Annotated in this window: 37 protein-coding genes and 1 tRNA gene (1 of these 38 running past the window's edge); 11 read left to right on the plus strand and 27 right to left on the minus strand. The window is 58.7% G+C overall.

Translation table 11 applies throughout. The features are described from left to right. The 6 genes from C7436_RS14775 to rpsU all read right to left on the minus strand — a co-directional run. A protein-coding gene (locus C7436_RS14775; RefSeq protein ID WP_121208285.1) for an Ig-like domain-containing domain crosses the window boundary here: on the minus strand, window positions 1-2172 show its 5' portion. Its footprint begins 1125 nt before the window's first position; 2172 of the gene's 3297 nt are visible here — the first part of the coding sequence; it begins with the start codon at window positions 2170-2172; its stop codon lies beyond the left edge, outside the window. A gap of 11 nt (window positions 2173-2183) precedes the next feature. Beyond that, window positions 2184-3521 (minus strand): alkane uptake protein AupA, encoded by a 1338-nt coding sequence (gene aupA / locus C7436_RS14780; protein ID WP_121208286.1) that lies wholly within the window; start codon window positions 3519-3521, stop codon window positions 2184-2186. Between the two features lie 342 nt (window positions 3522-3863). Next, window positions 3864-3940 (minus strand) — tRNA-Ile (locus C7436_RS14785). A 60-nt stretch (window positions 3941-4000) separates the two neighbouring features. After that, window positions 4001-5857 carry an RNA polymerase sigma factor RpoD gene (gene rpoD, locus C7436_RS14790; RefSeq protein WP_011784189.1) on the minus strand — a complete coding sequence of 619 codons (1857 nt, stop codon included), beginning with the start codon at window positions 5855-5857 and terminating at the stop codon, window positions 4001-4003. A gap of 118 nt (window positions 5858-5975) precedes the next feature. Next, entirely contained in the window at window positions 5976-7727 is a 1752-nt protein-coding gene (gene dnaG, locus C7436_RS14795; protein WP_121208287.1) for a DNA primase, read from the minus strand. A gap of 154 nt (window positions 7728-7881) precedes the next feature. Beyond that, window positions 7882-8097, minus strand: coding sequence for a 30S ribosomal protein S21 (rpsU, locus tag C7436_RS14800; RefSeq protein ID WP_007153483.1), 216 nt, complete (start codon window positions 8095-8097; stop codon window positions 7882-7884). Between the two features lie 233 nt (window positions 8098-8330). Between rpsU and tsaD the strand changes: the two genes are divergently transcribed. Continuing rightward, on the plus strand, window positions 8331-9386 hold the full coding sequence (tsaD, locus tag C7436_RS14805) for a tRNA (adenosine(37)-N6)-threonylcarbamoyltransferase complex transferase subunit TsaD (RefSeq protein WP_121208288.1): 1056 nt from the start codon (window positions 8331-8333) through the stop codon (window positions 9384-9386). A gap of 12 nt (window positions 9387-9398) precedes the next feature. Here the strand turns inward: tsaD and plsY are convergent, their stop codons facing one another. Further along, window positions 9399-9992: a glycerol-3-phosphate 1-O-acyltransferase PlsY gene (gene plsY, locus C7436_RS14810; protein ID WP_121208289.1), complete on the minus strand. Its 594-nt coding sequence runs from the start codon at window positions 9990-9992 to the stop codon at window positions 9399-9401. 141 nt (window positions 9993-10133) lie between these two features. Here plsY and folB point away from each other — a divergent pair, with 141 nt between their 5' ends. Next, entirely contained in the window at window positions 10134-10505 is a 372-nt protein-coding gene (folB, locus tag C7436_RS14815) for a dihydroneopterin aldolase (protein ID WP_121208290.1), read from the plus strand. After that, entirely contained in the window at window positions 10502-11026 is a 525-nt protein-coding gene (folK, locus tag C7436_RS14820; protein ID WP_011784194.1) for a 2-amino-4-hydroxy-6-hydroxymethyldihydropteridine diphosphokinase, read from the plus strand. The genes folB and folK (C7436_RS14820) overlap by 4 nt, the downstream gene beginning before the upstream one ends. On the opposite strand, the gene pgi is transcribed toward folK (C7436_RS14820), so the two are convergent. From pgi to dksA, 10 genes are all read right to left on the minus strand, one after another. Further along, window positions 11000-12661 (minus strand): glucose-6-phosphate isomerase, encoded by a 1662-nt coding sequence (gene pgi, locus C7436_RS14825; protein WP_121208291.1) that lies wholly within the window; start codon window positions 12659-12661, stop codon window positions 11000-11002. The genes folK (C7436_RS14820) and pgi overlap by 27 nt on opposite strands. Before the next feature lie 47 nt (window positions 12662-12708). Next, window positions 12709-13557, minus strand: a complete 849-nt coding sequence (panC, locus tag C7436_RS14830; protein ID WP_121208292.1) for a pantoate--beta-alanine ligase — start codon at window positions 13555-13557, stop codon at window positions 12709-12711. Then, window positions 13554-14348: a 3-methyl-2-oxobutanoate hydroxymethyltransferase gene (gene panB, locus C7436_RS14835; RefSeq protein ID WP_121208293.1), complete on the minus strand. Its 795-nt coding sequence runs from the start codon at window positions 14346-14348 to the stop codon at window positions 13554-13556. The genes panC and panB overlap by 4 nt, the downstream gene beginning before the upstream one ends. A 137-nt stretch (window positions 14349-14485) precedes the next feature. Continuing rightward, window positions 14486-14983: a 2-amino-4-hydroxy-6-hydroxymethyldihydropteridine diphosphokinase gene (gene folK, locus C7436_RS14840; RefSeq protein ID WP_121208294.1), complete on the minus strand. Its 498-nt coding sequence runs from the start codon at window positions 14981-14983 to the stop codon at window positions 14486-14488. Further along, entirely contained in the window at window positions 14980-16347 is a 1368-nt protein-coding gene (gene pcnB, locus C7436_RS14845; protein WP_114434738.1) for a polynucleotide adenylyltransferase PcnB, read from the minus strand. The genes folK (C7436_RS14840) and pcnB overlap by 4 nt, the downstream gene beginning before the upstream one ends. 708 nt (window positions 16348-17055) lie before the next feature. Next, complete coding sequence (locus C7436_RS14850) at window positions 17056-18450, minus strand: sigma-54-dependent transcriptional regulator (protein WP_121208295.1); 1395 nt, start codon at window positions 18448-18450, stop codon at window positions 17056-17058. A 7-nt stretch (window positions 18451-18457) separates the two neighbouring features. Beyond that, entirely contained in the window at window positions 18458-21421 is a 2964-nt protein-coding gene (locus tag C7436_RS14855; RefSeq protein WP_121208296.1) for an ATP-binding protein, read from the minus strand. Further along, window positions 21411-21587, minus strand: coding sequence for a hypothetical protein (locus C7436_RS18835; protein WP_011784202.1), 177 nt, complete (start codon window positions 21585-21587; stop codon window positions 21411-21413). The genes C7436_RS14855 and C7436_RS18835 overlap by 11 nt, the downstream gene beginning before the upstream one ends. Window positions 21588-21591: 4 nt before the next feature. After that, the gene (gene gluQRS / locus C7436_RS14860) at window positions 21592-22509 is read right to left on the minus strand and encodes a tRNA glutamyl-Q(34) synthetase GluQRS (RefSeq protein ID WP_121208297.1); all 918 of its coding nucleotides are present in this window, start codon (window positions 22507-22509) and stop codon (window positions 21592-21594) included. A gap of 47 nt (window positions 22510-22556) precedes the next feature. Next, window positions 22557-22997, minus strand: a complete 441-nt coding sequence (dksA, locus tag C7436_RS14865; protein WP_011784204.1) for an RNA polymerase-binding protein DksA — start codon at window positions 22995-22997, stop codon at window positions 22557-22559. A gap of 172 nt (window positions 22998-23169) precedes the next feature. On the opposite strand from dksA, the gene sfsA reads away from it, so the two are divergent. After that, a complete protein-coding gene (gene sfsA, locus C7436_RS14870) occupies window positions 23170-23901 on the plus strand; it encodes a DNA/RNA nuclease SfsA (RefSeq protein ID WP_121208298.1) in 732 nt (243 codons plus the stop codon). Here the strand turns inward: sfsA and C7436_RS14875 are convergent. The 3 genes from C7436_RS14875 to C7436_RS14885 form a co-directional block, all read right to left on the minus strand. After that, window positions 23885-24256, minus strand: a complete 372-nt coding sequence (locus C7436_RS14875; protein ID WP_022991900.1) for a Rieske (2Fe-2S) protein — start codon at window positions 24254-24256, stop codon at window positions 23885-23887. The two genes, sfsA and C7436_RS14875, sit on opposite strands and share 17 nt — an antisense overlap. Then, entirely contained in the window at window positions 24253-24621 is a 369-nt protein-coding gene (locus C7436_RS14880) for a pentapeptide repeat-containing protein (RefSeq protein WP_011784207.1), read from the minus strand. Before C7436_RS14880 ends, C7436_RS14875 begins: the two co-directional genes overlap by 4 nt. Window positions 24622-24700: 79 nt before the next feature. Beyond that, window positions 24701-26281, minus strand: coding sequence for a bifunctional aminoglycoside phosphotransferase/ATP-binding protein (locus C7436_RS14885; RefSeq protein WP_121208299.1), 1581 nt, complete (start codon window positions 26279-26281; stop codon window positions 24701-24703). Between the two features lie 130 nt (window positions 26282-26411). Between C7436_RS14885 and mrcB the strand changes: the two genes are divergently transcribed. Both mrcB and C7436_RS14895 read left to right on the plus strand, forming a co-directional pair. Then, window positions 26412-28730 (plus strand): penicillin-binding protein 1B, encoded by a 2319-nt coding sequence (mrcB, locus tag C7436_RS14890; RefSeq protein WP_121208300.1) that lies wholly within the window; start codon window positions 26412-26414, stop codon window positions 28728-28730. Then, window positions 28727-29308 (plus strand): tetratricopeptide repeat protein, encoded by a 582-nt coding sequence (locus C7436_RS14895; protein WP_121208301.1) that lies wholly within the window; start codon window positions 28727-28729, stop codon window positions 29306-29308. Before mrcB ends, C7436_RS14895 begins: the two co-directional genes overlap by 4 nt. 50 nt (window positions 29309-29358) lie before the next feature. Here C7436_RS14895 and hemL read toward each other — a convergent pair whose 3' ends face one another. Genes hemL through C7436_RS14920 form a run of 5 tightly spaced genes read right to left on the minus strand, consistent with a single transcriptional unit; the run spans window position 29359 to window position 34312 of the window. Next, window positions 29359-30639 (minus strand): glutamate-1-semialdehyde 2,1-aminomutase, encoded by a 1281-nt coding sequence (gene hemL / locus C7436_RS14900; protein ID WP_121208302.1) that lies wholly within the window; start codon window positions 30637-30639, stop codon window positions 29359-29361. 12 nt (window positions 30640-30651) lie between these two features. Next, window positions 30652-31320, minus strand: a complete 669-nt coding sequence (gene thiE, locus C7436_RS14905; protein WP_121208303.1) for a thiamine phosphate synthase — start codon at window positions 31318-31320, stop codon at window positions 30652-30654. Further along, a complete protein-coding gene (gene thiD / locus C7436_RS14910; protein WP_121208304.1) occupies window positions 31308-32072 on the minus strand; it encodes a bifunctional hydroxymethylpyrimidine kinase/phosphomethylpyrimidine kinase in 765 nt (254 codons plus the stop codon). The genes thiE and thiD overlap by 13 nt, the downstream gene beginning before the upstream one ends. A gap of 38 nt (window positions 32073-32110) precedes the next feature. Further along, window positions 32111-32533 carry a protoporphyrinogen oxidase HemJ gene (hemJ, locus tag C7436_RS14915; RefSeq protein WP_014420467.1) on the minus strand — a complete coding sequence of 141 codons (423 nt, stop codon included), beginning with the start codon at window positions 32531-32533 and terminating at the stop codon, window positions 32111-32113. A 3-nt stretch (window positions 32534-32536) separates the two neighbouring features. Next, window positions 32537-34312 (minus strand): chloride channel protein, encoded by a 1776-nt coding sequence (locus C7436_RS14920; protein WP_014420468.1) that lies wholly within the window; start codon window positions 34310-34312, stop codon window positions 32537-32539. 154 nt (window positions 34313-34466) lie between these two features. On the opposite strand from C7436_RS14920, the gene argC reads away from it, so the two are divergent. The 4 genes from argC (at window position 34467) to erpA (ending at window position 37118) form a co-directional block, all read left to right on the plus strand. Then, window positions 34467-35504 (plus strand): N-acetyl-gamma-glutamyl-phosphate reductase, encoded by a 1038-nt coding sequence (gene argC / locus C7436_RS14925; RefSeq protein ID WP_121208305.1) that lies wholly within the window; start codon window positions 34467-34469, stop codon window positions 35502-35504. A 9-nt stretch (window positions 35505-35513) separates the two neighbouring features. After that, window positions 35514-36254 carry a DUF6776 family protein gene (locus C7436_RS14930; RefSeq protein WP_011784222.1) on the plus strand — a complete coding sequence of 247 codons (741 nt, stop codon included), beginning with the start codon at window positions 35514-35516 and terminating at the stop codon, window positions 36252-36254. Window position 36255: 1 nt separating this feature from the next. Then, complete coding sequence (locus tag C7436_RS14935; RefSeq protein WP_121208306.1) at window positions 36256-36702, plus strand: bactofilin family protein; 447 nt, start codon at window positions 36256-36258, stop codon at window positions 36700-36702. A gap of 83 nt (window positions 36703-36785) precedes the next feature. Then, window positions 36786-37118 (plus strand): iron-sulfur cluster insertion protein ErpA, encoded by a 333-nt coding sequence (erpA, locus tag C7436_RS14940; protein ID WP_011784224.1) that lies wholly within the window; start codon window positions 36786-36788, stop codon window positions 37116-37118. Between the two features lies 1 nt (window position 37119). Here the strand turns inward: erpA and C7436_RS14945 are convergent, their stop codons facing one another. Together C7436_RS14945 and C7436_RS14950 are read right to left on the minus strand one after the other, a co-directional pair. Further along, window positions 37120-38220, minus strand: a complete 1101-nt coding sequence (locus C7436_RS14945; RefSeq protein WP_121208307.1) for an anhydro-N-acetylmuramic acid kinase — start codon at window positions 38218-38220, stop codon at window positions 37120-37122. A 2-nt stretch (window positions 38221-38222) separates the two neighbouring features. After that, complete coding sequence (locus tag C7436_RS14950) at window positions 38223-39602, minus strand: OapA family protein (protein ID WP_121208308.1); 1380 nt, start codon at window positions 39600-39602, stop codon at window positions 38223-38225. A 304-nt stretch (window positions 39603-39906) separates the two neighbouring features. Between C7436_RS14950 and tyrS the strand changes: the two genes are divergently transcribed. Continuing rightward, entirely contained in the window at window positions 39907-41109 is a 1203-nt protein-coding gene (gene tyrS, locus C7436_RS14955; protein ID WP_113880559.1) for a tyrosine--tRNA ligase, read from the plus strand. Window positions 41110-41482: the final 373 nt, after the last annotated feature.

Consider the following 41482-nt stretch of genomic DNA (forward strand, 5'->3'; position numbering starts at 1 on the left):
CCAGGGTTGATCCGGAAAGAACCGCACCCGCTGAGTGTTTTTCTCTAGCCGTCCGGGCACGCTCTCGACAACGCTCACAGTTCCCGCGCCGATACCGGACTGAGTCACTTTCTCAACGGCGAAGGTCTGGCCGAGAATAAAGGAGTTGATGTCCATCGATTTTGAGAAAACCACGGTGATGGGCCGATCCGCCGGCATTTCACTTACCGGCATGGTGTCGACTGTTGCTGCCCGTCCTCCGTTATAGGCATCGCCCCTCACATCATAGCACTGGCCAAGCACGCCATTGGCAAGGTCCAGTGCGCTGTGATTGGTTTCGCAGGGGAAACCGGGATAGGTAGTAAGTGCCAGTGGCGGGCGAACCTCAACGTTGTTGCCTTTGATGGGATCCAGTGAGAAGGTCAGCGTATCCAGGGCGACGACATTCCCGGCCAGATCGGAGACGCCGTTGACGCTCACATCATAGGTTTTGCCATGTTCCAGACCGCCGGCTTTGTTCAGGGTTACCGTGGTGCCGTCGATAGCATGCTGAACGTCAATCGGGGTGCCGTTTTCCGACACCGTGATGCCAGTTTCGATTGATTTCGGATCAAGCGGCTCATCAAAGAACAGAATGATCGGGTCGCCCGGGCGCTGCATGGACTGCCGGGTTGCCGGAACGGCGTTCGCAGGGCCGGGCATCCAGCTCACCAGGCTGGGTGGTGTGGCATCCAGTTCCCGCAGGTTCTCGGCATCCAGTACCGAGTCGGCATCGGTTGCGGCCTGCAGATGGAAGGCAATGGTGGAATCGGTGAATTCCTGACCCAGCAGGTTTGGTTCCACCATGCCGATGGCGTCGATGGTCAGAACGCCGTCCCGAACCAGAGCAATGCCGCGCAGTTCAACCCCCATCAGATCCTGGGACAGCGCGGCATTCGGCTGTGCTGCCTCCGTGTTCATGGATACGTCCATAAACAGGGTGATATGCCGCGGGGCATTGATGTCATCGGTGTACTGGTTCGGGCTCATGTAGCCGGATGCATCCGAGAGCATGGTCACTTTGATGGTGCCGGTTTGCTGGTCTTCGCCGGTCGCGGCATCCAAAACCTGTACCTTGCCACCCACGAGTACGTTCAGGCTGGTGCTCTTCAGCACACTGCCCTTGGGAATGCGCAGCGGCAGTGCTTCGTCAGCATCAAACGCCGGGGCGTAGGCGAGCTCGGCAAACAGGTCCCCGGTTTGTTGAGAGGGGCCGGCTTCGCCCTGGAGTACTGAGTTGAGCGTTACCGCATTGAGGGCCTGGCCGTTGAGCACAGAGCTCAGCTCACCGTTGCCGGAATCTACGGCGGTTTGTTGCAACACAACCGTTGGGCCGGTCTCTCTCGGGGTAAAGGTGAATTCCCCGGTGAAGCGGTTGTCCTCACTGCTGTCGGTCAGGCTGGCGAGGTTGGTCAAATGCAGGGTATAGGTTTCACCGGTGTCGAGAATATCCTGCTTGCTGCCGCACTGCGACAGTTCGGGGGTTACGCAGGGGTCAACCGTAATGCGGTTGCCTTTAACCAGTACCGTCGCCGGAACCTCTTCACCGCTGGCGTCCTTTAACTGAATACTGCCGCCGAGTGATTGCCATTCAGGATGGACCGGTTGCGTCATGGCAAACCGGAAGGTCGAAAAATTCATGGCCTGGAATGGGCTGTCGCTGGCGGGTACTTGCCAGGCAATGTCGAAAGTGTCTGCGGTGTTGGCCAGCCCCGCGAGACCCGCATAGGCGCCACGGGTTGCGAACTGGATGCCGTCATCACCAGTAGCGTTCGGAGTAGTGATTTGCCGGCCGCCCTCGGCGGCCAGCGGCTCCTGGAAGGTTACGGTGAATTCTTCGCCGGTCGCAAGCGGGTTAGCAGGCTCAAGCTTCAGACTTTTGCCATTATCGATCAAGGTCACGGTAAATGGCTGGAGCTGGTCGTTACTCTGCAGGGTGATCTTGTTCTGCAGGGTTGCTTCATCATCGGTAATCGCATGAGAGAAGCGCAGCACGATGTCGGCTTTCGGGCTGATATCAGCCTGCCCATCCATCGGGAAGGAATAGACCATCGAGCCGGGTCTGGGTTTTTCGTCAATGGACTGTTTGTCGCCACCGCCGCAGGCGGCCAGCAAAATGGCCGGAATCAGTGCCAGGGTCTTGTTGTACTTCATGGCAAGCCTCCTCAGAACTTCAGGGTGATGGATCCGCTGAATACGTGGATATCACCATCGGCAGTGACACTGGTTTCGTCACCGTCATAGTCCACCACGGTGAAGTCGCGCTCCTGCAGTTGCTGGTACTGATAGCCCAGGTCGAGCCGCACCGGGTAGGCGAGCAGGCGGGTTCGGTCGTAAGTGGCACTGATACCAAGGCCAACCACCAGTTTGTCGGTATCCAGGTAGTTGAGCTCCGGATTACGAGTGGTTTTAAGGGGAGACTCTTCGTAGGCAACACCGCCACGAAGGGCGAAGTTCTTGTTCAACTGATATTCCGCACCAAGGCGGGGAATCAGGATGTCGTCGAAACCGATCCGGTTTCCGGAGGCCACGGAACCTTGATCCTTGATGGAGTCGCCGCTGAATTCGTCTTCCAGTTCCGACCAGTTCTGTTGTTCGATACTGCCGCCGATGCGCCAGCCGTCACCCGAGTATTGGGTGCCGATGGCAATCGTTTCCGGCTGGAATGAGTCGATGGTTGTCACCGCCAGGCTGAGCCCGGGATCCGGGATGGTCTGGGTCACGATGATGTTGGAGTCGACTGTGGTTGAGGCCGACGACTTCGTCCGGTAGGTCACCGCCGTTTCCCATCCGTTCAGGAAGCAGTCAGATTCAGGACAAAATGTGCTACCCAGATCGATGTTCGTACCCAGAATGGTCTTCAGAGAAGGCTCGGCATTGACCGCAAGGCGCTCACGGCTGGTTTCGCCGCCCAGCGTCGAGACGGCATCAAGATTAGCGGTCGCTTCGAGCGTTACCCGAACCGAAGCACCGGCGGAAATGCCGCGCCAGATCGGTGTTGCGCCCCCGATGTTAAGAAACAAAGGCTCTTTCCCGTACTGAAGGAACTGTCCGCTTTCGCTGGTCTCTGAGCTGAATGCCAGCATTTCCTTACCGTACTTCTCCACGCCGGCAATAAAACCGAGGTAGATGGGGTGCCCGAACCGGGTGAGTGAACCAAGGTTGGTCTTCATGCCGATCAAAACGTGTTGGCTCGGAGAGTCCGAGACAATGTCACCGCTGGCGTTGGGATTGTCGGAACGCAGCTCCTGTTCGGAATGAAGGATACCCGCCGTAAGCTCGCCACGAGGATCTTTGGTCAGTGCTGCCGGGTTGTAGTAGGTGGCAGAAACCTGCTCGTTGAACATTGAGAGGGACTGGGCGGTGGCCACATCGACCGGCATCACACCGTAACTGGTACCCAGGTTGCCCATACTGGCACTGGCGGGCATGGACAGGGGGGCGGAAACTGCTGCAACGGCAAGGGATACCGCCCGTACTGAGAATCGGGGGGAAAGAACCATGTATACACTCCGTTCACTCATTGTTTTTGTGCTCAGTCCCTAGGGATTCCTTTCAGGACTGGTACGCTTGTTCAGGTTTAAGTGTATGAGGCTTGTCTGATCGGGACGTTGGCATTTTTGACACGACAGGGTGTCGGTAGGACCACGTAGCTCAAGGGTTGCCTAAAACGGCTGAAAACTCATGGGGTTAAGAAGTGGGGTTCTGTGTATTTCTGTTGCTTAATGTTTACTGTTTTGTGAACGGGCACAAAAAAGCTCCCCGGTGGGAGCTTTGGAATGATGCAAAAATCTTCGACAGTCAGGCTGGAGTAGTTCGATGAGGTCCAGCGCGATAGAACGGAGTGGTGGGCCCAGCTGGACTCGAACCAGCGACCAAGGGATTATGAGTCCCCTGCTCTAACCAACTGAGCTATAGGCCCGGAAAAGAAAACGGGCGCCATTATACCCACGAGGGGTGGCGCCCGCTACTGTCTTGCGGATTAACCGTTGCCCTGGTCGTCAATGAAGCCGCGCAGGTGATCGGAGCGGGAAGGGTGGCGCAGTTTGCGCAGGGCCTTGGCTTCGATCTGACGGATACGCTCCCGGGTGACGTCGAACTGTTTGCCGACTTCTTCCAGAGTGTGGTCGGTGTTCATCTCGATACCGAAGCGCATGCGCAGTACTTTGGATTCCCGAGCGGTCAGGCCGGCCAGCACGGAGCGGGTGGCTTCGCGCAGGCCTTCAGCGGTGGCAGAATCCACTGGCGACAGAGCCTGGATATCTTCGATGAAATCGCCCAGATGGCTGTCTTCGTCGTCACCAATGGGTGTTTCCATGGAGATCGGCTCCTTGGCGATCTTCAGCACCTTGCGGATCTTGTCTTCCGGCATATCCATGCGCTCGCCCAGCTCCTCGGGTGTGGGCTCGCGGCCCATCTCCTGCAGCATCTGGCGGGAGATGCGGTTGAGCTTGTTGATCGTCTCGATCATGTGCACCGGAATCCGGATCGTGCGGGCCTGATCCGCGATGGAGCGGGTGATGGCCTGGCGAATCCACCAGGTAGCGTAGGTGGAGAACTTGTAGCCACGACGGTACTCGAACTTGTCCACCGCCTTCATCAGGCCAATGTTGCCTTCCTGGATCAGATCGAGGAACTGCAGGCCGCGGTTGGTGTATTTCTTGGCGATGGAAATAACCAGACGCAGGTTGGCCTCAACCATTTCCTTTTTGGCGCGGCGGGCTTTCGCCTCACCGATAGACACCCGGCGGTTGATTTCCTTGATGTCGGCTACGTCCAGATCCACTTCGGTCTGAACGTTCTGGATGCGCTTCTGCAGGCGAACGATTTCATCTACACGCTCACCGATCGCGGCCGCATAGGGCTTTTTGGTGGCGGCAATTTCGCCGGCCCACTCAAGATCAGTTTCGTTGCCCGGGAACCATTTGATGAAGTCTTTGCGCGGCATTTTGCAGTCGCGTACACAGATCTGCATGATGGCGCGCTCATTCTCGCGGACCAGGTCGTTGGTTGAACGAACGACGTTCACCAGTTCGTCAAACGCCTTGTTGGCCAGCTTGAACGGGGCGAAAACCTGGCCCAGTTCGTTCAGGGCTTCCTGGGTTTTCTTGTGCCCACGGCCGTGTTTGGCCAAGGCCTTCTCGGCAGCGTCCAGCTTCTCTTTCAGCAGCTCGAAGCGCAGCCGGGTTTCTTCCGGATCTGGCCCGTTGTCGTTGTCGTCTTCGCTGGAGGTGTCGTCATCGTCGTCATCGCTGCTGGTATCGCTGTCATCAGCAGAGGTGTCTTCGGTGCTGGTGTCTTCACCCATGAACGGCTCGGCGTCGTCCGGGTCGAGGAAGCCGGTGACGATGTCGCTGATGCGACCTTCATTCTCGATGATGCGGTCGTAGGCCTGAATCACGGTGCCGGCGGTGCCCGGGAAATGTGCTACAGCGGCCATGACATCGCGAATGCCTTCCTCGATGCGCTTGGCGATGACAATTTCGCCTTCGCGGGTCAGCAGCTCAACGGTGCCCATCTCGCGCATGTACATGCGCACCGGATCGGTGGTGCGGCCAGCGTCGGTCTCAACGGCGGCAAGAGCAGCAGCGGCTTCGGCGGCAGCAGCTTCGTCGGCAGTGGAGTCACCTTCGGTCATCAGCAGGGTATCCGCGTCTGGTGTCTCTTCGCACACCTGGATACCCATGTCGTTGATCATCCGGATAATGTCTTCAACCTGATCCGGATCTGCGATATCTTCCGGGAGGTGATCGTTTACCTCGGCGTAAGTCAGGTAACCTTGTTCCTTGCCTCGTGCGATGAGGTCTTTCAAACGTGATTTCTGCGAATTGCCTGACATAGACACCCTGTGAACTCGCTTTTAAAAAGGAAAAAAGTTAAACAGCCATTATAGCTGTCGCTCGGTTGCGCTGCCACCGAATGGTTAGATGGTGATCAGGGCAACAGGTTTCAAGTGCTCAGCTTTCAGCCTTCGGATTTAACGTACCGGCGCTGAGCGTTCGCAGCTCCTCCCGTTCTTCCGGGGAAAGCTGTGCCAGGTTCCGGAGCAGGGTTGCCAGCCTCTGCTGACGCGCGGCCTCTTCATTCGGGCTTAACAGCTCTCTGGCAGCCGCCAGTGTGCTTTCCCGGGCCGGTATGTGCTCCAGTTCGTCAAACAGGTTGTAAAACCTGTCCCTGGCCTGTTTGTTCGTGGCCAGCCCCGCGACCAGTGTCTTGCGGGTCTGAATTTTTTCTTCCAGTAACCAGCGGGCAAAACGCCCCGCGCGTTCAAGCTGCCGGGTGCTGTCTGCCAGAGCTTTCACTTCGGTTGCCAGTTCCGGTGCTTCCAGCAAGGCCAGGCACAAGGTGCTGTCTTTGCTGAGTTTTACGTCAATCCGCTCTTCCGTGGGCCGGCTTTGGCCTTCACCGCGCCAGCCCCGTGCCTTGTAATTCTGGCCCTGCTGGCGGTTCTGCCACTGGTTGCGGCCGCCGCAAAGGCGCAGCATTTCGTGCCACATGGCGTCCCGCAACGTGCTGCGGGGCATCTTGTTCAGCAAGGGCTCAACCCGTGCCCGAAGTTCGCCTCGGTGTTCGGGCAACTGCAGATCAAGGCCCTCGCTCTGGCGATCAAACAGATAGCGTGAGAAGGGTGTGGCGCCCTCAATACGCTTCTGAAATGCGTCCGGCCCTTCTTTGCGCACCAGTGTGTCCGGGTCTTCGCCTTCTGGCAGCATGAGGAACTGTAGGTGCAGCCCGTCTGCCATCAGTTCCAGGGCATTCTCCATGGCCCTGTCCGCTGCCCGAAAACCTGCCTGGTCGCCGTCAAAACAGAACACGATATGCCGAACGTGCCGAAGCAGTGCGGTCAGGCTGTCCTGGTTGGTGGCCGTCCCCAGAGTCGCCACCGCGTAATGGATGCCGTGCTGGGCCAGCGCAATCACATCCATATAGCCTTCGACCACCAGCAACTTGTCCAGTTGTCGAATGGCTTGCCGGGCCTCGAACAGGCCGTAGATTTCCCGGCTCTTGTGGAAAACGTCCGATTCCGGCGAGTTAATGTACTTGGCCTTGTCGTCGCCCAGCGTGCGCCCGCCGAAGGCGATGGTTTTGCCTCGGGTGTTCCGGATGGGAAACATAACCCGGTTGCGGAACAGATCCCTGGGGCGGCCGTACTGGTCCGACACCGTGCGGGTCTCAATCAGTGGTGCTTTAAGATCCTTCGGGGCGGCGTCGTAAAGTGCCGTGCCGGTGCCCGGTGCAAAACCAATCTGATACTGCTGGATAATGTTTTCATCCAGTCCCCGCTGCTTCAGGTAGTCCCGGGCATAACCGCCTTGCTGACTGGTCAGTGCTGAGTGATAGAACCGGTTGGCAAACTCCAGGGCATCGGTCAGTGTCCGCGCCTGTTGCATTTCCTGTTTGGCAGCTCGGTCGTACGGCACTTCCAGCCCGGCACGCTTGGCCAGTTCTTCTACCGCTTCGGTAAAACCCAGGCCCTCAAATTCGCGAACAAAGCTGATGGCATCGCCATGGGCTCCACAGCCAAAGCAGTGATAGAAGCCTTTGTCCGGTCGAACGTTAAATGATGGCGTCTTCTCGTCGTGAAACGGGCAGCAGGCCTTGAAGTTGGCTCCGGCTTTTTTCAGCGTGATGCGCGAACCGATCAGCTCCGCCAGATCAATGCGATCCAGCAGGTCTTCAACAAAGCGTTGAGGGATCAATCCGCTCATGGTGGCTCCACTTCAGCCGGGGTGCCGGGTGCGAAGGCATTTTCGCCATAGCCAAAAATGCCGCCGAAGCCAGGCCTCGGCGGCATTTTCAGCTTGCCGGGTGGGGCGAAACGCCGTTCCGGCAATCAGTTGTGCAGTCGATGCGCGCCTGAACTCAGTACAGACGCTCGAACTTGCGCTGTTCCCGCTGAAGCTTCTTGAGATGACGCTTAACGGCAGCAGCTGCTTTACGCTTACGAACAGCGGTCGGCTTCTCGTAGTGCTCACGACGACGTACTTCAGACAGTACACCGGCCTTCTCGCAGGAACGCTTGAAGCGACGCAGTGCTACGTCAAACGGCTCATTCTCTTTCACTTTAACAGCTGGCATTCGAAAATCACCTACCTGATAGATTCGGTTTCAATTTGTTCCGTCGGCCAGTGCCGTACGGGCTCGATCCCTGGTCAGATTGGCTAAAACTCGACCAGTGCTAATTTAGGGCGGCAATGATAGCCGCTGGGCTGGCCAAGGTCAATCACTGTTCAACGAAACTGCCGGAAGCTTTCGGGTTTCTGCTAAAATGCCGCCCACGTACCCGACACCCCTTGGATATAGTGCCCATTATGCTGATTCTTGGTATTGAAACCTCCTGCGATGAGACCGGTGTAGCCCTGTTTGACGCTCAGCAGGGGCTGCTGGCCCATGCCCTTTACAGTCAAATCGGTATGCACGCCGATTATGGCGGCGTGGTGCCTGAGCTGGCCTCCCGGGATCATGTCCGCAAGTTGCTTCCTTTATGCGATGAGGTACTGGCTCAAGCCGGTAAAGCCCGTTCCGATATCGAAGGTATCGCCTATACCGCCGGGCCGGGGTTAGTGGGTGCCCTGATGGTGGGCGGCTCGGTGGCGCATGCCTTGGGGTTTGCACTGGGGATTCCGGTGTTGGGAGTGCATCACATGGAAGGTCACCTGCTGGCGCCCATGCTGGAGGACAATCCGCCGGCGTTCCCGTTTGTCGCGCTGCTGGTGTCCGGTGGCCATACCCAGTTAGTGCGGGTGGATGGCATTGGTGAGTACCAGATGCTGGGTGAATCGGTGGATGATGCCGCCGGCGAGGCGTTCGATAAAACTGCGAAAATGCTGGGGCTGGATTATCCGGGTGGCCCCCGGGTAGCTGCCCTTGCGGAAAAGGGTCGAGAGGGGCAGTACCGTTTTCCCCGCCCGATGACCGATCGTCCCGGCCTGGATTTTTCCTTCAGCGGGCTGAAAACCTACACCCTGAACACCGTGAACGACGCACAAGATAAAGGTACGCTGGATGAGCAGGTAAAAGCGGACATTGCTCTGGCGTTCGAAGCTGCAGTAGTTGATACCCTGGTCATCAAATGTCGCAGAGCCCTGGAGCAAACCGAATGTAAGCGGCTGGTCATTGCCGGCGGGGTCAGCGCCAACAAGCGATTGCGGGCGGCACTGGAGGCCATGGCAGAAAAGCTGCGTGGTTCGGTGTTCTACGCTCGTCCGGAGTTCTGCACCGACAACGGTGCCATGATTGCCTATGCCGGTGCGCAGCGGCTAAAGGCCGGTCAGCAGGATGGCGAGCGGATTGTGGCGGTACCCCGGTGGCCGATGAATACCCTGCCGCCGGTGGCGGAACCTCGTCACAACGGCCTTGTGGACTAGCCGGGCGGGAACTTAGAGCCCGGTTTCCCGCCCCTGGGCCAGGCGAATCAGGTTGTTGCGGTGACGCACCACAATCAGCAGGGTCAGCAGTCCGAACAGGGGCAGGGTTTCCGGTTCCAGCAGGGCGCTGATGAGCGGGCCGCTGGTGATTGCCACCAGAGAGGCCACGGCTGAAATGCGCCAGCGCCACATTACGCCCAGCCACAAGCCTGCCATGATGGCGGTGGTGAGCGGCGCCAGTGCCAACCCTGCCCCGAGGGCCGTGGCAACACCTTTGCCCCCTTTGAACCGATAGAATGCCGGGATCATGTGTCCGGTCACCGCGCACAGGGCAATCATGGCCTGCACCAGAATGGACATGCCAAGGCTTTGACCGAGCCAGACGGGCAACCAGCCCTTGAACGCATCCAGCACCAGGGTTGCCAGCGCGGGTTGCCAGCCACCTGCCCGGTACACATTGGTGGCTCCGGGGTTGCCGGAACCCAGGGCGCGAGGATCTGGCAGTTTCCAGAGGCGGCACACTGGTATCGCGAACAGCACGGAGCCCGCCAGATAAGCGCTGGTGCAAAGCAAGACAATCGCAACGGGTTGGCTAAAGACGTCCATGGCGTAACCGCTGTACAGAGACTGGGCCCTGTGTTCTGTGAGAAAATGCCGCCCGCATCAAGGCAGGCTGGTTGTCCGTCACAGTATCGTCTGCCTGTGTAATATTCAATCAGCCATCAGTGGAAGGCTCGGGAGACCGGTTTGGCAAATGGCAAATGGGACACAGTCCTGATTGAAGGACTGGCGGTGGAAACCGTGATCGGGGTGTACGATTGGGAACGCGAAGTCACACAGCGGCTACTGGTGGATCTGGAACTGGCGTGGGATAACTCGGTGCCCGGCGCCAGTGACGATGTTGCCGATGCGCTTGATTACGCCGCCGTTAGCGAGCGGGTCAGTCAGTGCCTGCAAACGCTGCAGCCGGAGTTGCTGGAGCGGGCCGCAGAGGAAGTTGCCCGTTTGCTGCAGGGCGAGTTTGGCGTGCGTTGGCTGAGGCTGACGTTGAGCAAGCCCGGTGCTGTGCCGGCCGCACGCTCGGTGGGCGTGAGAATTGAGCGGGGGGCACGGGCATGAAACGTGTATACATCAGTATCGGCAGTAATATTGAACGCTATCGCCATGTCAGCGCGGCGCTGGATGCTCTGGCCGGTTGGTTTGGAGAATTGGCCATTTCTCCGGTTTACGAGAGCGAATCGGTCGGCTTCGATGGCTCGGATTTTCTGAACCTGGTGGTGGGTGTGGATACCGATATGTCGGTAGGAGAGCTTTCCCGGCGCTTCAAAAAACTCGAGGCAGACAACGGCCGCAAAGCTTCGGCGCCCAAGTTCAGTCCAAGGACTCTGGATCTGGATATTCTCACCTGGGGCGATGCGACCGGCACCCTTGATGGGGTTGAACTGCCCCGGGCTGAAATCCTAAAAAACGCATTTGTCCTGAGGCCGCTGGCCGATATTGCTCCGGACGAATTGCACCCTGTGTGCGGAGAGAGCTATCGCAGCCTCTGGCAGTCTTACCAGAAGGACCAGAAGCTCTGGCCCGTCGATTTCACCTGGCAGGGGCGTCAGATCTCAAGTTCCGGAGCGGTCGCGGAATAACCGGATCAGGTTGTCGGTGGCGCTGTCTCCAGCGCTGCCATCTTCACTCTCGCCCAGCAGTTTCGGAAGAATTTCGTTGCCAATCTGTTTGCCCAGCTCCACGCCCCATTGATCAAAGCAATCAATATCCCAGATAACGCTCTGCACGAAGGTGCGGTGTTCATAAAGTGCAATCAGTGCCCCCAGGGTGTGCGGAGTCAGGCGTTCCATCAGCAGGATGTTGCAGGGCCGGTTACCGGGAATGGCCTTGTGTGGGGCCAGCTGGCGGGCGGCATCACCATCAAGACCGCCGGCCAGCAGTTCCTGTTCGGCCTCTGCTTCCGTCTTTCCGGCCATCATGGCCCGTGCCTGAGACAGACAATTGGCAAACAGAGCAGCATGGTGGCTGGCCACCGGATTGTGGGACCTCAGGGGAATGATGAAGTCGGCAGGAATCAGCCGGGTACCCTGATGAATCAGTTGGTGATAGGCGTGCTGGCCGTTAGCTCCCACGCCGCCCCAGAGCACGGGCCCGGTAGGGTAATCCACGCTGATGCCATTCTGGGTTACGCGCTTGCCGTTACTCTCCATATCCAGCTGCTGAAGGTGCTCCGGCAGGTATTTCAGGTATTCGTCATAGGGCAGTACCGCATGGCTCTCGGCGCCCCAGAAATTGTTGTACCACACGCTGAGCATGGCCATGATTACCGGCAGGTTTTCCCGCTCGGGCGCTTCCCTGAAATGGGAGTCCATGGCATATGCACCGGCGAGTAGCTCCCGGAATGCCGCCATGCCAAGCGTTAACGCAATCGGCAGGCCGATGGCGGACCAGAGGGAATAACGACCACCTACCCAATCCCACATGGGAAAGGTGTTGGCGGGTTCGATGCCGAACCGGGCCGCTTCTTCGACGTTGGCCGTGACTGCCATGAAATGCTGGGAGACCGAGGCTGCGTTGCCACCATTATCGAGAAACCATTGCCGGGCGAGCAGGCTGTTCTCCAGGGTTTCCTGGGTACGGAAGGATTTTGACTGCACCAGAAACAGCGTGGTGTCCGGATTCAGGCATGCCAGGGTTTCGGTAATGTCGGTGCCATCGATGTTGGCGACAAAGTGACAGTTAATGGAGCCCTGCCAGTACGGGCGTAGCGCCTCGACGGCCAGCTTCGGCCCGAGAAACGAGCCTCCGATGCCAATACTGACAACGTCGGTAAAACGGGCGCCGGAGTGGCCGGTGCGTTCACCACTGTGAATGCTTTCAACCAGCGCTTCCATCTTCCCCAGTGTGCGATGGATTTCGGGAATGACGTTGTCGCCGTTCACCCGAACCTCGCCCTGTTCACCCTCACGAAGGGCGGTGTGCAGGGCGGGGCGTTGTTCCGTGAGGTTCACCAGACCGCCCCGGAACAAGGCCGTACGACGTTCCTCCAGACCACAGGCCCGGGCCAGGTTGAGCAGAGCCTCCAGCACTTCGTCCGTCAGCCGGTTGCGGGAGAAATCCAGCGACAGGCCTGCACCCTCTACCAGGTAACGCTGGGCACGGCCCGGATCCTGCTGAAACAGCTCCCGCATGGGTAGGTGTTCGAGCCGGGCTTTGGCGTCGTTGAGAGCTTGCCATTCTGCTCGGCTGGTGAGCGCAGGGTGTTTCTCAGGCATCAGGGGGTCCCTTCCGTTGTCTGGGGGTGAGGCTCCATAGTGAGGTTTCAGCGCGTGATCGAGAGGTTATCAATCAAACGGGTGGTACCCAGGAACGCTGCGACCAGTAGTGTGAGCTCGCGGTCATCCTTGCTGGCGGGCTTCAGGGTCAGGCTGTTGACGATGTTGAAGTAGTCCGGCCTGAGCCCTGCCTCAGACAGTGCATCGCGTGCCTCCTGCTCGAGGATGCTGTAGTCGGTGCGTCCCTGTGCCAACTGGTCAGCGGTATGACGGAGTGTTCGGAACACCACCGGAGCGATGCCCCGCTCCTGCTCGGACAGATAGCCGTTACGGGAGCTTTTCGCCAGGCCATCGTCTTCCCGCACCGTCGGCGCGCCAATCACTTCCACCGGAATCATCAGATCCCGGGCAAGTTTGCGTATCACCGCCAACTGCTGAAAATCCTTTTCGCCAAACACGGCAATGTCGGGCTGAACCATGTTGAACAACATGGTAACCACGGTGGCCACGCCTTCAAAGTGGCCCGGCCGGCTGGCGCCACAGTGGCCCTCGCTGACTTCGGGAACCACCACCTTGGTCTGATTGGCGAGCCCTTGAGGGTAGATCTCTTCAACGCCCGGGGCAAAGACCAGAGTATTGCCCGCTGCCGCCAGCTTTTCCTGGTCTTCAACCAGGGTTCGCGGGTAGGTGTCCAGGTCTTCATTGGCGCCGAACTGCATCGGGTTCACGAAAATACTGGTGACGACGATATCGGAGGCCTCGGCCGCCTTGCGCACCAGCGAGATATGGCCCTCGTGCAGGTTGCCCATGGTGGGTACCAGACCGATGGTCTTACCCTGCTGGCGATAGCCCCGCAGAATCGTGCGCAGTTCTTTGAGTGAGTGTACGGTTCTCATGCCTTGAACGTATGCTCCTCGGCTGGGAAAGTGCGTGCTTTGACGGCTTGGGCATAAGCCGCAATGGCTTCCGGGATGGAGTCGGTCTCGGCGAGGAAGTTCTTCACGAAACGGGGTTTGCGGCCGGTGGTGACGCCCAGCATGTCGTGCAGTACCAGTACCTGGCCATCGGTATCCGAGCCTGCTCCGATGCCGATGACCGGCGCCTTCACGGCCTGGGTGATACGAGCGGCGAGCGGGGCCGGTACACACTCCAGCAGGATGAGATCGGCACCGGCGGCTTCCAGTTCGCAAGCATGCTCAATCATGGCCTCGGCGGTCTTCTCATCACGTCCCTGTACCTTGTAGCCGCCGAACTTGTTGACGAACTGTGGCGTCAGGCCCAGGTGGGCACAAACAGGCACACCACGTTCACTCAGGGCTTCGATGGTGTCCTTCATCCAGTCGGTGCCTTCCAGCTTGACCATGTGGGCGCCGGCGCGCATCAGCTCCGCAGCATTGTCCAGTGCATCGGCAACGGTACCGTAAGACATGAACGGCATATCGGCCATGATCAGGGCGCCTTGGTTACCGCGGGCGACACAGCTGGTGTGATACACCATCTGATCCATGGTGACCGGGAGCGTACTGTCGTGGCCTTGCAGCACCATACCAAGAGAGTCGCCAATCAGGATGACATCAACGCCAGCCTCGCTGACAACCTGAGCAAAGGTTGCATCATAGGAGGTCAGTGCCGAGAAGGCTTCGCCTTTTTGCTTGTATTCCCGCAGGGTATTGATGGTAACTGCCATAGAATCCTTGCCTTTTGGGTGGATGGGCCAGTTTTGGACCGGGGTCGACCGGTGTTCAGAGCGTTAATGTAAATCCCGGGTATATCAGACACAAGAGTAGCATGCTCTTCCGCACCTGGATGCGATAAGGAACCTGGTCAGGGGTGCGCCTGGGCTGGCAGCCTGCGCAGCTGGTTGTCCGGGCAATGTCGGCGCAGTTCCGCAACGCTGGTGCCGTCCGGCAGTGCCAGTTCCGGGGCTAGGTCCAGCAGGGGTTGCAGGACGAAATCACGGTTGGCCAGTTCCGCGTGGGGAACGGTCAGGCGTGCGTCGTTGAGGGTTGTCTGACCAAACAGCAGCAGATCCAGATCCAGGGTGCGTGGTCCCCAGTGCCTCAGTCGCTCACGGCCGTGGGCCTGTTCAATGGCTTGCAGGCAATCCAGCAGTTCGTGGGCAGAAAGATCGGTACGCAGATGAACGGCACCGTTCACGAAATCTGGTTGATCCTGCGGGCCGACGGGGCGGCTGGCATAGAACGGAGATTGCGCTACCAGTGTGGATTTGGGTAAGCCCGCGAGTTCCGACACGGCTCTTGCCAGTTGGGCTGCAGGCTGTTCCAGATTGCTGCCCAGCCCAATATAGGCATCGACAGTCATGGCTGGGGCGGTTTTCTTGCAGGTTTGCGCTTGCGACGGCGCTTTTTCGGACCACCGGAGCCCAGCTCGGAAAGCATTTTTTCCTGCGCACGCTCATCCGCCTGCTGGAATTCCGTCCACCATTGCCCGAGGCCCGGCTCAATTTCGCCCGCGGCTTCCCGCACCAGCAGAAAATCGTAGGCCGCCCGGAAGCGCGGATGGGTCATGGTACCGAACGCTCGTTTGCCCTGGCGACGGGGTAGCCGCATCTGCAGTTCCCAGATTTCTTTCATGGGGCCCGAGAAACGTTTCGGTATCGCGGTTGCCTGCACCTGGCGGCCGATCACCTTGCCGATGGCGCCGTGCAGCGCCGGCTGAACCGGATCGCCATTGTCCTGGCGCCTGCGCCATTCCACCTGCAGAGCCGGCCAGAGCATGGCCGCGAACAGGAAATACGGGGTCACTGATTTGCCCTGGGCAATCCGGGCATCGGTGTTGCGAAGGGCTTGCAGTATCAGTTCATCGGGTTCGCCGGCATCCAGTGCCCGGGCGGTCTCCGGGAACAGTGGGGCCAGCAGACCATAGTTCTGAAGCAGGCGATAGGTTGCCTCGCCGTGGCCGGCGGAGAACAGTTTGAGGACTTCATCGAACAGCCGGGCCGGAGGGATGTGCGCCAACAGTGGGGCCAGCTCCCGAATGGGGGCCTCCGTTTCCGGCTCAATCTGGAAGTCCAGTTTGGCCGCAAAACGAATGGCGCGCAGCATTCTCACGGGATCTTCCCGATAGCGGGTTTCCGGGTCGCCAATCAGGCGGATCTGACGGTTTTTCAGATCCTGCACGCCGTTGGCAAAGTCGATAATGGAGAAATCCCGGATGCAGTAATACAACGCATTGATGGTGAAGTCGCGCCGAAGTGCGTCTTCTTCCTGATTGCCATAGACATTATCCCGCAGTAACAGACCATGTTCACTGGTCTTGTGCTCGTCGTCGGCCAGGTCGTCATCGGTATCCCGGGCATTACCGCGGAAGGTGGTTACTTCGATGATTTCCCGCCCGAACACCACGTGCACAATGCGAAAGCGGCGACCAATCAGGCGGGAGTTCCGGAACAGGTCGTGAACTTCTTCGGGTGTTGCGTTGGTGGCTATGTCGAAGTCTTTGGGTTGTCCGCCAAGTAGAATGTCGCGAACGCCACCGCCCACCAGATAGGCCTCGTAGCCGGACTTGTTCAGACGGTGCAGTACCTTCTTGGCCGGTTCACTGATCATGGAGCGGGAGACATTGTGCTGATCCCGCGGGATCTCCTGCCGCTGGTAGTGGCGGGCTTTCTTCTTCCCGTTGCCGGGAATGAAGGAGCGTAGTTTTTCAACAAGTCGTTTAGGCATGGAATTCCGTGTTTGCGAAGCGCAAAAACGGGGATTTTAACGGTTTGCGCAGGAATTGCACATGTTTGACGGAAATGCCAGTGAATAAAGTGGTCATGGAGGCCTGTTGAGGGAAGGCTATTTTTGGCAGTCCGGAAAATCAAAAGGCGGATCCGTTTCCACGAATCCGCCCTGAAAGCGTTGACGATCTGCATTGTTTTTGTTGTTGCCGGGATTCTTTTTGATTCTTTTACCCCACTGTGTTGTCCCCAAGATAAGGACCTTAAGCAATGCAAACGGAAAGCTTTGAATACATAGAGCGGCCAGTAACACGGTGCGGGTTATGGGAGTATCTGCAGTGTCGCCTGGAAGACGATTCTTCTCTACATCTACAACTCGCACGTGTCGTGGGACCCCTAAAAAGCATAGTACCCAAAACACTCAGTTCGCTTGCACCCTGTTCTTGTTTTTGTTGCCGGGCGCTCGTGCAGCTATTTGTTTTTGTTTTGGCGCTGCGTTGTCACTTTTGTTTTTGTTGTTGTGCGCTTATTAGTGTGCAGTGGTCGTGCCAGTTTTAGAAAAGCCTTTTTAAACAGGAGGTTATGAAAATGAGGTATGTAAGTGTTACCCCGTATCTCCTGAAAGTGTTACCTGGGTCTCATGATCTGGACAGGAAGTGTTACCGAGAGGAACAGGCGGTAACAACTGATTCTGGGTTCATTCTTTGTGTCAGGCTTTTTTGCGGGGGATGCCCAGGCGTTGCCGACGCTCCCAAAGTGACTTTCGGCTGATGCCCAGCTTCTGCGCCAGCTCGGTCTCGCTCATCCGGTCCTGATTTTCAAGCACAAAGTGTTGGAAGTAATCCTCCAGCGACAGATCGTTGGACGAATCAACATCCCTTGCAGGGGTTTGTTCATTATTGCCTTCAACCAGGGTTTCCGGGATGTACTCGTCGGCGGAGTCGCTGTCCAGGTCCAGTACCGCCGGGGTAATGACATCGCCATCGGTCAGGATTGAGGCTCGTTCGATGGCGTTTTCCAGTTCCCGGACGTTGCCGGGCCAGCGATAGCGTTCCAGTGCCTGCATAGCCTCGGGGCTCAGAGACAGCTCCGGGCGACCAAGCTTGCTGGCCTGGCGTTTCAGGAATCGGCGAGCCAGGCCCAGAATGTCGGCGCGACGTTCCCGCAGGGGCGGTATGCGGATCTGCATCACATTCAGTCGGTAGTAAAGGTCTTCCCGGAACTCGCCGGTTCTGGTCATGGCTTTCAGGTTTCGGTGGGTTGCGGCGATCATCCGCACATCCACGGTCCGGCTCTGGGTGGAGCCCACTTTGCGAATCTCGCTTTCCTGCAACACCCGCAGCAATCGGGCCTGGGCTTCGGCAGGTAGTTCGCCAATTTCATCCAGGAACAGACTGCCGCCGTCTGCCGCTTCAATCAGCCCGGTGCGGGCCGAGACGGCGCCGGTAAAGGCGCCTTTCTCGTGGCCAAACAGTTCCGATTCGATCAGGCTTTCGGGAATGGCCGCGCAGTTTACGGAGATGAGCGGTTTGCTGGCTCGCGGGCTGAGCAGGTGCAGAGCCCGCGCCGCCAGTTCTTTACCGGTACCGGATTCGCCCTGGATAAGCACTGTGGTCTCGGTGGGGGCGACTTTGCGAATCAGGGTGAACACCTTCTGCATGGGCTCACACTGGCCAAACATGATCTCGGATGGGTCCGAGTCGGGTCCGCTCGTGCGGGCGGCATCACCAGGGCCGGTTATTTCATCGGAAGCCGAAGACTTGCGTGCCAGAATATTCTCTACAGCCGCGAGCATTTCGTCATGGTCGAAGGGTTTGGCAATGTAATCCACGGCGCCCATCTTCATGGAGTCAACCGCGGACCGCAAACTGGCATAACTGGTCATGATCAGTACCGGCGTGTTGGGGGCGCGGTTGATCATTTCCGTACCGGCGGCGCCTGGCAGGCGCAGATCGGTGATGACCAGGTCGAAGCTGTCCGGGTCGAGGCCCTCGGCTTCTTCTACCGAGACAGCATCTGCCACCTCATAGCCGGCGTGCTGGAGAAGTTTGCGAACCGCCGAGCGGATAATGTCTTCGTCTTCAACAATCAGAATACGGGGCATAGGGTGTTCACGACCTTTCGTTCGGGCTGCTGTAACCGCTGTCGGTATCAGGCTCGTAGGCAGGCAGGCGGAGTCTTACGCAGGTGCCCAGGCCGGTTTCCGGATTGGCCGGGCTTTCCACCTGAATGTTGCCATAGTGCTCTTCAATGATGCTGTACACCAGTGACAGGCCAAGTCCGGTTCCTTTGTTGGGGGCCTTGGTGGTGTAAAACGGTTCGAAAATATGATCCAGCTGGTCTGCCGGTATGCCGGAGCCTTCGTCAATGACCTCGATGATAGCGGAGTAGCCGTCGGCCTTTCCAGCAACCCGGATGGTGCCGCCGTCCGGGGAAGCGTCCCGGGCATTGGCCAGCAGGTTGATGAATACTTGTACCAGCCGTTGTTCATCTCCCAGCACCTGCAGGCTGGCGGGGCACTCGTTCAGAAAACTGATGCCGAGCCCCTTTTCGCTGAGCGACAGCAGGTTGATGGATTCATCAATGCAGCGGTGCAGGCTGACCGGCTCATAACGGTTGGCATGAGCGTGGTTGCCGGTACGTGCGAAGTTCATCAGCGACTGCAGGATGGTGGAAATGCGTCGGGTCTGCTGCTGAATCTGGTCTGCAGTTTCCAGAATGGACGGATCATCGGTTTCCAGTTTCAGGTTCTGGGCCAGAGACGAGATGCCGGTGACGGGATTACCGATTTCGTGAGCGACGCCCGCCGCGAGGCGCCCCACGGAGGCCAGTCGTTCGCTGTGCATCAATTCATCTTCCAGCAAGCGGGTTTCGGTCTGGTCCTCCACCAGGATGATCGAGCCGCCTTCGGTGTGATCCGGGCCGCTCAGTGTCGCCTTGTGCAGGTTCAGCCAATGTGGCTTGCCGCGAAGATCCAGCCTGTGCTTGTAGCGGTGCAGGTCGTCGCCTCGATTGAAATCGTCCAGCAGGGCGTGCCAGTGCTCCGGCAGGGCCAGCAGCTTGGCCCCGACCACTTCCTCGGCGGAAATGTTGGTGAGGCTTTCCATGGCATGATTCCACATCAGAATCTCGCCGTCTTCACCCACTGAACAGGCGGGGATGGGCAGGTTCTGCAGGGTCTGCCGGTAGTGGCGGCGAAGGTTGTCCAGTTCGCCGGCCAGGCCGGTGAGCTGATTCTGGTAATCGCCCAGCGCTCGCTCCACATAGCGAATATCCTGCCCGGTACCTCCATGGGTGAGCGGTTTGAAGCCCAGGTGGCGCTTGACGATGTCCCGGGCGACCGAAGGCCCCAACAGGCCAGACAGGTTGATTTCCACTTGATCCCGCAACCGCCGCAACTGGTAAGGCCGGAACTCGACATTGGGGAGCTTGAGCTGGTTCAGGGCCCGCTCCACTTCCCGACGGGCGACCCGGATGCCCAGTGGCTCGGCCAGTTGCTGCACGAATTCGTTGGAGGATGCTGCCAGCAGTTCCCGCCGCTGCGGCCGGGACAGGGCGCCGAGCGAGCACGCCTGAGCGGCACTGGTTTCCTCCGGTGATGCCGGGCTGAGAATTGAGATCAGCGCAAACACACTGATGTTGGCGGTCAGGCTGACGAAGGTGAACAGGTGCCAGTTGTCGTAGCCGGGCGTAACCGGCAGCTCAAGCCAGGACAGGATGTCTGCCGCCACCGAGAACGGCAACACCAAGGTGATCAACCAGATGAACAGGCCGGTAAACAGGCCGGCAATCAGGCCACGGCGGTTGCCTTCGGGCCAGTAGATGACGCCAAGCGCGCCCGGCAGCAGCTGCAGTGTGCCGGAGAGCGAGATGGCGCCCAGTATGGACAGGTCCAGGTGCTGGCCAATGGTTTCATGGAACAGCAGGGCCAGAAACAGGATGACGGCAATCAGTAGGCGTTTGACCCACTGCAGCCAGCGATAGATGTCACCTTGATCCCGGGGCGTCTTGAGCGGCAGAACAACGTGGTTAAGCACCATGCCGGACAGGGCCAGGGTACTGACGATCATCAGTCCGCTGGCGGCGGAAAGCCCGGCAATGTACATGGCCATGGTCAGGACGGGGCTCTCCAGGGCCTGGGCTACGCCGATACTGAAAAAGGCCGGCGGAGCGTCAACCGACAGCGCCTGGCCACCCCAGACAATCAGCGGCACCGGCAGGCCGACCAGCAGCAGGTACAGTGGCAATCCCCAGCTGGCCTTCGCGAGGGCACGGGGGGACGGGTTCTCACTGAAAGTCATGTGGTACATGTGGGGGAGCACCAGGGCCGCGGCGAACGACATCAGCAGCAGTGCCCGCCAGCTTCCGTCATTAATTGCCATGGTCATGGTGGCTTCCGGATGTGAAGTTTCCGCCAACCAGGCCTCAAGCCCGTTGGTACCACCGAAAACCGAGAACAGGATAACGCCGCCTAAAACCAGGAGGGCAACCACTTTCACCAGGGAGTCGAAGGCGATGGCCAGTACCAGCCCCTGATGGTTGCCGGAGGCCTGATGGCGACGGGCACCAAACAGCATGGTGAAAAGCACCACGATCAGGCTGAACATGACGCTGATAACTTTCGGCGGCGCATCCGGGGCGAGCAGGCTGGCGGAAACCGAGACTGCCTGAATCTGCATGCTCAGCAAGGCCAGAATGGCCGCAGCCGAACACAGGGTGACCAGGGTGCCCGCCCACTGACTGCGGTAACGATAGGCAAAAAGATCGGCCAGCGACGTCAGCTGGTAGGCGCGGCCTATGCGGAGAATCGGGTTGAGCAGAACCGGTGCCAGCAGGAAGGCGCCGCTGATGCCCAGGTAATAGGCCAGGAAGCCGTAGCCGGAGTCCGCCGCCATACCAATGGCGCCGTAGACGGCCCAGATGCCGGCATAAACCCCAAGGCTAAGGGTATAGATCAGTGGGTGGCGAACCCAGCGGCGCAATAACGTGCCCCGTTCGGTGCCCCAGGCAATGCCGAACAGAACGATCAGATAAAACAGGCTGGCCAGCAGCAGGCCGGTGGCGCTAAAACTCATTGGGATCCCGCCGCCATTCCAGCCAGAAACCGATAGCAATCAGCCCACCCCAGATCACGAAGGGGCTGTACCAGGCATTCTCCGGCGATGTCCACCAATCCAGGATATTGGGCGAAAAAATATAGATAGCCAGTACCAGCAGAAATACCAGGCGGTAGATATACATCGGGTTATCGGTCCGAAGGCGAAAGTGTCCCGCCGGTTATACCACGGGCCTGCCCGGATGTCAGGGGAATGGCGCTCCGTTGCCAGTGGGCCTCGGCCCAATTGAGAACTTCTTCAACCGTGGCACGAGCGAGTGTCGGCTCCGGTTGCTGCCCCAGGGCCTGAAGTGCCAGAAAGAGATTGCGGGCAGGGTGATCGTCATCCAGGGCCGGAGCGTGGGTCTGCTTGCTGAGTTTCTGGCCTTGTTCGTTGACGATTACCGGAATGTGCAGCCAGTGGGGTGGCTCGGCACCCAGGGCCCGGAAGACCTGTTGTTGCTGCGCGGTCATGTCGAGCAGGTCAGAGCCGCGAACCACATGAGTGATGCCCTGGTCGATATCGTCGACAACGACTGCCAGCTGATAGGCGTAGAAACCTTCCTTGCGCAGAATGACCGGATCGTCCAGTTCGGCGTGCACCATCTGTACCTGGGGGCCAAGCAGATCGTCCTGCCAGTGACTTGCTTCCTCTTCGAGGGCAAAGCGAACGGCGTGTGGGCCATCCCCGGGGCTGGTGTCACCTCGCTGGCACCGATTGGGATGGTAGCCGTGGTTGTCTTTGAGTTGTTTGCGTGAGCACCGGCAGCGATAGGCTTTGTTCTGCGCCAGCAGGGTTTCGATGGCACTCTGGTAGGCGTCGTGTCGCCGGGACTGGAAGCGGACGGATTCGTCGGGGAAAAGGCCGTGGCATTCCAGTGAATGCAGTATCTGGCCGGTGGCTTCCGGGGGCTCCCTTAGTGGGTCAAGGTCTTCGATGCGAACCAGCCAGTCACCGCGGGCAAGCTTTGCTTCCAGCCAGCTGGCCAGAGCCGTGACCAGGGAACCAAAGTGCAGTGGGCCGGTGGGGGAAGGGGCAAACCGCCCGCGATAACGTGAAGTCGCCATAGGCGTAGAAGGGCCGGCGGAGGACACGCCGCCGGCCCGGGGCAGCGTCAGATGCCGGTCTGGCGTTCGCGAATCTCAGCCAGGGTCTTGCAATCGATGCACAGAGTGGCCGTCGGACGGGCCTCCAGACGACGAATGCCGATTTCCACACCACACTGGTCGCAAAAACCGTAGTCGTCCTTGTCGATACGATCGATAGTCTGGTCGATTTTCTTGATCAGCTTCCGCTCGCGGTCGCGGGTGCGCAGTTCCAGGCTGAACTCTTCTTCCTGGGTTGCGCGATCGCTGGGATCCGCGTAGTTTGCTGCGTCTTCCTGCATGTGGTGCATGGTGCGGTCGACTTCTTCCATCAGCTCCTGCTTCCATTGCAGCAGCAGATCTTTGAAGTGCTGGAGCATTTCCGCACTCATGTAGTCTTCACCCTTCTTCATTTCATAAGGGGTGAAGTTGGTAAAACGTTCGCGTGGTTGTTCTGCAGTGTTTGCCATTGAACCCGGCCTCTTGTTTGTACTTCACAAGAACGCTTTGCTTCCCTCCGCGCCAGTGTGGCTGCGCGGTTTTACCCTGGATAGCATTCGTCCTGAAACGGGAATTTGCGGAAAATAGCAGATAAGTCACAGGGGTGCCAGCCTTGTGACACGTACTTTTTGCGGAGAGCACATGAAGTTTCCTGAACCTTTGGTAGAAGGGCGGCTGATTCGCCGCTACAAACGCTTCCTGGCGGACGTGCAATTGCCGGATGGCACTGAGGTAACCGCCCACTGCCCCAACACCGGTTCCATGCTGGGGTGCCAGCCGGAAAATGCCCGGGTGTGGTTGAGCCGGAGTGACAATCCCAAGCGTAAGCTCCAGTACACCTGGGAGCTGGTGGAGACTGCGCCGGGGGTGCTTGCCTGCGTGAATACGGCACGCCCCAACGCCCAGGCCCGCGCCGCTATCGAAGCCGGGGTGGTGCAGCGCCTGGCCGGCTATTCCCAATGCCGGGCAGAGGTGCGTTACGGTTCGGAAAAAAGCCGGATCGACCTGTTGTTGTCTGGCCATGACCACGAACCCGATGCCTGGGTGGAGGTAAAAAACGTTACTTTGGCGGAAGGAGGGGAAGGTTATTTCCCGGACGCCGTCACCGAGCGCGGTCAGAAACACCTGCGGGAACTGATGGCTCAGGTGCAAGAGGGTGATCGGGCGGTGCTGTTTTTTGTGGTGAACCACACCGGGATCGAGCAGGTCCGGCCTGCGGATCATATTGATGCCCGCTATGGTCAGCTGCTTCGAGAAGCCTGCGAAGCCGGGGTAGAGGTGATCGCCTATCGGGCTGCACTGGCCGGTGAAGATGGCAACCCTTCGGGGCGCCTGGAGCTGGTTGAGGAGGTGCCGGTCAGTCTGGAACCCTGACCTGCACCTCACCATCGTGCAGGCGAATGTCCAGGGCGGAGAGCGCATCGCCCTGGCAGGGGCCCGCAATGCATTCACCGGTACCGGGCTTGAACAGGGCGCCGTGAGTGGAGCACTGGATAAACAGATTGTCGCTGTCCATGAATCGGCCCGGCATCCAGTTCAGCTCAATGCCCAGGTGAGGGCACAGGTTGAGGTAGGCCCGGGGTGTGGTGCCATCCAGAAAGGCAAAACCGGTGAGGGGCATGCCGGCCGGTTCTTTCGCTTTCTCTTTCAGACGAAATTCCAGGAACTGGCCGGGAACAAGCTCACTCGCCGCCGCGACGGTTTGCCAGTTAGCTGCGTGGGCACTCATTTGGGCAGGATGGCGTAACGCATACGGGTGCCGTGGTTGAGTGACATCACGATTTCGTCGGCTTCCAGGCGGTGCGGGAAATAGCAGCCGGATATCTTGGCGCTGGCAATGCTGGCTCCTTCCATTCTCGATTTCGAGAAATCGATGCCGCGGAGGTCGGCGCCGCGGAAGTAGCCATGGCGGAAGTCCAGGCCCTTTGCGTCCATGCCGCGAAGATCCAGACCGCGGAAATCGCCATGGGCGAAGCTCGGAAGCTCGCTCAGTTTGGCTTTCTCGGCATTAAAGGCGTCCATATCCTCGCTACGGAGCAGGTCGTAAAGGGGGTGGTCTATATGCTGGAGATCGCTTTCCTGAATATCGTCCATCTTGCACCTCGCACGGACAGCAGGGTTTGTTTTTAGTGTCAGTATAGTGTGCCCTGCCGAAATGACAGGGCGGGTCGGATTACGCCGGTTTGGCCATGCCCAGATGCTGGCGGATGCGATCAGCAACCGCCTCGGCAACGTGCTCATCCTCGGTGTGCAGGTGCACCGTGTGGGTTTTCTCCTCAGTGGTCAGCGGCTCAAACCAGCTTTGCTGAGCATCCAGCAACTCTTCCGTTGCCTCCGAGGCATCACCTTTGCGTTTGCGCACCCACTCTCGGCGCAGAGCTTCCGGCGCCTCGCAATGCAGCAGAGCAAAGGGGACCCCCTGATTTTCGGCCACACCGGCAAACTGAGCCCGCTCCTTCTCTTTCAGGCAGGCCGCATCGACAATGACAGACAGCCCTGAAGCCAGCAGCTCTCCGGCCAGCTCTGCCAGATGCGCGTAGGTTTTTTCGGTTGCTTCCGGGCTGTAAAGATCGGTACCCAGGCCCGATTTGCTGTCGTCCAGGGGCCCCAGACCGTGCAGGCGCTTGCGCTCTACGTCAGAGCGCAGCCGGATTAGCCCGAGTTCCTCCGCCATGGCGGCACTCACGCAGGTCTTGCCGCTGGCGGAAAGGCCGGTGGTGGCCAGCAGGTAATGATTCGGTATGGCGCCGTAATCCTCCGCCAGTTGGGCGTAGCTCCAGTAACGCTGCATCAGGTCGGTTTTCTCGGCCTCGCTCAAGTTCGGGTTGCCCAGGGTGAACAGGGCGATTTTGGCCCGCACCATGGCGCGGTACGCCTTGTACAGGGGGAGCAAGGCCAGGCCTTCAAAATCACCGCGGTATTCCAGGTAGGTGTTCAGCACCCGGTTCGCCAGCGCCGGTTCCTGGCGGGATTCCAGGTCCATAAGCAGGAAAGCCAGATCATTCATCACGTCGATCCAGCGGAACGGCTCGTTGAACTCGATGCAGTCAAACACCGTCACCTGATCATTGAACACGGTAATGTTGGCCAGGTGCAGGTCGCCATGACATTCGCGCACCAGCCCGTTTTCCCGTCTGTGGGCGATTAAGTCCCGGCAGCGTTCGAAGGTGGTGCGGGTCCAGTCTTCCAGGTTGTCCAGCTGCGCCAGTAACCCGGCATCATCCAGCATGGGGCGGATCTGGTCGAAGTTTTCCTGCATGGCGGCATACACCGCCTCCGGGGTGCCCAGGGGCTTTTCATCGGCGACCGGTGGCAGGCTTTTGTGAAAGTCTGCAACCTGGCGGGCAAGATTGGTGAGCAGTTCTGCAGGCAGGTCGTCGCGTTCCTGGCGCACATCAAACAGCTGGCTCTGATCGAACTGGCGCATGCGAATGGCGTACTCGAAAGGGGTGCCGTCACCGCCCAGGCGAGGTTGCTCCGGGGTACCGGTAATAGGCACCACCTCCAGATACAGTTCGGCCGCCAGACGGCTGTTCAGGCGCAGCTCTTCCTCGCAGAAGCGTTTGCGGCGTTCCAGGGTGGAGAAATCCAGGAACCCGAAATCCATGGGTTTCTTGATCTTGTAGGCAAAGTCACCGGTGAGCAGAACCTGTGAGATATGGGTCTCAATCACGCGGAAATCCTTGACCGGATGATCGTAGAGTTCCGGGTTCTGCAGTGCCTTGATCAGTGTATCCGGGCCGTTGGCGCTCACGTTGTGCTCCTGGAATCCTTGAAGTTGTTGATTTTTCGTTTTTTGGAGGGCTCCACTATAACGGGCAGATTACAGAAATAACACACACCAGACCTGCCGATAGCGGTGCCCCCTTCGATATAATCCTGCCATGAGTAAAAAAACGCCTCCCCGCAAGAAAAAAACCGAATCCAGTCCTCGCCGCAAACGCTCCGGTCTCTGGCGCTTGCTGTTTCGCGCAGCTGCCCTGTGCCTTGTGCTGCTGGCGGGATGGATGGTCTATCTCGATGCCGTAGTGACCTCTCGCTTCGAAGGACGTCGCTTTGAAGTGCCCTCCCGGGTGTACGCCCGGCCCCTGGAACTCTACGACGGTGCCGGTATCAGCGCCGCCGCGCTGGTCCGTGAACTGGAGCTTGCAGGCTATCGCTCGGGCGACGGTCGTCGGCCCGGAACCTGGCAGCGAAATGGCGACCGTTTTGTCATCAGCACCCGGGGTTTTTCTTTCCCGGATGGCAAGGAGCCCAGACGGCGTCTGTCACTGGCGGTTCGTGGTGATCGGGTAGATTCGTTTTCCGTGATGGAGGGTGACAGCTCTCCGATTGTTCGGCTGGAGCCGGCTCAGATTGGCGGAATATACCCCTCCCATCGGGAGGATCGGATTCTGGTGAAGCTGGATGAGGTGCCCGACTCCATGATTGCCGGTCTGATGGCTGTGGAGGACCGGCAGTTCTACGAGCATTTCGGCATCGCGCCACTCTCCATTGCGCGGGCGATGGTGGCGAACGTCAAGGCCGGTAGAATAGTTCAGGGTGGCAGTACACTGACCCAGCAACTGGTGAAGAACTTTTTCCTGACCCGGGAGCAAACCCTTCTGCGCAAGGGCAACGAAGCCCTGATGTCGGTATTGCTGGAGTTGCATTATGACAAGGACGACATCCTCGAAACCTACCTGAATGAAGTTTATCTGGGCCAGGCAGGCACTCGCAGCATTCATGGTGTTGGCCTGGCCAGCCAGTTTTTCTTCGGCGAGTCGCTGAAGGATATTGATGTCCACCAGATTGCCCTGCTGATTGGCATGGTCAAAGGCCCCAGTTATTACAATCCGCGCAGGCACCCGGAACGGGCCAGGGCGCGGCGTAACCTGGTGCTGGACGAGATGGCTGAGGCCGGGGTTATTTCCGGGCAAGAGGCCAGGGAGGCGAGTGCAAGGCCTCTCGGCCTCAGCGCAAAACCGTCCTATACCGATAATCGCTACCCGGCCTATATCGACCTGGTGCGCCGACACCTGGCGCGGGACTACCGGGAGGAAGACCTGCAGAGCGAGGGCCTGAGAATATTCACAACCCTGAATCCGGAAGTTCAGCAGGCCGCTGAGAAGGCGGCAACCGATACCTTGCCTCGCCTGGCGTCGGGTGATGTGGCCGAGGCGCTGGAAGCGGCGGTGGTTGTCACCGCCAAGGATACCGGCGAGGTGTTGGCGCTGGTAGGGGGCAAAGACCCCCGCTTTGCCGGTTTTAACCGGGCAGTTGACGCCCGGAGGCCTATCGGTTCGCTGGTGAAGCCGTTTATCTACCTGACGGCGCTGTCTCAGCCGGAGCGCTACACCTTGATTTCGCCGGTTCAGGATAAGGCCTTCACCCTCGAGTTTGACGATGGTCGGCGCTGGCAGCCGCAGAACTATGATGGCAAGGAGCGTGGCCTGGTGCCCTTGCATGAAGCTCTGTCCCGCTCGTACAACCTGCCGGCCGTGCGTGTAGGGCTGGATGTGGGCATACCGGAGGTGCAGGAGACGCTGAGGGCCTTTGGGGTGACCACGCCTATTTCGGATTATCCGTCGATGCTTCTGGGTTCCATTTCCCTGTCGCCGGTGGATGTCGCGCAGCTGTATCAGGGTCTGGCAACCTCCGGTTTCAATACGCCCCTGCGTACCATTCGGGAAGTCACCGATGCCGCGAATGAGCCTTTGTCCCGGTATAGCCTGAAAGTGGATCAGGTGGCCGATCCTGCCGCGGTGCATCTGGTGCAGTATGTTATGCAGGAAACCATGCAGGAAGGCACGGGCCGGTCAGCCTACTACCGGTTACCGGATTCCCTGACACTGGCGGGCAAGACCGGTACTACTGACGATGGCCGTGATTCCTGGTTCGCCGGTTTCAGTGGCGACCTGCTGGCGGTCGCCTGGGTCGGCCGTGATGATAACGGCCCGACCGCGTTGACCGGGGCTTCCGGCGCCTTGCCGGTCTGGTCTGCCACCATGGCGCAGATTCCCCAGCACGGTTTCTCGCCGGTGATGCCCGATGGCGTTCAGTATCACTGGGTGAACCCGGGCGAACAGGCGCTGACCGGCGAAAACTGCGACAATGCCCGGCTGATTCCGTTTATCGCCGGCAGCGAGCCGGAACAGCACACAGGCTGCAACGGCAGTCTTGGCCGGCAAATTCGAGGTTGGTTTGAAGGATTGTTTCAATGAATAAACAAGTGATTGTACGGTCAGCCTGTCTGGCCCTGTTTGTCGGCCTGGTCGGTGGTTGCGCCACGGGGCCGGGTGGCGGCTCCATCTATGTGCCCGTGGGGGGCGATGACCGCCGTTCGGCGCCGGAACCACCACGCACCAATATTCCTGATGAACAGGACGAACAGGTATGGCGCAAGAGTGAGCAACCGACGGTCACTGAGCCGGACTCGCCGAGCACCCGGGCGCCCAGCTACAGCGAATCCGGTGACCAGTTGCCGGCCGCCGCACTCACGTTGGTGCGTGATGCCGATCAGCGCCTTCGGCAGGGTGATTCCGCCGGCGCCATCGCCCGACTGGAACGTGCCCAGCGCATTGCGCCAAGATCTTCCGAAGTCTATTTCAAGTTGGCCGAGGCTTACGTTGCCGGGGACAATCTGGGGGCTGCGGAGCAGTTTACTCTGAAGGGACTCTCGTTGGCGGGCAACGATGAACGCATGCAGCGTTCAGGCTGGTTGCTGCTGGCGGATATCCGCCGGGCTCGTGGTAATGTGGCGGGGGCCGATCAGGCTGAGGCCAGGGCGTCGGCCCTGTAGAAGAGCAGCTTCGCTGGCAAGCACACTGCCAGCGAAGCTAACGCACTTATTTACAGTGTTTTCATTACCTTGCGCGCAGACGACAAGGTAAATTCAATGTCCTCATCCGACAATGCTGCTGTGGTGAAGCCTGCCTCAAATGCCGACGGTGCCAGGTAAACGCCTTCCTTCAGCATGCCCTGGAAGAACGCTTTGAAACGTTCCACGTCACAGGCCATCACCTGGTCAAAGCGCGTGATGGATGGTTCGGTAGTAAAGAAGAAACCGAACATGGCACCCGCGGACTGAACCGCCAGTGGGATGCCGGCTTCATCCGCTGCCGCCTTGAAGCCATCCTTCACCCGATTGGTTTTTTCCGTCAGCCGATCGTGGAACCCGCGCTCGGAAATGGCATTCAGCGTGGTCAGCCCGGCGGTCATTGCCAGCGGGTTACCGCTTAGGGTGCCGGCCTGATAAACCGGGCCCAGCGGCGAGATATGCTCCATGATTTCGCGTTTGCCGCCGAAAGCACCGACGGGCAGGCCGCCGCCAATAACCTTACCGAGAGCCGTCAGGTCGGGCTTCACCCCGTAGAATCCCTGGGCGCCGCCGAGCGATACCCGGAAACCGGTCATCACCTCATCGAAGATCAGCACGGTGCCGTGCTCATCACACACTTCCCGCAGCGCTTCCAGGAAGCCGGGCACGGGCGGGATGCAGTTCATATTGCCGGCTACGGGCTCAACGATAATGGCCGCGATCTGGTCGCCCATCTGACGGAAGGTTTCACGAACCTCGTCAATATCGTTGTAGGTCAGGGTCAGGGTGTGCTCCGCCAGGCTGGCCGGAATTCCCGGTGAGTTGGGTACACCCAGGGTCAGGGCGCCAGAACCGGCTTTGACGAGCAGGGAGTCTACGTGGCCGTGGTAGCAACCTTCGAATTTCACGATCTTGTCGCGGCCGGTATAGCCGCGGGCCAGGCGGATGGCACTCATGGTGGCCTCGGTGCCGGAGTTGACCATGCGCACCAGTTCGATGGACGGCACCAGCTCACACACCTTTTTCGCCATCTCCGTTTCAATGGCGGTGGGCGCGCCGTACCCCACGCCCAGATCGACCTGAGCGTGCAGCGCTGCTTTGATGCGGGGATCGGAATGGCCCAGGATCATCGGGCCCCAGGAGCCAATAAAATCGATGTACCGCCGGTCATCCTCGTCATAGAGATAGGCGCCCTCGGCGTGTTTGAAAAAGACCGGAGTACCGCCAACACCACGGAATGCCCGAACCGGGGAGTTTACGCCGCCGGGAATATATTTCTGGGCTTGTTCAAAGAGGGTTTCGGAATGATTCACGGTTGTCTCCTGTTATTCGGAAAGTGAAAAAAGTGGATGATGCCGGGCGAACAGGCGGTTAAATGCCTTGGCCCGGGCTTCTATGTCTGAGGGTTGGCCGCCGAACAGGCCGCCGACTACGGCAACCAGGTCTGCCCCGGCACGGATCAGGGCCTCAGCGTTGTTACCGGTGATTCCGCCTATGGCTGTAATGGGTAACCCGAGGCCTTTTGCCTCGGTTAAGACGTCTGACGAGGCCGGAGGCGCCCCGGGCTTGGTGGTCGAATCGTAAAAGCGGCCGAAGGCCAGGTAATCCGCACCGCCGTCAGCGGCTGTCTGGGCCAGATTCAGGCTGTGATGGCAGGTGATGCCGATAATGGCATGCTCCCCGAGCAAGCGCCTGGCGTCGACCAGTGAGCAGTCATCCTGGCCCAGATGAACGCCCGCGGCACCGACTCGGGCGGCAAGTTCCGGGTCATCATTGATCAGTAGCGGAACGTCGAACGCCTGGCACAGGCTGTTGAGGTCCCTGGCCTGAGCCAGCCGTTCAGCGGCTGTCGATCCCTTGTCCCGATACTGAACCAGCCGGGCGCCTCCGGCCAGGGCTGCCTCTACCGAGGCAATCAGGGTGTCGGCAGGGGTTAGCCGGTTATCGGTGATGGCGTACAGTCCGGGTCTGATCTGAGACCTTACCGTTCCCACAGAATACCCCGGTCGGGAACTTTCTGGCCATGGCCAACCGTCAGTGCATGCAACAGCGCCCGGTGGACGTAATTCTGCGCCTGGGAAATTGCGGCCCTCGGTGACAGGCCCATGGCTCGGCCGGCGGCAATGGCCGCTGCCAGCGTGCAGCCGGTGCCGTGATATTCATTGGCACCAACCCTTTCCACCTCCCATTCCATGGGCTCCGGGGCGTGGTTATACAGTGTGTTGATGATGTGGATGCCGGTGCCGTGGCCGCCGGTGGCAAGCACGGATTCGCAGCCTGTCTGCAAAAGGTTGCGGGCCGCCTCTGCCGGATTGTCGCTGCCGCCGAGCTGAGCCAGTTCAATGCCGTTCGGCGTAATCATTTCGGCCCTGGCAAACAGCCTGTCTTTCATGGCCGCTACAAGCGCATCATCGGCCAGATCGCCACCGCCAGCCGCCTTGATCACCGGGTCGACAATCAAAGGCACGCCCGAATGCTTCTTCACAAACTCCACCAGTACCTCTACCACTTCGGCATTTCCGAGCGCCCCGGTTTTGATGGCGTGGATGGGCGTATCCTGGGCAAGGCACTCCAGTTGCTGTTTGATCAGGCCCGGGCTGACGGGCTCGGCACCATATACGTTGCGGGTGTCCTGCACAGTCAGGCAGGTGAGCACGGGCAGCGGATGGGCGCCGATGGATGTGATGGCCTGTATGTCTGCCTGTATGCCGGCACCACCAGACGGATCCAGCCCGGAGAGTACCAGTACGTGGGGGCGGGTGAAGCTTTTGATGGCCGATCTCCTCAGAATGGTTTAACAACAGCAAGAATCACGACAGCGAGCAGGACAAACACCGGCAGCTCATTAAACCAGCGGTAGAACACGTGGCTACGGGTGTTCTGATCATCCCGGAACACTTTGACAAGGTGACCACAGTAGAAGTGGTAGATGATCAGCAAAACCACCAGCGTCAGCTTGGCATGCAGCCACCCCTGGCTGAAATACCCGGACCAGTTGTAGCTGAGCAACCAGACACCAAAGACAACTGTGGCGACCATGGAAGGCGTAGTGATGCCACGGTAAAGCTTGCGTTCCATCACCTTGAACCGCTCTTTGCCTGGTTCATCCTCGCAGGCGGCATGATACACGAACAGTCTGGGCAGATAGAAAATGCCGGCGAACCAGCACACCAGGGAAATAATGTGGAAGGCTTTCACCCAAAGCATTCGTTAACTCCGTCGATATTGGTAGTAGCTTTCGATATCCGTTTGCAGCACAACACCATAAACTCGTTGAATCATGGGGGCCACATGGCGTTGTACGTATAGTGCCTCAGCCTGGGTGCTGTCGAATTGTTGCAGGGCTTCTTCCAGCGTTGCCTGGTACTGAACCGGTGCCACATCCCGCCGGTTGGCGGGGATTTCCATCAAATCAATGGACTCCGGTAATTCGGTGCCTTCCTCGGCGGCCTGTTTCTCGGTGTCCTCAAGAAAGCGGGCCAGATCGACCGCCGGTAGCAGGGCGGTGGGGCCATTGCTGCCTTCCACCAGAAGCCACTTCGGTTCCGATTTCAGGGCTTTCTTGGCTTCCTCCAGCGTGAGCGCGCGTTCGGTTCGAAGAATATTCCGTTCCATGATGGCGCCAACCGAAACCCGCCTCAGTGCCTGGATAACGGGGGAGTTCTGGTAGCTCAGGCCCTGGCTCTTGAGGATGGTCAGGAACAGGGATTTCTTGCCGAAGGCTTCGCTGGTCACCAGGCTGGCGGTAGTAATCATCAGCATGCCTGGCAGTATGATGTTCGGATTCCGGGTGAGCTCCATCAGCGCCATCAATGCCGCCAGTGGCGCCTGCAGCACGGCGCCCATCATCGCCCCCATACCCAGCATGGCGTAAAACCCCACCGATGAGGCAATGTCCGGGAACATCTGGGCACCGATCAGTCCCATGGCGCCGCCCAGGGTGGCGCCCATGAAGATGGTGGGGCCGATAACACCGCTGGGCATGCCCAGTCCGATGGACAATCCGGTGATGATCAGCTTGGCGCTGCCCGCGCCGAGCAGTAACCAGAATCCCAGTTCACCATGAATGGTTTCGCTCACGGTATCGTAGCCGATGCCCATGGTTTCCGGGATCACCAGGGCGAAGGGCACCATCAACAGGCCGGCCACGGCAATTCGTAGCAAGACCGGGCGGTGATGGTAACGGCCCATACTGTCTACCAGCTGGATAAATCCGGCCGCCGCGATGCCGATAATAACGGCAATGGCGAGAATCCAGGGAATCTCCAGCAGCGAATTCATGGTCAGAGCCGGGACACTGAACGCCGGTTCGGTGCCGTAAACCGCCTGGGTGACGATAGCAGCGCTGACCGCCGCCAGGATAATCGGGGTGAAGCCGGCGATGGTGTATTCCATCATCACCACTTCCATCGCGAAAATCACGCCGGAGATGGGGGTGTTGAAGGAGGCGGAAATGGCAGCGGCACAACCGCAGGCGACCAACGTACGAATGCTGTTGTTGGGCAGCCGCATCCATTGCCCAAGCAGGCTGGAGAAGGCCGCGCCCAGATGTACGGCGGGTCCCTCCCGGCCGGCGGATTGCCCGGTGATCACCGTGGTGACGCCGGAAACAAACTGAACCATGGCACTGCGGAAGGAGATGTAGCCCTGATGGTAGTTCAGCCGCTCCATGATATGAACGATGCCGACTTTGCGATCGTGCAGGGCGAGTTTGTGCAACAGCAGCCCCAGCCCCAGAGCCCCGGCCAGTGGCAGAAGACCTCGGGTGAGCAGATCCAGCTCTTCGAAACTCTCTGAACCCTGGCCCGGCAGGAAATGCTCCAGTGGCCATTCAATAGCGAGTCGGAAAAGCAGGATTACGCCGCCGGTCACAATTCCGGACAGCAGGCCAAGAACCGCCAATTGCGGTAAGGCATCAACGCCGGAGAGCTTCCGCCGGAATACGGGGATCAGATTCTCGGTAATCTGTTGCCTGATGCTACGCATTGGCGGGGTGTTCCGGTTGGAGTGTCGGGATCATCAGCAGATTTCTGACAACATTGTAACGGCGGGCCCGCAGGCTGCAATAAGTCCTTGGTTTATCATGTTAGACTACGTGCCCTGACTTCCCAATTCTGTCCAGACCACGTTGGAGATAAGAGTGATTAAAGTAGGCATCGTCGGCGGAACCGGATACACGGGTGTAGAGCTGCTGAGAATTCTGGCTACCCACCCGGAAGCAGAGGTTATCTGCATCACCTCGCGATCGGAAGCGGGTATGCCCGTGGCTGATATGTATCCCAACCTGCGAGGCCATTATGAGCTTGAATTCTCCGAGCCTGACGCATCGGTGCTGGCGAGCTGTGATCTGGTGTTTTTTGCCACGCCGCATGGCGTTGCCATGCGCATGGTTCCGGAATTGATGGCCTCAGGTGTTCGCGTGGTCGACCTGTCGGCGGACTTCCGCCTGAAAGATCTTGATACTTGGGCAAACTGGTATGGCATGCCCCACGAGAGTGCCGACTGGGCCGAAAAAGCAGTGTACGGCTTGCCCGAGGTGGCGCGCGAGGCCATTCGTGACGCTCAGCTGGTGGCGAATCCAGGGTGTTATCCGACAGCTGTACAGCTGGGATTCCTGCCGTTGCTGGAACACGGTCTGGTCAATCCTGCAAGGCTGATAGCCGATGCCAAGTCCGGCGCCAGCGGTGCTGGCCGGCAGGGCAAGATTGGCATGCTCCACGGTGAAATAGGCGAGAGTTTCAAGGCCTATGGGGCGTCCGGGCATCGGCATTTGCCGGAGATCCGCCAGGGCCTGACGGCCGCCGCGGGCAAAGGTGTTGGTGTTACCTTTGTGCCGCATCTGATACCGATGATTCGCGGTATTGAAGCCACGCTCTATGCCGAGCTCGATAATCCTCAGGATTTTGACCGCCTTCAGGCACTGTATGAGGCGCGTTTTAAAAATGAGCCGTTCGTCGATGTCATGCCGTTCGGCAGTCATCCGGAGACCCGCAGTGTCCGTGGCGCCAATCACTGTCGGATGGCATTACACCGCCAGGAAGACAGCAACATCGTGATTGTGTCATCGGTGATCGACAATTTGGTGAAGGGCGCCGCCGGCCAGGCCGTTCAGAATATGAATATCATGTTCAGTCTGGATGAAACCATGGGCCTGAATGCTCCGGCTCTGCTGCCGTGAGGACGGGCCGTGAGTGATCCTCGAAAACCGGCGGATGAATACGTTGTTATCCGCCACCGGCCGGGTTACCGGTTACGTCGCAGCCTGATTCTGCTGGCATTCACCGTCATTGCGGCTGTGGCCGGATATGCCGCTGGGCTCGCCCAGGGCGGTTTCCGTTTCAGCTCGGCGGAAGCGTCTGCCGAGCAGCTGGTGGAGGAGGTGGAGAACCTGCGGGAGCAATACCGGGAGGCACGCCAGGGCTTGGTGAACCTCGAACGTGGGCGCGCCATCGACGAGCAGGCACTGCGGGAGGCGCGAAACACGATTGTCGGCCTGGAGACCCGCATCTCGGAGCTGGAGGCGGACCTTACCTTCTACCGCAATATCATGGCGCCTTCGGAAACCAGCAAGGGTCTGCAGGTGGACAGTTTTACGCTGAGCCCGGCCCGGGAGTCTGGCGCTTTCGATTTCAAAATGGTGCTGACTCAGGTTGGCAACAACAAGAGCTATATTTCAGGCCTGGTGGCCGTGAATGTCATCGGTCGTCTGGATGGCGAGAAAGAGGTCATTGCGCTGAGGGATCTGTCGGATGAGATTGATGATCTGGGCGTGAAATTCCGGTTCCGCTACTTCCAGGATGTGGAGGGCAGCCTGCGCCTGCCTGAGAGCTTTGAGCCCTATGAGATTCAGGTCGTTGCCCAGGCGGAGGGCCGCAAGGCATCCCAGGCTGAACGAACCTTTGATTGGAAAGATTTAACGGAGAATTGAAATGCTTGGCAAGAAAAAGCAGAAGCCCCGCCGTTCCCCCGGCCATTTTGACACCCTGATTTCCGGCAAGACCACCGTTGAGGGCGATGTTCATTTCTCCGGTGGCCTTCACGTAGATGGCACCATCAAGGGCCGGGTTGTCGCCGAAGAAGGCTCCGATGCGGTGGTACGTTTGTCAGAAGTGGGGGAAATCGTTGGCGACGTGGTGGCCCCCCACATCATCATCAATGGCAAGGTAAAGGGTGATGTGCATGCCTCTGCCCACCTCGAGCTGGCAGAAAAAGCGGTAGTCACCGGCAATGTGTATTACCAGCTGATTGAGATGGCCATGGGCGCCTCGGTCAACGGTAACCTGGTTCGCAAGGACGAGACCAGTGGCCTGCTGACCCATGAGCACCGACAGGCAGATGGTTCTCTTACAGGTGAAGATGAGGATAAGTCCGAATAGTTGATTGTTTTAGTCAGGAATACCATAATTTCCCGACAGCAATATCATGCCGGAGGCAGACTTTGAGTGTAGTTCAGCAACAGATGGCCACGCCGTTGTTTTTCACCGACAACGCCGTCGCGAAGGTGCGCGAGTTGATCGAGGAAGAAGAAAATCCCGATCTCAAGTTGCGCGTCTTTGTGACAGGCGGCGGCTGCTCCGGATTCCAGTACGGCTTTTCATTTGATGAAAGCCAGGAAGAGGATGACACCGTCATCGAGCGGGACGGCGTCAAGCTGCTGGTTGACTCCATGAGCTATCAGTATCTGGTAGGGGCTACTATCGATTATCAGGAAGGGCTTCAGGGTTCACAGTTTGTGGTTCAGAACCCCAATGCGAGTTCGACCTGCGGTTGCGGCAGCTCATTTTCCATCTGAATCAGGGCGGATAAATTGCGCCCAGTATTCTCTCGCCCGAAGCGCCGGTGACTTCGGGCACGTTGCCCGGTAACTGAAGGATGGTTTGTCGGGCCAGCCAGGCGAACGCCACCGGCTCTACCCATTGAGGGTCAAGACCAAGATCCGCCGTGGTGTGCAGTGCGGCGGACCCAAGGCCTACCTTGAGCTCTCTCATCAGTAATCGATTGAAGGTGCCACCACCACAGGCATACACGGCCATGTCCGCATTTTCCTGTGGTAACTGCTGGAGAATGGTGGTCACGGTCAGTTGCAGCAGGGTTCTCTGCACGTCCTCGGCGGGTATCTCGTCGAAACGCTGAAGATGCGTGCGCACCCAGTCGATGTTGAAACGCTCTTTGCCCGTACTCTTCGGAGCTGGTTTGCTGAAGTAGGCGTCTGACAGCATGCTGGCAAGCAGTTCGGAATGGGTCGCGCCCTCACTGGCCATGTGGCCGTCTTCATCAAAATGCCGACCGGTCTGGTCCAGGCACCAGGCGTCCAGCAGAGCATTGGCCGGGCCGGTATCGAAGCCGACGACCGGCTTTCTCGATCCGGCCGGCAGCCAGGTGATATTGGCGATACCTCCGAGATTCAGAATGCATCTATCCTGAGTGGGTGAGGCAAATAGCCAGCGATGAAAAGCGGGTACCAGGGGAGCGCCCTGTCCGCCGGCGGCGATGTCCCGACTTCGGAAATCGGCAACTGTGGTGATTCCCAGACGTTCGGATAGCCACGCGGCGTTGCCGATCTGAAGGGAAAAGGGGGCGTTTCCGGTTGGTTGGTGGCGAATGGTCTGGCCATGGCTGCCTGCGGCCCGGATCTTTTGAGGATCAACGCCGGACTTTTTAATCAGTTGGGCACCGGCTTCCGCAAAATGCTGGCCAACCAGGGAGTCCAGTTCACCCAGCTCATCCGGGTCTGCCTGGTTACGCGTTGCCAGCAGCAATCGCTGGCGCAGCGCGTCGGTATAGGGTAGTGAGAAGGTTTCGTGGACGGCCAGGCTGTCCGTGTCGAAAGACACCAGCACCGCATCAACTGCGTCCATGCTGGTGCCTGACATCAGGCCTAGCCAGTAGTCCATGCTCAGTTATCCGAGGCCAGCGCCAGCTGCTGATTGCTTTCGCGGAACACGTTGAACTGTGCCAGGCGCTGTTCAGTGAACTTCTGGAACCTGGCCATCTCGCTGTCCGGTACCGGCTTGGCGTCGGGGAGTTTGACTGTTCTGGAGTTTCTCGGCGCACCGTTGATCCGGAACTCATAATGCAGGTGGGGGCCAGTCACCATGCCGGATGAACCTACATAGCCAATGGTTTCTCCCTGCTTGACCCGGGTACCATTCTTGATGCCTTTGCCCAGACGGCTCATGTGAGCGTAGAGTGTTGTAATGTTGTCGCCATGCTGCAGCACTACAGTTCGGCCGTAGCCGCCTTTCCAACCGGCGAACTTCACCCGGCCGCTGCCGGCGGCCTTGATTGGGGTGCCCGGAGGTGCCGCATAATCGGTACCTTCGTGTGGACGAACCACATCGAGAACCGGATGGCGGCGTTGCAGGTTGAAGGGCGAAGAGACCCGGGCGTTGATCGGCACTCTCAGGAAGGCCTTGCGCATGCTCTTGCCATCGGGGGAATAGTAGTCGCTTTCTCCGTTGGCATCGGTATACAGCAGGGCAAGGTTGTCTTCACCCCGGTTGATAAAACGGGCAGAGAGAATCCGGCCGGTATCAAACTTTTCGCCATCAATATAAAGCTCTTCGTAAACCACTTCGAAGCTGTCGCCTTTTCTGACATCGTATACAAAGTCGATGTCCCAGCCGAAAATGCCGGCCAGTTCCATCGTCAGGCGATCATTCAGGCCGGCGTCTCTGGCTGAGAGGTATAAAGACCCGTCGATAACGCCTGCGGCGAATGCCGGTCTGGCTTCAGGTTCGCGAACGACGGTCTCACCAAGAAAGCCATCTTCCGTGCGCGCGATTTTGAGGGACTCCAACAAAGAGCGTTGGAGTTCAATCGCAACCAGTTCGCCCTCGGAGTTCACGCCGAACCGGATATCCTCGCCGGCATAAAGGCGTTGGAGCTTGTCGGCCTCGCCGTCACCGTGAATCACCGAAAGCATCAGGCCGTCGTTAAATCCGGCTTTCCGGAACAACGTGGAGAGCGTATCGCCAGATTTGATGGTGAATTCCTGCCACTGAATATCAGGCTCGGGTGCAACGTCTGCCTGAGCTGTCATTGGTTGGCTTTGGCTTTCAGTTGTTTGGCTTGTTGTCTCATCCTCCGGAGCGGCGGCTTGGGTGCTGGCTTCCTGTGAGGATGCCCCGGAAATCAGGCCCTGCTCCAGGTCGACGGTGTAGCTCATCCGCTTGGCTTCAACGTCTGCGCTTGGGCTCATCAGGACAGCAGCAGAGACGATCACCGTGGCGGCTGCCGCCAGGGTAATGTGTGTTTTGGGGAATGTTTTCAGCACGTGGCTCACCCGTTTTAATCGGTAATCCAGTAATTTGTACCGGCTTATTAAAGCGCCAGGTCAAGTATAGACCAACAGAGTACCGCATATAACAGAATTGCGACAGTGTCCAACATTACAGTCGAGCGGCTGTACTGGTCGTACAAACTGCGCTGCCGCTGCTATAATCCCGGGCTTTTCATGCTCTAACTGGTCGTTTTCTGAGCATTTCTACTGTACCAAGGGTGCCGGTAACTCACAGATTTCTTTTGTAGACCTCTGTAACCGGCTCCCGCTTTATTGTCACAGACGGGGTGAGGGGTTCATGGCATCAATAGATGAAGCGCTGGCGATTATCAAACGGGGTATTGATGAGCTGATTCCAGAGGAAGACCTGGTTGAAAAGCTGAAAGAAGGTCGGCCGCTGCGAGTGAAGGCCGGCTTCGACCCAACCGCACCAGACCTGCACCTCGGCCACACGGTTCTTATAAACAAACTGCGTCAGTTCCAGGACCTTGGGCACGAAGTTATTTTCCTGATTGGTGACTTTACCGGCATGATCGGTGACCCCACAGGAAAGAGTGCTACCCGGCCTCCGCTTACTGAAGATCAGGTGCGCGACAATGCGATTACCTATAAAGAGCAGGTGTTCAAGATTCTGGATCGGGAAAAAACCCGGGTTGTCTTCAACTCCGAGTGGATGAGCAAGATGACAGCGGCGGATATGATTCGCCTGGCCGGGCAATATACGGTTGCCCGTATGCTTGAGCGCGATGACTTTACCAAGCGCTATCGTTCCGAGCAGCCAATCGCTATTCATGAATTCCTCTATCCTCTGGTGCAGGGCTACGACTCAGTGGCGCTGGAAGCTGATATTGAGTTGGGTGGCACTGATCAGAAGTTCAATCTTCTGATGGGGCGGATTTTGCAAAAGCATTACGGCCAGAAACCGCAGGCCATCCTGACCGTCCCTATCCTTGAGGGGCTGGATGGTGTCCAGAAGATGTCCAAGTCTCTCGGTAACTATGTGGGGGTCAGCGACTCCCCGGGGGAGATGTATACCAAGCTGCTTTCCATGCCAGATGAGTTGCTGTGGCGTTACTTCGAGTTGCTCAGTTTCCGGCCGATGGCTGAGATCGAGCAATTCAAAGCCGCGGTTGCCGGCGGCGAAAACCCTCAGGACTATAAGAAGGTGCTCGCTGAAGAGTTGATTACCCGCTTCCATGATGAGGAGGCCGCAAAGACGGCTCATAAGTCGGCGGGTAATCGGGTTGCTCTCGGTGAGATTCCGGACAACGTACCGGTCGTGGAGGTTTCGCTGGAAGGTCAGGGTGAGATTCCGATGCCTGCGGTTCTGCGTCTTGCTGGTCTGGTGAAGAACGGTGCTGCGGCGCGTGACGTGCTTGGGCGTGGAGCGGTTTATGTGGATGGCCAGCAGTTTGAGGGGCAGCGCATGTTCGTAGCAGGGGATGAGTGTGTCATCCAGGCGGGTAAAAAGAAGATTGCCCGGGTGATAATTGTCGAGTGATTTTCGTGGCGTTTTGGCCAATCTGAATTTTTTTCAGATTGGCCGTTGACTCCTCGGCTGAGGTCTGTAGAATGCGCATCTCGCTTGAGGGGCAGGCCACTGAAAAGAGGCAAAGCCTGAGCGATAACTGCTTGAAAGCGCTGAAGAAAATGTTTCATAAAAACTTCAGAAAGCGGTTGACAGGAAGGCGGTTCAGTGTAGAATGCGCACCTCGAAACAGGCAGTAAGCCGGAGAGTTTTTCGGCGGTTTTCGGAAGCGAAAACAGCGAAAAATAAACGGTTGACAGGGCAGCGGAACGATGTAGAATACGCGGCCTTGATTGAGCAACAGCTCAAACGCTCTTTAAAAAGTTAACCAAGTAATTCGTGTGGG

It is taken from the genome of Marinobacter nauticus (assembly GCF_003634635.1).
Lineage (GTDB): Bacteria > Pseudomonadota > Gammaproteobacteria > Pseudomonadales > Oleiphilaceae > Marinobacter > Marinobacter nauticus.

Coding starts and splice junctions, on each gene's coding strand:
- aupA (WP_121208286.1), bottom strand. CDS start 3,521: ATGGTTCTTTCCCCCCGATTCTCAGTACGGGCGGTATCCCTTGCCGTT.
- rpoD (WP_011784189.1), bottom strand. CDS start 5,857: ATGTCAGGCAATTCGCAGAAATCACGTTTGAAAGACCTCATCGCACGA.
- dnaG (WP_121208287.1), bottom strand. CDS start 7,727: ATGAGCGGATTGATCCCTCAACGCTTTGTTGAAGACCTGCTGGATCGC.
- rpsU (WP_007153483.1), bottom strand. CDS start 8,097: ATGCCAGCTGTTAAAGTGAAAGAGAATGAGCCGTTTGACGTAGCACTG.
- tsaD (WP_121208288.1), top strand. CDS start 8,331: ATGCTGATTCTTGGTATTGAAACCTCCTGCGATGAGACCGGTGTAGCC.
- plsY (WP_121208289.1), bottom strand. CDS start 9,992: ATGGACGTCTTTAGCCAACCCGTTGCGATTGTCTTGCTTTGCACCAGC.
- folK (WP_011784194.1), top strand. CDS start 10,502: ATGAAACGTGTATACATCAGTATCGGCAGTAATATTGAACGCTATCGC.
- pgi (WP_121208291.1), bottom strand. CDS start 12,661: ATGCCTGAGAAACACCCTGCGCTCACCAGCCGAGCAGAATGGCAAGCT.
- panC (WP_121208292.1), bottom strand. CDS start 13,557: ATGAGAACCGTACACTCACTCAAAGAACTGCGCACGATTCTGCGGGGC.
- panB (WP_121208293.1), bottom strand. CDS start 14,348: ATGGCAGTTACCATCAATACCCTGCGGGAATACAAGCAAAAAGGCGAA.
- folK (WP_121208294.1), bottom strand. CDS start 14,983: ATGACTGTCGATGCCTATATTGGGCTGGGCAGCAATCTGGAACAGCCT.
- pcnB (WP_114434738.1), bottom strand. CDS start 16,347: ATGCCTAAACGACTTGTTGAAAAACTACGCTCCTTCATTCCCGGCAAC.
- C7436_RS14850 (WP_121208295.1), bottom strand. CDS start 18,450: ATGCCCCGTATTCTGATTGTTGAAGACGAAGACATTATCCGCTCGGCG.
- C7436_RS14855 (WP_121208296.1), bottom strand. CDS start 21,421: ATGAGTTTTAGCGCCACCGGCCTGCTGCTGGCCAGCCTGTTTTATCTG.
- C7436_RS18835 (WP_011784202.1), bottom strand. CDS start 21,587: ATGTATATCTACCGCCTGGTATTTCTGCTGGTACTGGCTATCTATATT.
- gluQRS (WP_121208297.1), bottom strand. CDS start 22,509: ATGGCGACTTCACGTTATCGCGGGCGGTTTGCCCCTTCCCCCACCGGC.
- dksA (WP_011784204.1), bottom strand. CDS start 22,997: ATGGCAAACACTGCAGAACAACCACGCGAACGTTTTACCAACTTCACC.
- sfsA (WP_121208298.1), top strand. CDS start 23,170: ATGAAGTTTCCTGAACCTTTGGTAGAAGGGCGGCTGATTCGCCGCTAC.
- C7436_RS14875 (WP_022991900.1), bottom strand. CDS start 24,256: ATGAGTGCCCACGCAGCTAACTGGCAAACCGTCGCGGCGGCGAGTGAG.
- C7436_RS14880 (WP_011784207.1), bottom strand. CDS start 24,621: ATGGACGATATTCAGGAAAGCGATCTCCAGCATATAGACCACCCCCTT.
- mrcB (WP_121208300.1), top strand. CDS start 26,412: ATGAGTAAAAAAACGCCTCCCCGCAAGAAAAAAACCGAATCCAGTCCT.
- C7436_RS14895 (WP_121208301.1), top strand. CDS start 28,727: ATGAATAAACAAGTGATTGTACGGTCAGCCTGTCTGGCCCTGTTTGTC.
- hemJ (WP_014420467.1), bottom strand. CDS start 32,533: ATGCTTTGGGTGAAAGCCTTCCACATTATTTCCCTGGTGTGCTGGTTC.
- C7436_RS14920 (WP_014420468.1), bottom strand. CDS start 34,312: ATGCGTAGCATCAGGCAACAGATTACCGAGAATCTGATCCCCGTATTC.
- C7436_RS14935 (WP_121208306.1), top strand. CDS start 36,256: ATGCTTGGCAAGAAAAAGCAGAAGCCCCGCCGTTCCCCCGGCCATTTT.
- erpA (WP_011784224.1), top strand. CDS start 36,786: ATGGCCACGCCGTTGTTTTTCACCGACAACGCCGTCGCGAAGGTGCGC.
- C7436_RS14945 (WP_121208307.1), bottom strand. CDS start 38,220: ATGGACTACTGGCTAGGCCTGATGTCAGGCACCAGCATGGACGCAGTT.
- tyrS (WP_113880559.1), top strand. CDS start 39,907: ATGGCATCAATAGATGAAGCGCTGGCGATTATCAAACGGGGTATTGAT.